Origin of the sequence: Enterocloster sp. 210928-DFI.2.20 (assembly GCF_020554465.1) — a bacterium.
Classification (GTDB): Bacteria; Bacillota; Clostridia; order Lachnospirales; family Lachnospiraceae; genus Enterocloster; species Enterocloster bolteae.
Genome location: NZ_JAJCHK010000015.1, coordinates 57672 through 115342, shown reverse-complemented (window position 1 = coordinate 115342; position 57671 = coordinate 57672). Strand labels below are relative to the sequence as shown.

The window sequence follows — 57671 nt, the reverse complement described above, 5'->3', positions numbered from 1 at the left end:
CGTCCACGATACGGATTTGTCCGTCGCCGGCAGCAGCGCCCTTGTACAGGCAGGCGGCTGCCTCAGCTTCCACAACTACGAAAACAGGAGGATTATCAGCATACAGATTGGAGAAGTAGCCTACCACAGCGCCTGCCAGCGAACCAACGCCTGCCTGGACAAAGATGTGGGTCGGGCGCTCGCAGCCGTATTCCTTTAACTGCTCGCCGGCCTCCATGGCCATGGTTCCGTAACCCTGCATAATCCAGGATGGAATCTCCTCGTATCCGTCCCAGGCGGTATCCTGTACCATGACGCCTCTTGGGGTTTCGTCGGCTTCCTTGGCTGCCAGACGTACGCAGTCATCGTAATTCATCTCCTGAATGTCTACGGCAGCGCCTTCCTTGGCAATGTTCTCCAGACGTGTCTGGGTGGAACCCTTAGGCATATGTACCACTGCCTTCTGTCCAAGACGGTTGGCGGCCCATGCAACGCCGCGTCCGTGGTTGCCGTCTGTGGCGGTGAAGAAGGTAGCCTGGCCAAATTCTTCTCTTAACTGGTCAGAAGTGAGGACTGAGTAGGGAAGTTCGGATACGTCCCTGCCGGTTTCCTTGGCAATGTAGCGGGCCATGGAGAAGGAACCTCCCAGAACCTTGAATGCATTGAGGCCAAAACGGTAGGACTCATCTTTTAAGTAGATTTCCTTTACTCCCAGATAAGCTGCCATGTGGTCCAGCTTGGTGAGTGGTGTTTTGGTGTACTGGGGGAAGCTTTCGTGGAATGTCCTCGCCTTTGCAATCTCCTCCAGTCCCATAATCGGCAGGTTCTTGTCATCTGTCTTAGGCATTTGATTGACCGCCCATAGAATCTTCTGATCCATGTTACATAATCCTCCTTAATTATCATCACGCTTTTTTATCTTCCGACTTGCGGCTGTTTACATCAATGTAGCTGTACAAAGTAAATTTGGAGATTCCGAAGTACTTGGAAACCTTGTCCCCTGATTTTGTTATAAGGAAGGCGCCTGCATCGTTCAGGAACTGGATGGCAGTGACTTTCTCCTCCTTGTTCATCAAGGCGGCCGGCTTGCCGATAAGGGCTACCGACTGTTCAATCAGGGTATCTAACAGGTCGTTGACGTTGTGGACAATCTGTTCGGGCTGCTGCTTCACGTCCGCTTGGGGTTCGGTGTCGATGAGAGCTTTAATGGAACGGTCCACAGTCATCAGGCCTGTTATGTCGTAATTAATGGAGAGAAGATAGTCAATGGAATCTCCTTCCTCATTACGGATGTAGATGGTGCTGGACTTCAGTATCTTGCCGTTGGATGTACGGGTCAGGTATCCAAGATGGTCTTTTAAAGAAGCCGGATCCTTGTGAAGGGTTTCCAGGACTACTTTTGAAGGTCCGTCCCCCTCCTGGCGGTTTGTCACATGACCGTTGTTGATGTGCACGATGGAATGTTCCAGGTCGTGCTTTTCAAGGTCGTGTATGACAATTTCACAATCAGGTCCGAACTGTCTCGCAAGGCCATCAGCAAGCTGTTTCAGTAAATCTAGTGTGTATGACATGGCTTAACCTCCTTTTCCTCGGACTCTTCAAATCTGGTGACTTTGTACAATAAACATTTCGCAAAGTTGTGATGCGTTGTTTATGATTCCATCATAGCACAAAAAAAAGGAATTGCAAGAGGTTTTTACAAAAAAATTTTGAATATCTAAAAATTTTTGCATTTTCTGCTTGCAAATGGATTTGTATGGTGTTAGTATAGGGGTACAGGAAGTCCTGTTCTATCTTATTAAAGTTTATGAAATCCCGATGGTGTTTAGGACAGATTTAAAGAGCAGGTACATAAAATAATAAAAAGCAAAGGAGAGAGGTTATGTTAGTGATTGGGAACGGTCGTCTGGTTACCAGAGACCCAGAACAGCCATTTTTTGAAAATGGGGCAGTGGCAATGGACGGTACCGCAGTAAAGAAGGTGGGCACACTGGAGGAGATTAAGAAGGAGTTCCCTGATGCCGAATATGTGGACGCAAAGGGGGGCGTCATCATGCCGGCCTTCATCAACACCCATGAGCATATCTACAGTGCCATGGCAAGAGGTCTTTCCATTAAAGGATATGACCCCAAGGGTTTTCTGGATATTCTGGACGGCATGTGGTGGACCATTGACCGCCACCTGACCAATGAACAGACCCGCCAGAGCGCCAGGGCCACTTATCTGGATTCCATTAAGAACGGAGTCACCACCGTATTTGACCACCATGCCAGCTTCGGGGAGATAAAGGATTCCCTGTTTGCCATTGAGGACGCCGCTAAGGAGATGGGCGTCAGGACCTGTCTGTGCTATGAAATTTCCGACAGGGACGGCATGGATAAGGCAAGGGCGGCTGTTATGGAAAACGTGTCCTGGATCAAACACGCCCTGGCGGATGACACGGACATGATTGCGGGTATGATGGGAATGCACGCCCAGTTCACCATCTCAGATGAGACCATGGAGCTGGCGGCAGCCAACAAGCCGGCTGAGGTAGGATACCACATCCATGTGGCAGAGGGCATCGAGGATCTCCACGACTGTCTTAAGAAGTACGGAAAGAGAATTGTGGACCGTCTGATGGACTGCAATATCCTTGGGGAAAAGACCCTGCTGGCCCACTGCATTTACGTAAATCCTCATGAGATGCAGCTGATCAAGGATACGGATACCATGGTGGTACATAACCCTGAGTCCAACATGGGCAATGCCTGCGGATGCCCGCCTACCATGGAGATCGTGCACAGAGGCATTCTCACCGGTCTGGGAACCGACGGTTACACCCATGATATGACAGAATCCTTCAAGGTAGCCAATGTTCTTCACAAACATCACCTCTGCGACGCCAATGCGGCCTGGGGCGAGGTACCCCAGATGCTCTTTGAGGGCAATGCAAAGATTGCCAACCGCTATTTCAAGAAGCAGCTGGGCGTACTGAAGGAAGGCGCTGCCGCTGACGTGATTGTCACTGACTATATCCCGCTGACTCCAATGGACGCGTCCAATGTAAACGGACACATTCTGTTCGGCATGACGGGAAGAAGCGTGGTGACCACGGTATGCAACGGCAAGGTTCTGATGAAGAACAGGGAGCTTGTGGGACTGGATGAGGAGAAGATCCTTTATGAGGTAAGGGAAGAGGCAAAGAAGCTGGCCCATTCCATCAACGGTTAATTGCCGGGGCAGCAGCCGGCATCCATAGGAAACGCCTTCCAGGGATGGCTGGTCTTTCCTATATATAAACAACGCATACGCAATGTATAATTTATAAGTGATATCCGATTGCAGGGCGGCGGGAAAGCAGCACCCCGGGACGACAATGTCTTCCGGGCGGCTGAGCCGGATGGAGGACCCGGGGACAATGTCCCCGGTATCCGGTGCTGGGACCTGGTCTGGTTATAAAGGAGGATAAGAATAATATGAGCGACATTATGACCCCGATTCCATTTGGAAAACTGATGAACTGGATCCTTGAAGAGAACAAGAAGGGCGCTGTATTTGGCATCAAGAGACCATTCATTGCAGACCCGGACAAAACCTATGAGATTTTTGGCCGTAAGCTGGAGACTCCCTTCGGACCCGCAGCAGGACCCCATACCCAGCTGACCCAGAATATCGTGGCTTCCTACGTGGCAGGCAGCCGTTTCTTCGAGCTTAAGACCGTACAGAAGCTGGACGGCGAGGACCTTCCCGTATCCAAGCCGTGTATCAAGGCTGACGACGAGTGCTATAACTGCGAGTGGTCCACAGAGCTCTATGTGCCCCAGGCATTTGACGAGTATGTAAAGGCCTGGTTTGCCTGCAAGGTGCTGGCCAGGGAATTTGGACTGGGCAGTCCTGAGGGCTTCCAGTTCAACATGTCCGTGGGATATGACCTGGACGGCATCAAGACAGAGAAAATTGACCGTTTCATTGAGGGCATGAAGGATGCTTCCGAGACCGCCATTTTCAAAGAGTGCAGGCAGTGGCTCCTTGACAATCTGGACCGGTTTGATAAGGTGTCCAGGGAGGATGTGGAAGCCATATCTCCAAAGGTATGCAACTGCGCAACCCTTTCCACCCTTCACGGATGTCCTCCCCAGGAGATTGAGCGCATCGCCAGATACCTGATTGAGGAGAAGAAGGTACATACATTCATCAAATGCAACCCCACCCTGCTTGGATATGAGTACGCAAGGAAGATCATGGACGATATGGGATATGACTATGTTGCCTTTGGCGATTTCCATTTTAAGGATGATTTACAGTACTCAGACGCGGTTCCCATGCTCCAGAGGCTCCAGGCCCTGGCAGACGGGAAGGGACTGGAATTCGGCGTGAAGATTACCAATACGTTCCCTGTTGACGTAAAGCAGAACGAGCTTCCCAGCGAGGAAATGTATATGTCCGGAAAGTCCCTTTATCCCCTTTCCATGTCTGTTGCCGGGAAGCTGGCTGAGGACTTTGGCGGGAAGCTGCGCATTTCCTATTCCGGCGGCGCCGACTTCTTTAATATCGCGGATATCGTGGATGCAGGCATCTGGCCGGTAACCATGGCCACTACCATGTTAAAGCCGGGCGGTTATGAGAGACTGGAGCAGATTGGACAGTTATTTGCAGCCAAGGAAGCTGCTGCCTTTGAGGGCGTGGATGCTGCCAGGGTAACCGGACTGGTGGAGGCTGTGAAATCCGACAAGCACCATGTAAAGGCGGTAAAGCCCCTTCCTTCCAGGAAAATCAACCGGCCGGTTCCGCTTACCGACTGTTTCATCGCCCCCTGTCAGGAAGGCTGTCCCATCCATCAGGATATCACCAGATACCTGCAGCTGGCAGGAGCAGGTGAGTTTGAGCAGGCTCTGGAGGTTATTCTCAATAAGAATCCGCTGCCCTTTATCACAGGTACCATCTGCGCCCACAACTGTATGAGCAAGTGTACCAGAAACTTCTACGAGTCCCCGGTGGATATCCGCAGGACCAAGCTGGAGGCCGCAGAGGGCGGATTTGAGGCGGTTATGGCTAAGCTCAAAGCGCCTGAGGTTTCCTCTGATAAGAAGGCGGCTGTGGTAGGCGGCGGCCCGGCCGGACTGGCGGCAGCTTATTTCCTGGCCAGGGGCGGGGTGAAGGTTACCCTGTTTGAGAAGGAAGAGAAGATGGGCGGCGTTGTCCGCAACGTGATTCCGGGATTCCGTATCAGCGACAGTGCCATTGACAACGACGTGAAGCTGGTGGCAGCCATGGGCGTGGAGATGGTGAACGGTAAGGAAATCACCGATATAGAGGCCCTTAAGAAAGATTATGATTATGTTGTCCTGGCAGTGGGCGCGTCCGAGCAGGGCGTTCTTAAGCTGGAGGCAGGGGATACCATGAACGCACTGGATTTCCTGGCACGGTTTAAGGCAACAGAGGGCAAGGTGGAATTAGGTAAGAACGTGGTTGTGATCGGCGGAGGCAACACAGCCATGGATACGGCCAGGGCAGCCAAGAGAAACGCAGGCGTGGAGAAGGTTTCTCTGGTATACAGAAGAACCAGACGCTACATGCCTGCTGATGAGGAAGAACTGGTCATGGCTGTGGAGGACGGCGTGGAATTCGCTGAGCTCCTGGCTCCTGTTAAGCTGGAAAATGGAGTCCTGTACTGTAAGAAGATGGTGCTGGGAGATATGGATGCCAGCGGACGCCGGGGCGTGGTGGAGACAGATGAGACAGTGGAAGTGCCTGCCGACACCGTGATTGCCGCTGTAGGCGAGAAGGTTCCGGGGGCATTCTATGAGAGTTTCGGCATTGCCCTGGACAGCAGAAGACGTCCCCAGGTGAACCAGGAGACGCTGGAAACCTCTGTGAAGGGTGTCTATGTGGCCGGAGACGGCCTGTACGGTCCTGCCACGGTGGTGGAAGGAATCAGGGACGGCAAGATGGCTGCGGAGGCCATTATCGGAAAAGCCCTGGCAGAGGACCTGTTCAAGCTCTCTGATGCAGAGACCATCTACGGACGCAAGGGCAGGCTGGCAGAGGAAAATGACCATGTGGTTGACAGCGCCCGCTGCTTATCATGCAACAGCTACTGCGAAAACTGTGTTGAGGTATGCCCCAACAGAGCCAATATCTCTCTGGTTGTTCCGGGCATGGAGAAGCATCAGATCATCCACGTGGATTATATGTGCAACGAGTGCGGCAACTGTAAGAGCTTCTGTCCGTGGGACAGCGCTCCCTATCTTGACAAATTCACCCTGTTTGCCAACGAGGCTGACATGGAAAACAGCAAAAACCAGGGCTTCACGGTACTGGACGCTGCTGCCGGTGTGTGCAGGGTAAGGCTTCAGGGCAGGATCATGGATTACACGGTTGGTACCGTAAACGCAGATGTGCCGGACGGCATCCAGAATATCATCCGGACAGTCATCAACGACTATTCATATATGCTGTAGATAATGTGTGGTGACAGTTCACATCGGATTTCTGAACTGTTACAATGTGTGCGAATTGCCGTACAAAGGAGTCCTCAATGAAAATGTGGGGACTCCTTTGGCAAAGGCTTGTTAAAAAAGTAACGTTATTCTTTTGCGAGAATAATGAAAGGAGAAGAACAAAATGGCACAAAAGCGCAATAGAAAAGTAGCTGTGGTGCAATGCCTGGGGGGCTGTCACGCAGAGGCGGTTATTCCCCGTGGGGACCTGGCAGGGGATTGCAGCCAGGTCTTGGCAGAACATCCGGATGGCATATTGAAATGTAAATGGGGATGTCTGGGCATGGGCAGCTGCGTGGCTGCCTGTAAGTCGGATGCCATCCACATAAACAGCTTTGGAGCAGCGGAGGTGGACCGGGGCAAATGCGTGGGCTGCGGCCTGTGCGTGAAAGCCTGTCCCCTTGGTCTGATTCGCATTACCACACCGGAATACCCGGTTTATACGGCATGTATGAACCAGGACGGGGGAGCCCAGACAAGAAAGGATTGTTCAGTGGGCTGTATTGCCTGCGGTATCTGTGTAAAGAACTGTCCGGCGGATGCCGTCAGGATAGAGAATAACCACGCGGTAATAGATGAAGCAAAGTGTATCGCCTGCGGTATGTGTGCAGTCAAATGTCCAAGAGGAATTATACTGGATGCCGACGGCATTTTCACGGTAAAGGCGTAGAGGCAGGAGGCATAAAATGGGAGAGAACTTTTGTTTTACAGTAAATGGAGTGGAACGCTGCACCAGCGAGGATAAACCGCTGCTGCGCTATCTGAGGGACGACCTTCACCTTCATTCTGTCAAGGACGGGTGCAGCGAAGGCGCCTGCGGCACATGTACCATTGTGGTGGACGGCAAGGCGGTCAAGTCCTGCGTCCTGACCACCAGGCGGGCAGTGGGCAAAAACATCATTACCACGGAGGGATTAAGCGACGCGGAAAAGGAAGCCTTTGTGTATGCCTTCGGGGCAATGGGATCCGTGCAGTGCGGATTCTGTACGCCGGGCATGGTGATGGCCGGAAAGGCGCTGATTGACCGCGTTCCGGACCCCACTGAGGAGGAAATCAAGGTTGCGTTAAAGGGAAATATCTGCCGCTGTACAGGATATAAAAAAATTATCGAAGGCATCCAGCTGACGGCAGCCATTCTGAGGGGCGACGCCCGGATTGAGGAGTCACTGGAAAAGGGGGATGAGTACGGCGTCGGAAAGCGTGCCTTCCGCCTGGATGTGAGGGAAAAGGTGCTGGGCTACGGCGAGTACCCGGATGACGTGGAGATGGAGGGAATGGTGTATGCTTCGGCTGTCCGCTCCCAGTATCCGCGGGCAAGGGTTCTGGATATTGACTGCGGGAAGGCAGCGGCCCTTCCCGGCGTGCTGGCTGTGCTTACGGCCGAGGATGTCCCCAATAACAAGGTGGGCCATCTCCAGCAGGACTGGGACGTAATGATTGCAAAGGGAGATATCACCCGCTGTGTGGGCGACGCCATCTGTCTGGTGGTTGCCGAGTCCAGGGACATCCTTGAGAAGGCAAAGCGGATGGTGAAGATTGATTATGAGGAGCTGAAACCCGTGTGCTCCATTCAGGAAGCCATGGCAGAGGACGCGCCCAGGGTACATGAGAAGGGAAATCTGTGCCAGAGCCGCCACGTTACCCGCGGGGATGCAAAGAAGGCCCTGGAAAATTCCAGATACGTGGTGACCCAGACGTACCGTACGCCCTTTACCGAGCATGCTTTCCTGGAACCGGAATGCGCGGTGGCCTTTCCTTATAAGGACGGTGTGAAGGTATATTCCACAGACCAGGGCGTCTACGATACCAGGAAGGAAATATCCATCATGCTGGGCTGGGATCCGGACCGTGTGGTCGTGGAAAACAAGCTGGTAGGCGGCGGCTTCGGCGGCAAGGAGGACGTATCCGCACAGCACATAGCAGCCCTGGCAGCCCTTAAGGTGCAGAGGCCGGTAAAGGTGGTGTTTTCCAGACAGGAATCCTTAAGCTTCCATCCAAAGCGTCATGCCATGGAGGGGACATTTACTCTGGGATGCGACGAGAACGGTATATTTACAGGACTGGATTGTGAGATTTATTTTGATACAGGAGCCTATGCTTCCCTGTGCGGACCTGTGCTTGAGAGGGCGTGTACCCACTCCGTAGGGCCTTACTGCTACCAGAACACGGATATCCGCGGCTTCGGCTACTATACCAACAATCCGCCCGCAGGCGCGTTCCGCGGTTTCGGCGTGTGCCAGAGTGAATTTGCCCTGGAGTCCAACATCAATCTGCTGGCGGAGAAGGTGGGTATTTCCCCGTGGGAAATCCGCTACCGCAACGCCATTGAACCGGGCAAGGTACTTCCAAACGGGCAGATTGCGGACTGCTCCACAGCCCTTAAGGAAACCCTTCTGGCTGTAAAGGATGCCTATGAGAGCAATCCCGGCAGGGCCGGAATCGCCTGTGCCATGAAGAACGCGGGCGTGGGCGTGGGACTTCCCGATAAAGGCCGGGCAAAGCTGGCGGTCCGCGACGGAAAGATTGAGCTGTACAGCGCTGCTTCCGATATCGGGCAGGGGTGTGCAACCGTATTCGTACAGATGGTTTCCGAGACAACGGGGCTTGGAAAGGAAATGGTCAGGAATATGGGGGCCAATTCCGAGGTGGCGCCTGATTCAGGAACCACATCCGGTTCCCGTCAGACCCTGATTACAGGCGAGGCTGTCAGGATGGCTGCGGCTGATTTGAATGAGGCATTGCAGGAAGCGGGAGGAGACTTAAGCCAGCTGGAAGGCCGTGAGTTCTTTGCGGAATTCTTTGACCCCACAGATAAGCTGGGAGCAGATGTGCCCAATCCAAAGAGCCATGTGGCTTACGGATTTGCAACCCATGTGGTGGTGTTGGATGACGACGGCAGGGTAAAGGAAGTGTATGCTGCCCATGACTCCGGAAAGGTAGTGAATCCCATTTCCATACAGGGCCAGATTGAGGGCGGCGTTCTCATGGGACTGGGCTACGCCCTGACCGAGGACTTCCCCTTAAAGAACGGTGTTCCCCAGGCTAAATACGGCACCCTGGGACTCATGCGCTCCACCCAGATTCCGGATATCCATGCAATCTATGTGGAGAAGGAAGAACTGCTGTCCTTTGCCTACGGCGCAAAGGGGATTGGGGAAATTGCCACCATACCAACCGCTCCGGCGGCACAGGGAGCTTATTATGCAAAGGACCATGTGCTGAGGACAACGCTTCCCATGGATGACACGTACTATTCAAAGAAAAAGTAAAAATAACATTGGAAATGAACGGCGAAAGGCAGTCCACCTGCTTTTCGCTTGTTCCGCATAAGGAGATGACATCATGGACAACACCCTTGACAAGACAGGGCATGGAATGGAACATAAAAGGGCGGATAAGGCCGTTGAATTCCGGTTTGCCAAACCACAGGACATACCCTTGATTCTCAGGTTCATAAGGGAGCTGGCTGATTATGAGGGAATGCTTGACCAGGTGGTGGCTACAGAGGAGCTGCTGAACCAGTGGCTGTTTGAGAAGGAAAAGGCAGAGGTGATTCTGGGGATGAAGGACGGGGAGACAGTGGGATTTGCTCTGTTCTTCCATAATTTCTCCACCTTCCTGGGAAGGGCCGGCATATATCTGGAGGACTTGTATGTGCGCCCGGAGTACCGGGGCCAGGGCTTCGGCACCGCCTTTTTGAACCGGCTGGCAGCCATTGCCGTGGAACGGGGGTGCGGACGCCTGGAGTGGTGGTGCCTGGACTGGAATAAGCCAAGCATTGACTTTTATCTGGGAATAGGCGCCCGTCCCATGAGTGACTGGACCGTGTACCGGATTGACGGGGAACGGCTGGAGGCCATGGCGGCTGATGCCCGCCGGTGACAGATGCCCATAGGCGGCAGATGGATGCAGGTGCCGGATGTCCGCAAGGTGACAGGAAAAAGGGAAGAAAGCCGGAACGTATCGTTAGATTGACAGAGAGAAACAGAACAGGAGAGTGATATATATGAAGAAGGTATTAAAAGGCGGAACCGTAGTTGGCGGAAGCGGCAGTGTCCGGGCAGATGTGCTCATTGACGGGGAAAAGGTGGCGGCAGTGGGAACCGGTGAGGAAATGGAGCGCCTGGCAGATGAGGATACCCAGATTGTGGATGTGGAAGGCTGCCTGCTCTTTCCGGGGTTCATCGACGCACACACCCATTTTGACCTCCATGTGGCGGGAACGGTTACTGCGGACGATTTTGCCACAGGAACCAGGGCGGCTGTTCGGGGCGGCACCACCACCATCGTGGACTTCGGGACCCAGTATGAAGGGGAGAGCCTGGCGGACGGCCTCAGGAACTGGCATGAGAAGGCGGACGGAAAGTGTTCCTGTGATTACGGATTCCACATGTCCATATCGGACTGGAACCCGTCGGTCAGCAGGGAACTTGACGACATGATGGAGGCCGGAATCACCTCCTTTAAGCTGTACATGACATACGATACCCAGGTGGACGACAAGACTATTTTTGAAATCCTGCGCAGGCTTAAGGAGGTGGGAGGAATCACCGGAGTTCACTGTGAGAACAGCGGTATGATAGCTGCTCTCCAGGCAGAGGCAAAGGCTGCCGGAAGAATGGGCGTGGAAAGCCACCCGGCCACCCGGCCGGCTGCCGCTGAGGCAGAGGCCATTGACAGGCTGCTCAGGCTGGCCGAGGTGGTGGATATCCCTGTGATTGTGGTGCATCTCACCTGCCGGGAGGGATACGACGTGATCATGGAAGCCAGGAGAAGGGGACAGAAGGTATATGCGGAAACATGCCCCCAGTATCTGCTCATGGATGACAGCCTGTACGGGCTTGCCGGCATGGAAGGGGCTAAGTATGTGTGCGCGCCGCCTCTGAGAAAGCAGGAGGACAGCGCATGCCTTTGGAAGGCTCTGGCGGACGGAACCATCCAGACCGTGTCAACGGACCACTGCAGCTTTACCACAGAGCAGAAGGCGCTGGGGAAGGATGACTTTACAAAGATTCCGGGAGGCATGCCCGGAGTTGAGACAAGGGGCACGCTGCTCTACACCTACGGCGTGGACGCGGGAAGAATTACAAAGGAAAAAATGTGCCAGCTTTTGTCGGAAAATCCCGCCAAGCTGTACGGAATGTATCCCACAAAGGGAGCCATTGCCCCGGGAAGCGACGCGGACATTGTTGTCATGCGCACCGGTGTGGAGGATATGGTTACGGCTGCGGACCAGGTACAGAATGTGGATTACGCTCCCTTTGAGGGAAGGAAGCTGACGGCACGCATAGAGAGCGTGTTCCTGCGCGGTACCCAGGTGGTGAAGGACCATCAGGTGGTGGTGGAGAAGGCCGGGAAGTTTGTGAAGCGCGGGAGATATGGGCTGTAATCAGCGGGGAATAACGGTGGAATAAAACCGGCTGGGAAGTTGGGAAAAGGGTGCAAATGCGGATCATTTATCTGCGTTTGCACCCTTTTTATGCACTTTTTTAGTGAGGGAGGTCATTTGCTCATCAGTATCTCGCGAAATCCCCTTGCCACAGGGGAAAGATTGGCGTCCCTGACCCATACCAGATATATTTTCTGGATAAGGGGGATACTGGTGGCGATGTGCAGTTCCGTAAATCCCAGGCTTTGGAATTGCTTGTAAAAGGTATATGAGACAATAGAAATGCATTGGTTTGAAATCACCTCGTTAATCAGCCCATAGTCATTGTAAGCGGCTGTCAGGGTCTTGGGTCTGAATCCGGCGCCGTCGCATAATTCATAGAGCAGCCTGTTGGTACCGTTGGTACTCACGTTATAGACTGCAAATGGTTGGTTTTTCAGTTCGGCGGCCTCTACGGATTTTTTGTGCGCCAGGGGATGATTCCTGCTTATGACAAATTTGACGGGTTCCGTGTAAAGCAGGATTTTTTCCAGGCTGGTATATTCAGATTCATTGTCAAACTCTCCGCATAAACCAAAGGTGCTGTTATAGTTGGATACATCCTTGATGATAGCTGTTGTATATTTAAAGGTGATGTTTAGGCTGCAGTCTGGATAGGCAAGGTGAAACTGCGCGCTTTTCTTCGGCAAAAAGGTCGTATTAATGGAGCATAAGGCAGACAGGTCAACGGTATTCAGATCACTGTTGACCTGATGCTTTACGGCGGATATTCCATGGTTGATTTCTTCAAGGGAACGCCTTGCATAATCAAAAAAAATCGTTCCATATTTCGTAAGTTCAATATTCCGGCCCCGCTTCATGAACAAAGGTGCGCCGATTTCTTCCTCAATGCCAAGTATGGCCTTTGTAAGAGCAGGCTGTGTGATATGCAGATGTTCAGCGGCACGCGTGTAGTGCTGGTATTCAGCTGCTTTAAGAAAGTATTCCAGATGCTGGTAATTCATACGCCCTCCTATTTCCAAAAGTTATTAATTGGCAAAAAAAAGTAATTTGTAATAATTGCATAAATATGGTTGAATTATATTAAATAAATCAGTAAATATACTCGTTGGCACTATAATTATAGATTGAATTATCAATATATTCAAGCAGGTGGGGGTGGATAAGGAAAAATATTAGGAATCACGGTTTGGTTAAGGCAGGTTTCAGACAACAATTTTATCAAAAGGAGGAACTAGAATGAAAAAAGTGATGAAGAAAGTGATTGCAGCCATGGTTTCAACCGCAATGCTGCTGCCGCTGGCAGCCTGCGGAAACTCTGATACAGACAGTGCCGCCGCAACAACTGCCGCTGCCGCCACTACAGCAGGTGATTCCAAGGCATCAGAAGGTGGGGGTTCAGTGGGCGCGGACGGAGTGGACCACACACAGGGGGAGCCATTTAAAATCCGTTTTGCCACCAATGCATCAGCAGGGGATGTTGCCGGAGACGGAATCAGCCAGACTGGAAAGGGAATGATTTATTTCTGCAAACAGATTGAAGAGCGCAGCGGGGGCCGCATTACCACACAGATATTCACTGACGGCCAGCTGGCGTCCTCCACTCAGGAATATATTGGCGGTGCCCAAAATGGCGCGTATGAGATATTTATGCTGAACTGCGGTTCATGGGCTGATTATACCCCGGCCTACGCAGGCTTAAATATTCCTTATCTCTATATGGATTATGACGACGCATATGCGGTCCTGGATTCCGGGCTGCGCCAGGAGTGGGACCAGCGGGCCCAGGCCGATACACAGTGCATTCCTCTTGCCCACCTGGATATAGGGTTCCGCCAGCTTACGGCAAATAAGGAAATCCATTCCCCGGCTGATTTAAAAGGCGTCAAAATCCGCACTATGGTGGACCCGATTCAAATGAACTGCTGGGAAGCCTTCGGGGCCAGCGTGACGCCGGTGCCCTATGCGGAACTCTACACCGCTCTTCAGCAGAAACTGGTAGATGCCCAGGAGAATCCGCCCTCCAACATTGTTTCTTCCAAGATTTATGAGATGCAGAGCTACTGTATGAAGACGAACCATAATTTTACAACCACAATCATGGCTGCCAGTCCGGTATTCTGGAGTACGCTGTCGGAGGAGGACAAGGTATTTATCCAGGACCTTTGGAAGGAGACAGAGATGTATGTCCGTTCCCTGACCGAAGATTTATCTGATGGATTCTTCGACGAGATGCAGTCCAAGGGTACAACGGTGATTGAACTGACAACGGATGAACTCAAGGTATTCCAGGATGTGGCCAAGTCTGTGTGGCCCCAGGTAGAAGAACAGATGGGCTCAGAAGCTTACAATAAGCTGGTGGATTTTGTGCTGGATTACCAGGCAAAGAAATAAGCGGGGGGTAGATCGTATGAAAGATGGAAAGTTCGACCTGAAAACTTTTCTGGATAATATAGAGCTGTATATATCGGCTGTGTTATTCATAGCCCTTACCGTACTGCTTTTTGCAAACGTGTTCTGCCGGTATGCGCTGAAGCATTCTTTTGCATGGGTGGAGGAGGTTGCGACCATTGCCTTTGTGTGGATGATTTGGTTTGCCATGTCCGCGGCTGTCACCAAAAGAAAGCACCTGCGCATCGACTTTATACTTGAAATGGTTCCGTTTAAGGTGAAAAAGGCAATGCTTGTCATCTCCAATCTGGTCTTTGCTGCTTTTGATATATATTTGCTGTATATTGTCATGACCATTATCAGGAGACTTGGAAACAGCCAGACCACGCTGCTGAGGCTTCCCCAGCAGATGGTATACTCCATCATTCCTATCGGGCTGGTGCTCAGTGTCGTAAGAATCGCGCAGGATACCATAAAACTCATGCATGAGAATGAGGCCAATCTGGGCGCTTCCAAGCCTGCGATGGACCTTGATGAATGTGAGCGAATTTATCTGGAAAAGAAGGCGGCAAGGGAGGCGGCTGCTGTGAAGGGAGAGGTGAGATAGTGGCTACAGGTGTTATGTTTATTGTAATGTTTGGTCTCATGTTCCTTGGTGTGCCCATTGCAGTGGCAATGTTCATCAGTATGTTTGTACTGATAAATGTTGACCCGGTTACCACCAGTTCATTCATTGCCCAGACTACATATGGAGGAGTTGCCAGCTTCACCAACCTGGCTCTGCCCTTTTTCATGATTTCGGGTACCATCATGGAAACAGGGGGTCTGTCCAAACGTCTGGTGAGTGCAGCCAATTCAATCATAGGCGGTGTTACAGGTTCCCTTGGAATGGTTACGGTCATAGCATGCATGTTCTTTGGCGCAGTGTCCGGTTCCGCACCGGCCACAGTGGCGGCCATTGGCGCCATCATGATACCTATGATGGTGCAGGAAGGGTACAGCAAGTATTATGCAACAGCTCTGGCATGCTGTGCTGGCGGTCTGGGAGTCATTGTGCCTCCCAGCTATCCTCTGGTACTCTACGGCGTCACCTGTAATCAGTCGGTAGGAGATTTGTTCATTGCCGGACTGCTCCCATCCTGCGTGGTGGGCGGAGTACTTATCCTTATCAATTATGTATACTGCAGGAAGCACCGCCTGAAGGGCGAGAACCATTTCCATATCAAATCAGCGGTCAGCGCCTGGTGGGACGCAAAGTGGGCGTTAATCATGCCGGTTATTATACTCGGTGGAATTTACGGAGGCTTCTTTACTGCGACGGAGGCAGCGGTGGTGGCTGTTGTGTACGGCATATTTATCGGATTCGTGGTATACCGGGAGTTGAAGATTGAGAAGCTCTGGGCCGTGTTCAGGGACAATGCGGCGTTTATAGCAGGCACCATGTTCATCATGTGTCCGGCAAAGGCAACCGGTTCTGTATTCGCGTATCTGAACATCAACCAGACCATTGCTGATTTCATGTTCAGTATCTCCAGCAATTATTATGTGGTTATGTTCATGATATTCATTATCATGTTTATTGTGGGAATGTTCATACAGACAACGCCGGCCATAATCATTCTGGCTCCCACCCTTTTATCCGTTGTAACCCAGGTGGGATGCGATCCCATTCACTTTGGTATCATCCTGGATTTGGCCCTGGCTATTGCATTTGTAACACCGCCTGTGGCAATCAACCTGTTTGTGGGTTCATCCCTGACAGGCATCAGTATAGACAAGATAACAAAGGCCGAAATGCCCCTTCTGTTTGGCCTGATAGCAGCATTTTTCGTGGTGGCATTTATTCCGGCCATTTCACTCCTGCTGCTTGGCAGGATATGATGGCGGGGATGATAACAGGGATGATAGCGGGGATGACGCGGGTGTGATGCAGGAGATAACGCGACGCAGGCGTTACGCAGACTATAGAGCCGGTCATCCCGGACAGACTGGAGAAATTAGACTAAGCATCAGGAGGAAACATGGATATCCTATATCTTTCCATAGTGTTTCTGGTAATCGTTGTGATTATATGGCTGAAAAAGCCGCTGTTTGTGGCAATGATAGGGGGGATAGCAGCTACCATTATTTTGTTCCGGGTCAATCTGAAGGACGCGGCGGTTGTTCTGGGAAGGCAGACAGTGGCTTGGGATACAATAGATGTGCTGCTGAGCTTCTATCTCATCATATTTCTCCAGCTTATGCTGGAGAAAAAAGGAAGGCTGACAAACGCGAAGGATTCATTTAACCGCCTGCTCAGGAACCGCAGAATGAATACCATTGTATCACCTGCAATTATGGGACTTCTTCCGTCTGCGGCAGTCATGACAATCTGCGCGGATATGGTAGACAGGACATGCGGGGAATACATGGATGATAAAAACAAGACGTTTGTATCCTGCTATTACAGACACATACCGGAAATGTTCCTTCCAACCTTTCCGGCGGTCCTCTTGGGACTTACACTTAGCGGACAGAATGCGGGGGTGTTTGTGCTGGCCATGATTCCTATGGTGGTGGCGGCATGTCTTGTGGTATATATTACACATTTAAAAGGAATACCCAGGGAAATGCCCCTGCTTGAAGAGACCATTGATAAGAAAGCGGAAATTATCAATCTGGTGAAAAACCTGTGGACCCTGATAGCTGTGCTCTTAATCATTATTATATTTAATCTTTCCGTGTGCATAGCCGCGCCCCTGGTAATTGCTTCCAATTATATATTTGATCATTTCAGCTTAAAAGATCTTCCGGATCTTATGGTGAGGTCTGCGGAACCCATATTATTGGGCAACATGTACCTGATAATGCTTTTTAAAGGCATATTGTCGTATACCGGCGTCATAGGGCTTCTGCCTGATTTTATAGGACAGTTTCCTATTTCCATGACAATGTCCTTCGGCCTGCTGTTCTTTATCGGCACAGTTATAAGCGGCTCCCAGACAATCATTGCTCTTTGCATGCCCATGGCGTTTTTGGCGTTTCCCCAGGGAGGGATTCCGTTTCTTGTCATGCTGATGAGTGTTGCGTGGGCTGCAATGCAGATATCTCCCACACACGTCTGCTCCTTTGTTGCGGCTGATTTTTACCACACCACACTGGGAGACATCGTTGTGAGGGCCCTTGGACCGGTCATTATATTTTCAATTATTGCATATGGTTACGGACTGCTGCTGGGGCAGATTTTCTATTAGCGGATTTATAAACAAAAGCTCATGATACAAGGAGGAAAAATATGAAAATAACAAGCGCGAAGTTATTCCTGGCCGAATACAACCGTTCTGAAACGCCTGAGTTTCCTAAAAAGAGTAAGGTGGTGGGAATCCGTATTTACACAGATGAAGGAATTTACGGGGACGGAGAGGTGGCGGGAATTCATGCAACCTACGGGGCCTTTGGCGTGATAAAGGATATGTGGCCTTTTATCTCGGGAAAAGACCCCTTTGACAATGAGGTGCTGTGGGACCAGCTGATGCTCAGAACCTTTTGGGGGCAAAACGGCGGTGCCTTCTGGTACAGCGCAGTCAGCGCCATTGATATCGCCCTGTGGGATATCAAGAGCAAGGCGCTAAATGTGCCGTTATATAAACTCCTGGGAGGAAAGCGGCGGGATAAGGTGCGCTGCTATGCCTCACAGCTGCAGTTTGGATGGGGGCCAATAGATTCCCCGGCCGTAACCGTACAGGATTATGTGGACAGGGCCAGGCTTGCCCTTCAGGATGGTTACGATGCCATTAAGATTGATTTCCTTAACTGGGATGAAAAGGGCAATATATTGAATGAGACCAACCGTCTGGGCCTGCTTCCTCCTGAGCTTGTACAGGTTTTCTCCGACCGTGTCCATGCTGTCAGGGAGGCCATAGGCCCCAAGGTTGACCTTATTATTGAAAACCACGCGGGAACCAATTCCAATTCGGCAATCCAGCTGTCGGCAGCAGTCCAGGACTGTAATATTTACTATTTTGAGGAGCCTAACACGCCGGTATTCTACAATAACAAATATGTAAAGGATAATGTGAAAATGCCGCTGGCCCATGGGGAGCGGGTGTTCGGCCGATGGGAATACATACGGTATTTCATGGATAATTCCATTCAGGTAATCCAGCCGGATATCGGCAATGCCGGCGGAATCACTGAAACAAAAAGAATCTGCGATATGGCGTATACCTTTGATGTGGGTGTTCAGATTCATACATGCGCGTCCCACCTGCTGACGCCGCCGTCTGTACAGCTTGAGGCATGTATACCTAATTTTGTCATTCACGAACAGCATATGCGCAGTATGAATCCTTCCAACCAGGAACTTACAGCAAAGGTAGTGATGCCGAAGAATGGGTATCTGGACGTGACGGACGATATTGGCATTGGAAACGAATGGTCTGACAAGGCGCTTGCATCGGAAGACCAGATAACACTTAATTAAAGGGGGAAATCAGAAGATGAAGATTACAAGTGTGGAATGCTATAAAGGAGCGTTCATAACGGTTAAGGTAAACACGGACGAGGGAATCAGCGGTTTTGGCGAGGCCGGGCTTTCCTACGGCAGCTGCCAGAACGCGGCGTGGGGAAACTGCCAGGATTTTGCCAAGATGGTCATTGGAATGGATCCCTTTGACACGGAAAAAATTTATGAACATCTCCACCGCCATACGTTCTGGGGCATGAACGGGGGCGTTACGGTATCTGCCGCTATGGCCGCCATCGACATTGCCTGTTGGGATATTAAGGGAAAGGCATTGGGGCTGCCTGTTTATAAGCTCCTTGGAGGAAAGACCCATGATTCCCTCCGGGCGTACGCCTCCCAGCTGCAGATGGGGTGGAGGACCCTTATTACAAAACTGGACCGGTCTGAGCTTCAGTTTGAACCGAAGGATTACTATGACGCTGTAAAGGATGCCATGGCGGACGGATACGATGCAGTTAAGATTGACCCGTGCTTTGCCGGATTATCAAGAGAGGATTTTAACCAGGCGTACTTAAAACGCGGCGACAATCTGAAGGGAGCTTATCCGGAAGCATTGAGGAAAATTGCGGTGGAGCGCATTGCGGCTGCCCGTGAGGCGGGAGGGGACGAGCTTGACATTATCATAGAGATCCATTCCACCCTTGACGCCAACACGGCCGTGATTTTAGGAAAATCCCTGGAGCCTTACCGCATCATGTACTATGAGGAACCTACCATGCCTTCCAATCCTGAGGTATTTAAGCATATCAAGCAGAAATGCGATATCCCCCTTGCAACCGGTGAGAGGAGCTATACGCGCTGGGGATTCAGGCAGTTCTTTGAGGACAGGACACTCAGCATCGCCCAGCCTGACCTGTGCAATACCGGCGGCATCACGGAAGTAAAGAAAATCTGCGATATGGCCAATGTATATGATATCGGCATCCAGCTTCACGTGTGCGGCGGCCCTATTGCCACGGCGGCCGCCCTCCATGTGGAGACCGTCATACCTAATTTTGTCATTCATGAGGAGCACTGCGCTAATTTCAAAACAGATTACCAGAAAGCGGGGAAATATGCCTGGGCTCCGGAAAACGGCAGATATGTGATGAATGAACGGCCCGGAATCGGCCAGGAGATGAGCGAGGAGGCCATGGCTTCCTATGCCAGGGTGGTGGTTGACTAGATTTTTGAAAGCAGGCGGTAAAACGCCTGCTTTTCCTTATGAAGGGCGGCAGTCTGCATGAGGGGAGAGCCGTCCGGACTTAAACAGGAATGGATTCCGGTACAGGCCGGCACAGATTCTGTTTTTCAGATGGTGCTTTTCCTCCCGGAATGTGATAAAATAACTAGAATATCGAACCAACATACAAAATTCCGGAGGTAACAGTATGAATAAGATGGAACATATAACCGTTGTGTATTTCAGCCCCACAGGCGGCACCAGGAAGGCCTGTCTCAATCTGGCTATGGAGATGGGGAAGAAGGTCAAGGATGTGGACCTTTGCAGCCTGGAGGGAGAGTATTCCTTTGGGCCGGAGGACACCGTGATTGTGGGCGTGCCCGTGTTCGGCGGCAGGATACCCGGATATGCGGCGGAAAAGCTTACATACCTGAAAGGCGGCGGGGCAGTGGCGCTGACTGCGGCAGTCTACGGCAACAGGGCCTTTGAGGATGCCCTTCTGGAACTGGATGACTGCTTAAAGACCCAGGGGTTCAGGATTGGGGCAGGGACAGCGCTGCTGGCAGAACATTCCATGGTACGGGATGTCGCGGCCGGCCGGCCGGATAATCAGGACCGGAAGGAAATGGCTGACTTTGGGGCCAGGATACTTGAAAAGCTGGAAGAGGAGGGCTGGCAGGAGCCTCAGGTGCCGGGAAACCGTCCTTACCGTGACTGGAAGCAGATGCCGGTGATTCCCCTTACCAACGCATCCTGCATATCCTGCGGGCTGTGCGCTGCCAGATGTCCTGTGCAGGCTATCCCTGTAAGCAATCCTTCCTCCACGGACCAGGCGCGCTGCATCCTCTGCATGCGCTGTATTTCCGTCTGTCCGGTGAAGGCCAGAAGCCTGCCTGAGCAGGCCTGTGCCATGCTGGAGCAGAAGCTTTCCCCTGTCAGGGATATCAGACGGGAAAATGAGCTGTTTTTATAATCCCCCCTATTGAATCCTGACGCATTTCAGATTATAATTTTAGGATGTAGTTGTAAAAGGATGGAAATATATGATGGGTGATGGAGCAGACAGGCTGGCTGTCATTGGTATGGGATGGATTGGGGCGTATATGGTTCCCTGCTACAGAAGCCTGCTGGGAGAAGGATATGAAAAGCGGATGTTTGCGGTGAAGGCCGGTTCCAGGGGGATTGAAGAGCTGAGGCACAGATACGGCTTTGAAATCATAGCGGGCAATTGCCTGGATAAGCTGAAGGAATATAAGCCCGGCATACTGGTGCTTTCCGTCAGGCCCCATGAGGTGGCGGGAGTGGCGGAGGATACCATAAAGCCCTATGTAAAGTACCGCAGGGAACAAGGGCTTGGAGGGCTGCTGCTGTTGTCCTTTGCTCCTAGTCCGCGTCCTGAATGGTATACCAGGATCCTGGGTGACGGTGTCAGGACCGTATGCATCCTGCCGGCCATGGAGACTGTGATCGGCGGCCTGGATGTGTATTCACTGGCTTTCAATAAGATTACATACGACCCCGGCTGTCCTCCCGGCAGGGAGCAGCTGGACGCGGTCAGACAGTTTCTCAAACCCCTAGGACAGGTATTTGAATGTACGCCGGATGAATCCCTGCGTCTGCTGTCCATGAGCATTACCTATCATATGCTGTACCTCTTATGTTTTGGGCTGGAACCGCATTATGGGGATGAGAGCGGTCAAGGCGGCTGCGCCCGGGCGGCCGGCATCCTGTATGCGCTGAACCGCAGAAGGCTGGGCCTTCCCGGTCTTATTACGCCTGCCGCAGCGCCGGACGGGCGACAGATGGACGGGCGACAGATGGACGGGCGACAGATGGGCGGGCAGCAGATGGACGGGCAGCAGATGGACAGGCTGGCCTGGCTGGAAAAGGGCTGGTATGAAGGCGCCCTGGCCTTTGCCCGCGAGGCGGGCGGGGAGGCCGGAAACAAAGCCGGACCATATGACGGCCGGGAAGGCGGAAACGGGAATGGGAATGAAACCAGAGCAGGAACGGCCGGGAACGCGGACATTATTGCCCCCAGGTCCTTTGAGCTGCATCTTCTTTCTTTGCAGCTGGAGACCAGAGAGTTCCTGGAAGCAAAGCTTAAGGACCACGCCACGCCGGGGGGCATGACGGAGGAAGCGGTCAGTGGATTCAGGCAGCTCTGGACAGGGAAGGACTGGATGGAAGGGGATGTGTCCATGGCCTATGATATATCCTACAGGCTGGCGGAACGGGTTTATAAAAAAGGGAAGGCATTGGAGAAAAGAAGATGAAGACGAAGAAAACCCTGAAAGAAACCGTGGTGGAGGGAATCTACCGGGAGATAGAAGAAGGCATCTATAAGCCTAACGATATCATCCATGAAGGGGAAATCATGGAAAAGTACGCCATGAGCAAATCACCGGTGCGGGAGGCCCTTATTGAGCTGTGCAAGGATAATGTCCTGAAAAGTATACCAAGGGTGGGCTATCAGGTGGTTCCTGTGACCCTGAAGGAGATACTGGATCTTCTGGAATTCAGAATTGATGTGGAGACAGGCAATCTGAGGCGGCTGTGCCAGAGAATTACCCCTGAGCAGATAGAAGATTTAAGACAGCTGGATACCATCACAAAGGATAACCATGAGAGGATGGTGGCCATTCATTGGAACCGGAACACGGATTTTCATTTGAAGCTCTGTGAGATGGGCGGGAACGGTTATATATGCGATGTGATTGCCGCAGCCCTTCAAAAATCCTGTTCGTATATTTCCCAATATTTCCAGACAGCCTGGAAAAAGAACGCAGAATCCAACAGCTTTTATCACAGGGAAATCATTGAAGCCCTGGTAAAACATGATACGGAGCGGGCTGTGGAAATGCTCCAGAAGGACATACTGAATGTGAAAGAGCAGATTCAGGAGAACTATTCCCTTTGAGAACAGGCCCCTGGATACGGGAAAATGCATAAATACTAAGGATGTAAGATTGATGCCGTCAATTTTACATCCTTTTTTTGAATAAAAATTGTATACAGCGTGAAAATAAACAAAAATTATGTCGGATGATAAAATTATTTTAATAAAATGGATAAAAAATATTTGACACGGCTTGTCGGCAGTGTTATAATCACGATTAGTAAGATTACTAATCACATCAGTGATATGATTAATGGAGGAGACAGCCATGACAAAAAAAGAGAGAGTGACAGCAGCTATCCGGGGAGAAGAAGTTGACAAGATACCCAGCGGATTTTCCCTGCATTTTCCTAAGGAATCAGCTTTTGGAGACGCGGCCGTAAAAGCCCATCTGAAATTTTTTGAGGAGTCTGATACAGACATCCTTAAAATCATGAATGAGAATCTGGTTCCCTATATGGGCGAGATTAACAATGGATCCGATTACAGCATGGTAAAAGAGATGACCATGGAGGACGGCTTCATGCAGGACCAGGTGGAGCTGGTTAAGAAGATTCTGGCCGGATGCGACAGGGATGCATTTATACTGGGCACACTTCACGGTATTACCGCATCATCCATCCATCCTCTGGAAAAGATGGACCCCAACTATACATACGACCAGGTAAGGGAGAAGCTCTGCCGCCTGCTGCGTGAGGATGAGGATACGGTTCTGGCAGGAATGAAGCGTATTGCGGACGTGATGTGCGAACTGGCAAGAACATACATTGAGCTGGGTGTGGATGGCGTGTATTATGCGGCTCTGGGCGGCGAGACCAGGTTCTTCACGGATGAGGAATTTGAGAAATGGATTAAGCCCTTTGACCTGCAGATTATGAAGGCCATCAAGGACGCGGGAGGATACTGTTTCCTCCACATCTGCAAGGACCAGCTGAACATGGACCGCTATAAGGATTACGGCCCCTACGCAGACGTGGTGAACTGGGGCGTATATGAAGCACCCTTCAGTTTAGAGGACGGACGGAAGATGTTTGCTGGAAAGACCATCATGGGCGGCCTTCCCAACCGCCACGGCGTACTGGTGGACGGACCGGCAGAGGCAGTGAAGGAAGAGACAAGGAAGGTCATCCGGGAATTCGGAAGAACTCATTTTATTCTGGGAGCTGACTGCACCCTTGCAACAGAGCAGGATATGGACCTTTTAAAGGCAGCCGTAGAGGCAGCCAGGGAATAATGTAACAGTGAATATCAAAAGGAGGAACAGAGAATGATGAAAAGAAAGTTAGCAATGGCACTTGCGGTATCCATGGTGGTGGGCTCCCTTGCAGCCTGCGGCGGCAAGACCGACCAGGCGGCCACAACCGCAGCGCCCAAGGCAGAGAATGCCCAGGGTGACCAGAGCGGGGCGGCAGACGGGGGCGCAGAGGCAGCGGACAGTGAAAAGACCGTATATCCCGCAGGAACCCTGGTGGTTTACGCCATGGGAAATCCCCAGTACAGACAGCAGTGGTTTGAGACATGGCTGGAGAACCACAAGGATATTGCGCCGGATGTGAAGATTGAGTTTGTCCAGACAGAGGGAACCGCGGACATCCGTGAGAAGATTACCATGACAGCACTGTCGGGAGCCACCGAGGATCTTCCCGACGCAGCTATGCTGGACCCTGTAACCATCATGGATTTGGCAGGCGCAGGCCTTTTAAAGGATGAGACTGAATATCTGACTCCTCTTCTGGATAAGATGGTAGATGGAGCCACCACAGACGCCACCATCGGCGGACGCATCTATGCGCTGCCGGATTCCGTAAGGCCCCAGGTGCTGTTTTACAACCAGGACATCTTTGACAAGTACGGCGTGGACGCAGAGCAGATGAATACCATGGAAGGCTACATAGAGGCAGGACGCCAGTTAAAGGAAAAGAGCAACGGGGAAGTTTATCTTTCCTACATCGACCCAACCAGCAAGACCTGGAGATACTGGGGCCGCAGGGGGCTTATGCCGTCAGCTGGCGCTAAAATCTGGGATGAGAACGGAGAAGTTGTAATCGGCAGCGACGAAGGAACACAGAAGGCATTAGGCGCCCTGGATACCATGAATTCCGAGGGACTTCTTTTAAAGACCACCATCATGGAGCCGGCTCTTTATGACGCCATCAACAAACAGCAGGTAGCTACTTTCTGCATCGGTGCTTTCTGGGATGAATTCATGAGAAAGAACTGCGAAGCCACCAAGGGACAGTGGAGAGTCATGTCAGCTCCTGCGTTTGAAGGCGTTGACAAGGCAGGCGCTCCTGTATCCCAGTACATGGCCATCATCGAGAAGGGCGACAATCCTTATTCAGAGCTGTTCCGCCAGATGTGGTATGATTTCACCTTTGACACCCAGGCAAAGGAAGTATGGGTCAATTCCATGGAAGAGCAGAACGCTCCTTATTCCAACCCAGTATCCAAGGAAATGCTGGAGGATCCATTCTGGAAAGAGCCATCTGACTTCTACGGCGGCCAGTCCTTCCGCGAGATGGAGGGCAAGTGCCTTGAGAACGGCGCCGCAAACCTGGTGGTAACACCTCAGGATGCAGAGGCAGATGAAATCATTTCTGCTGAGCTGGAGAAGTACGTGGCAGGCAACCAGTCCATGAGCGACGCTATCGCCAACATGGATAAGAACTTAAAAGCTAAGATCGGCAAGGCTGAAATCAGCCAGTAATGCAAAAAAGGCTCCCGCCCCGAGGAGGGAGCCTTTTATAAACCTTAAGGAGGAGGCAGCGAATGTTAAAAGCACTGAAAAAATACAGGGCTCCCTATTTGTTTATCATGCCCTTTTTTATCCTGTTTCTTGTATTTCAGCTGGTGCCCACCATATGGACATTCTACATCAGCCTGACAAACTGGAAGGGAATCGGGACTCCGGATTTCTGCGGATTTGACAATTACAGGAAAATGCTGATTGACGATATGTTCTGGGAATCCCTGGGCAACACAGTGGTCTACTGGCTCACCGGACTGGTATTCATTATCTGCTGTGCCCTGCTCATCGCGTCCCTGTTAAACAGCAGATACTTAAAAAGTAATTCCGCCAGGGCATTTTTCAAGACGGCTACCTTCCTTCCGAATATATGTGCAGCCATTGCCATGGGTCTTATTTTCCGAATGCTGTTTGATGAGAACGTGGGTCTGGTCAATGAGGTGGTGACAATATTCGGGGGCAGCAAGATCCCCTGGCTTACCAGCACCACATTTTCAAAGATACCTGTTATTATCCTGAATGTCTGGAGATATACACCATGGTTCACCATGATTCTCTTATCGGGACTGCTCAACATATCCAAGGATTACTATGAGGCAGCCACGGTGGACGGTGCCAACGGGTGGCAGCAGTTCTGGTTCATCACCCTGCCGTCCTTAAAGAATATCCTGTTTTTCTGTTCCGTGACACTGACAGTGGATATGTGGAAGCTGTTCAATGAATCCTATATCCTTCCGGGACCGGGAACCTCCAACTCATCCCTGTTCCAGTACATGTATGAGTCAGGCTTTAATGTATTCAACATGGGTTATGCATCGGCAATCGGCGTTATCCTGATTCTTATTCTGATTGTCATATCCATCATCCAGTTTGTGGTAAGACACAAGCAGGGCGAAATATAGAAGGAGGGAATAAAATGAACAGAAAGAAAAATGCGTCCACGGTCCTGGTATACGGCGTACTGATATTCATCACCCTTATCTGCCTGTTTCCCATTGTGTGGATGTGCCTGATTTCCATAAAGAGCACCAGTGAGAGCATCACGGGATTTAATTCCCTGATGGTGTCAAATCCCACCATGGCTAACTTTAAGCGTCTGTTTGAAATGATTCCTGTTGGACAGAATGCCTTCAACAGCGTGTTCACCACCATCATGGGAACCATTACCTCCCTGTTTTTCTGCGCCCTGGCAGGCTTTGCCTTTGCAAAATACAGGTTTCCGGGCAGGAAATTCCTGTTTTACTTTGTCATTGCCACCATGCTGGTGCCGCCGGAGGTGGGAAGTGTGCCTTTGTTCATCATCATGAAGAAGGTGGGACTGATTAACAGCCTGTGGTCCCTGGTAATCCCCAGGATTGCCACGGCAGTGGGTATCTTTTACATGAACCAGTATATAACTGATGTGCCGGATGAACTGGTGGAGGCGGCCAGGATTGACGGATGTTCCGACTTCGGCATCTTCACCAAAATCATTCTTCCGGTTATCAAGCCGGCCATGGCGTCCTGGGGAGCCATCACCCTGATTGCCAGATGGAACGATTTCTTCTGGCCTCTGCTCTACTTAAGGAAGCAGGCAAAATACACGCTGATGGTGACGATATCACTGCTGCCGGTCAGCGAGGGATTATCCACCCCGTGGCCCGTTATACTGGCAGGCACCACCCTGGTTATCATACCTATCATCATTCTGTACCTGATTCTGGAGAAGTTCCAGAAGGCCGGTATGATGGAAGGCGCTGTTAAGGGATAAGTGCATCTTAAAAGGGACATATATAAAAGCACATATATAAAAGTACATTGACAATCCAATGTTTTTTGCCTATGATTATGGCATAAGCAAAGACAGGAAAAGCAACAGCATTTTCAGGAATATTGCATAGGCAGTAAGCCTGGACGGACAGCGAGTCGCTGCCCGGAGTGAAAAGCAGAGGGATAAGTCCGCAAGCTGCGCCGTGGTACATCCGCACATTTCATGTGCCCGCCGCTTTGCGGCCCGGTACCCCTATGCATCTTACGGTATCCGGATACGTGTTGCTTCTCCTGTCTTTGTTTTTGTAATAACTGTTTGATTTGTCAGGAACTAATTCGGAAATTGATCTGTGAAATGATCTGGAAAATGACCCGGAAAATGACCCGGAGAATCGGCATGGGTTCCAGGAGGTAAGAGATATGGCCCGGACGGATTTGTGGAAATATTGCAGCGCTGAGCAGTGCAGGGAGATGATGCTTTCCTTCCGGCTGATAGGGGCCGGGGACTGGTCTCCTGAAAAAATAATGGGCTGTCTCTATGCCCTCAGCAATCACGCGGAAAAACATTACCAAAGGGTGAACATTCCCAAGAGAAGCGGCGGCTTCAGGACCCTGCTGGTGCCGGATCCCCTTCTGAAAAATGTGCAGAGGAATCTGCTTCATCATGTGCTGGACGGATTTACAGTGTCCGACAGCGCGGCGGCTTACAGGAAGGGGGCTTCGGTGGCTGCCAACGCAGGGAAGCATCAGGGCAGGAAGATTGTCATGAAGATGGATATTGAGGATTTTTTTGGGAGCATCACCTTTCCCATGGTGCTGCATCACGCATTTCCGGCAGCCTATTTTCCACCGGCAGTGGGTGTCATGCTGGCCTCCCTTTGCTGCTGCCATGACCGTCTGCCCCAGGGAGCGCCTACGTCTCCGGCCATCTCCAATCTGGTGATGAAGCCCTTCGATGAGTATATGGAAGCCTGGTGCGGGGAACGGGAAATTGTATACAGCAGGTATTGCGATGACATGACATTTTCAGGTGTTTTTGATGGTTCTGAGGTGAAGGGAAAGGTATACGGTTTTCTCAGGTCCATGGGATTTGAGCCTAATCTGAGGAAAACCCGGATTCTGACCAGGGGAACCAGGCAGGTGGTGACCGGCCTGGTGGTGAATGAACGGGTCCGGGTTCCCGCCCCCTACAGAAGACGTCTGCGGCAGGAGATTTATTACTGCATGAAATATGGGGCAAAGGAGCATCTGACGCGTACCGGAAGGCAGGCATACCTGAATGATGGGGATGGGGGAACCAGACGGTATCTGGAGTCTCTGCTGGGCAAGACGGCCTATGTGCTGCTGGCCTCAGGGAATGGGGATGCCTGGTTCCGGGAAGCCCAGGTGAGACTTAGGGAGATGCTGGGGCAGGATATGTGTCTTTAACCGCTGTCAGCCTAAGATATTAGTTTATCAAATTTCTTTTCCGACAGTATCTCATGGGTTAAGAGTTCTCCATCGCGAAACAGTGAGAATGTTGTAAAGGGAGCCGGTGCGTTTTGGGCGTCCTCTCTTGTCTGTATATGCACGGTTTGAAGCTCCACATTTCTTTCTTTGGCTGTTTTTTCCAGAAGCGGCACATATTTTGCCGTAAAGGGACATTGGCTGGTGTAGTACAGGACCAGGCCCTTTGGCATGTCCTCACGGTTTTTAGCCGTATGTCTGAAACATGGTTTGTCAGCATTTCTGTCAAAGGCCAGATACATCAGTTCAAAATAGGGGCCTGCCGCGTCTGCGGTTTCAAACCCTTTATATTTCAGATATTCAGGGTCGGAAAGATATCCCATTTTTTTCTTTGAGGATAAGATAACAAGTCCTTTTTTACCTTTTTCCTTACTGTCCCGGATACATTCGTCCAGCAAAAGCGTTGAGTAGCCAAGTCCCTTAAACTGTCCGGATACCCACAGGCAGTTGATATACATATACCCGTCCGCTTCTATCGGCGCCCAGGCGTATTCAGCGGGAATATACTCAATAAAGCACTTTCCCCTCACATTGCATTTTAAGAATACAAGTCCCTCGTCAAGTCTTTCTTTGAGCCAGGCTTTTTTTGTCATGACCTGAATGTCTTTGTTGTTTGATATCGCACAACAGATATGTTCCTGTTCAAGGTTGCCGTGTGTTATTTTGATAAGCTCCATTTCCTTATTCCTCCGTATCGTATGCCTGTATCATAGGGCCTGGCCTGATGGGCGGTTTCTATGGCTCATCATGTGCCGGCTCCCTGAATTTAGTGATTCGACAGATTGGTCCTTCAGGGCCTTTTTCTATAAGGATAGAACATTGAATATGACAACAGTATGTCATGTTCTTTCGTTAAGGGAATATATAATATTGAGCGAAATACTGGCGCGGATGTCTGCTGAGGGGCCGGGATCATGCTGTGGCAGCATGCTTCCGGCCCCAGTGATTTTTGCAGCGGAGAGATTTTGACGGAAGAGTCCTACACCCCCTGTATAACCGGCTGTATCTGCCTGCCCTCCAGGGCCTCCTTAAGGGTATCCTCTATGAGTCCGGTATGGGCAATCATGGAGGTAGGCTTTTTCACCGGATCATCCTGGCCAAAGGGAACAAAGTAAATGTTCTTCATGTTGAACAGCAGGCCGATGTTCTTAAGGTTGATGCCAAGGGCATCGTTGGTGGATACGGATATCACCAGCGGCCTGCCGTTTCGCAGATGTGCTTTTGCAGCCATAAGGACCGGAGTGTCCGTGATTCCGTTTGCCAGCTTTGCCAGGGTGTTACCGGTGCAGGGAGCGATGAGGAGGACATCCAGGTACCCCTTTGGACCAATGGGTTCGGCCTCCTCGATTTTCAGTATTGGCTTCATTTCCGTGATGGATGTGATCCGGTCCATAAACTGGCCGGTATCCCCGAAACGGGAGTCCGTGGACTGGACGCTTCCAGAGAAGACGGGGTGCAGGATGGCCCCTGTCTCCTTCAGATGCCTGATTTCCTGTTCTATTTTTGCAAAGGTGCAAAAAGACCCGGTGACGGCCAGGCCTACATGTTTTCCTTTTAATTCCATAGTATTCTCCTTATTCCTTACTGAGTCTGTGAATCCCGGATATGCTCCATGACGGCCTCATAAAGAATCAGGGCAGAGGAGAGGGGTGAGCAGCGGCCGGGAAGTCCGGGACATAATCTGGCCCGTATATTCCGGCGTTCAAGGGCTTGGAAATCCACCCCTCCCGGCGCGGAGGCAATGTCGATGACAGCCGCATTTTCCTGAACCTGATTTGCCAGGGCAGCGTCCAGTACCAGGGACGGTATGGTGTTGAATATAAAGTCAGATTCTCCTATGACGGCGCCCAGTTCCTTTAACAGGCAGGTATCGTATCCCATACAATGGGCCGGGACCAGCCGGGAGGCATTGCGGCCCGCCACGGTTACGCGGGCTCCCATGCCCTTTAGCCGGTCGGCCAGAATGGCGGCGCATCTGCCGTACCCGGTTACCAGGCAGCGGCTTCTGTAAAGATTTACCGGACTTAAGGATATGGCCTCTGCCACGGCACCCTCTGCGGTGGCAACCGCATTTTTCCATGCCACGTCCTCCATCTTCATGAAATCATGGCAGGGAATGGAAAGAAGGTCACAGCGCTCCCTGACAGCGGAAGGGATATTCCCTCCAAAGAGTATATGGGTGTTTTTCAGGCAGGCCGTGAAGGTCTGTATTTCCAGGCCGGGCAGGCTGTTTTCTGAGAAAATGGTTTTACCGTCCTTGGTAAAGGGAACGGGGCAGAGGATGATATGGGAATCTTCCATGGCTTCCCTGAGAGAGAAGGGGGAAGAGGGTCTGTCATAGTAAAAGCAGGTACTGGCACCGGACTGACTGAGAAGCCGGTTCAGGCAAACCTGCCTGGAGTCTCCGCCCAGTATGAGGAATTGATGCATGGATACTCTCCTTATGAGATTGGATTCATATTGTCACTATATGACAGAAGGAAATAATTGGTACCATAAAGACGGGTTTGTCATATTTTCATAGTATAATGATTGAATCGGGGGACTGATGTTTATGAGTCACAGTATTTTTGAGGGCAGCGCTGCGGCAGTGGTGACGCCCATGAACGGATATGGAAATCTTGATTTTGATGCCTTTGGAAGGCTTTTAGAATGGATGATAAGGGAAGGCACGGACGCTGTGGTGGTGAACGGTACCACAGGGGAGTCGGCCACCCTGGACGACAAGGAAAAAATGGCTGTTATCCGCTACGCCGTAAGACAGGTGGACGGCAGGATTCCGGTGATTGCGGGTACGGGGAGCAACTGTACGGAGCATGCGGTGGAGCTGTCCAGAAAGGCCCAGGAGCTGGGGGCGGATGCCCTGCTGCAGGTGACTCCCTATTACAACAAGGCATCCCAGGAGGGGCTGGTGCGCCATTTTACCCAGGTGGCGGACCATGTGAGCATACCCATCCTTTTATACAATGTGCCCAGCCGTACCGGGGTAACCATACAGCCGGAAACCTACAGGATTTTGTCGGAGCATCCCAATATACGGGGGACAAAGGAGGCCAGCGGCAACCTGTCCCTGATTGCCAGGACAGCAGCCCTGTGCGGGCAGGGATTTGACATTTATTCAGGCAATGATGACCAGACCGTACCCATCATGTCTCTGGGCGGCAAGGGTGTAGTGTCGGTGCTGGCCAATATCATGCCGAAAGAGACACATAAGATGTGCCGTCTGTACCTGGATGGGGATGTGAAGGAGAGCAGACGGATGCAGCTTCAGCTTCTGGAAATCATGGAAGCCCTGTTCTGGGATGTAAACCCCATACCAGTGAAGACGGCCCTTGGCCTGATGGGGGTCTGCGGGGATGACCTGCGCCTTCCGCTGACACCTATGGAGCCGGAGCAGAGGGAGAGACTGGCAGAGGTTATGAAACGGCAGGGAATCAGCCTGAAAAAAGAATTGCATAATCAGACAAATCTGCTATAATAAAGGGAGTGAAAGAATAGCAGTTTGGAGCTTTATGCACAGAGAATCAAAAGCCGGCGATTGCCCGGCTTTTATCTTTGAGGACGTTATTCTTAAAAAAACATAACCATTCAAAAAAGGGGGCATATCATTGGACCAGAATCAGCTTCACTATGGGATATCACTGAAATTATATTTTGAAAATAAGGCATTCGGACCCGGCATGTCGGTACTGCTGAGGGGAGTGGAATCCACCGGTTCCCTCCAGGGGGCGGCCCAGGCCATGAACATGGCTTACAGCAAAGCTTGGAAGATGTTAAAGGAGTCAGAAAAGGCATGGGGGTTCATGCTGACGGAGCGGGAGACAGGAGGAAGGGACGGAGGCGGCTCCACCCTTACGCCTCAGGCAGTCCGGCTTCTGGAGGCATACGACGCCTTCATGGCAGAGACAAGGCAGGAACTGGACCGGTTATTTGAACAGCACTTTTCACAGGAATGGGTGGAAGAGCTGAAGCAGTCAGCTGAACAGGCAGACGAATAATTAAAGATGGAAGGAAATGGATGTAAAATGACGGAACGTGCAAAACAACTGGTAATTGTAAGAGGCGGCGGTGATATTGCCACCGGTACCATCCACAGGCTTTACCGCTGCGGATACCCGGTGCTGGTGCTGGAGTCGGGATACCCCTCGGCAATCCGCAGATGCGTGGCCTTTTCCGAAGCAGTATATGACGGTACGTCTGAGGTGGAGGGAATTACCTGTATCAAGGCTTCCGGCTATAAGGAAGCCTGCGCCATCATGGAGCAGGGAGCAGTGCCCGTCATGATTGACGAGAACTGCGCAGTGCTTGAAAAAGTGCGTCCCTGGGCTCTGGTGGATGCCATACTGGCCAAGAAGAACCTGGGGACCACAAGGGACATGGCGGATAAGACCATCGGCCTCGGGCCGGGCTTCACAGCCGGTCAGGATGTGGACCTTGTGATAGAGACCATGAGAGGCCACAATCTGGGACGCATCATTGGAAACGGAAGCGCTGCCCCCAATACCGGAATTCCCGGAGTCATCGGCGGCTATGGGGCAGAGCGGGTCATCCATGCCCCGGCCAAGGGGATTTTCTTTGGCAAGGCCCTGATTGGGGACATGGTGGAGCAGGGCCAGGCCATTGGAGTCATTGTGACCGGACAGGGCGAGGTCACGGTGGAAGCTTCCCTGACAGGGCTTTTGAGGGGTATCATAAAAGACGGGTATCCGGTAGTGAAGGGATTTAAGATCGCTGACATTGATCCCAGAAAAAGTGAATATGAAAACTGCTTCACCATATCGGACAAGGCCAGATGCATCGCAGGCTCCGTGGTGGAGGGCTTACATATGCTGGAGGTGAAGCAGGGGTATTGATTGAAAAGCCTATAGGGCACAGACCGCGCATTTTTCTTCCAGGATTTCAGTGAGGGCTGTGCCGCTGCTGGTATGGCAGCGGACGATCTCCGTGCCGTTTCCCACCTCGTCCAGGGCGCAGCGTATCATTTTGTGGGACACAGTGTTGGTAAACAGGACCAGCAGGTCAGGACTGCCAATCTGTTTATCCAGGCTGGCGCTCATCTGGGTAAATACCTTTGCCTTACATTTGTAATTCCTGCAAATCTTCTTATATTGGCTTACCATGCGGTCATGGCCTCCGATAATGACAACGCTCATGTAAAATCCTCCTTTTTCGGTGTCCAGGTGGTTAGTTAGAACTAACTGTGTAATGACATAATACAATAATTTTGTAAAATTGTCCAGCCCTTTACATGAGAAAGTTTATCATGTTACCGGGGTATATTTTGCGTTGTTTCGGCAGCAGGACTTTGAAATGATTCTGAAAACCCACCGAAGGAATGCCGCCGGCCGGAGTGCCGGAACCTTTGCCGGCTTACGTGCCGGATACCTTTGTCGGATGCCTGCATTTTACAAATAGGGAAAAGTGTGATATACTATATAGATACCCCGTTAACACTTGAACAGTATCTGTTCGGAAAGGTGGGAATTTGTTTAAAAAAGGAGAATATATTCTCTATGGAACTGTAGGCGTATGCCAGGTGGAAGGCATATCGAAACCTGACTTCTCTAATAATGACAAGGTGTATTACAGCCTTGTACCGAAGTTTGACCAGGATACCACCATCTATATACCGGTGGACAGCCCAAAGGTAAAGATGAGGGAAATCATGACCAGGCAGGAAGCAGAGCAGTTCATACTGGCCCTGCCGTCTGTTGAGGGAAAGCAGTATGCAAACGACAAGGAAAGACCCCAGGCGTACAGGCAGATCCTTGAGTCCGGCGATTGTACTCAACTGGCATCTATGATTAAGGAGATATCAGAGATGGAGCAGAACCGCAGGGGAAAGGGAAAGCCCTTGTCCATCCGTGAGCGGGACGGCGTAAAGAGCGCCCGGAAGCTGCTGTTTGGAGAACTGGCCACTGCCCTGGATATCTGCCCGGAGGAGATACCGGACTATATTACCAGCCAGATTGGTGAAGCGTGATAAAACTGTGAAACATTTAACTATTTTATTTTAATCTGAACTGTGGTAAAATCTTGAGTTGGAAGAATCAGATTTATCAGATTCCTAACTTGGGAAAGGCGGCAGGAGAGATGGAAAAGAGTATGGGTACCCGTGGACAGATGTCGGAGGCTGTGTCAACGGGTATTTTTTTGACTTTATCCGGAGGGTTCCAGGATGCTTATACGTATTACTGCAGGGGAAATGTGTTTGCCAATGCACAGACAGGCAATATCGTTCTCATGGGAAGCCATTTGGCTGCCAGGGAGTGGAACCTGGCTGTGCGGTATCTGGCTCCTGTTCTGGCCTTTGCCTGCGGCGTGTATATGGCGGAGCATGTAAAACGGCTTCACCGGCAGGACAGAAGGTTCCATTGGAGGCAGCTGATTGTGGCTATTGAGATCATTTTGCTTTTTGTGGTGGGATTCCTGCCCCAGGATATGAATATGGCAGCCAATATCATTGTCTCATTTGTATGCGCCCTTCAGGTCAATGCCTTCAGGAAAATCAAGGGAAGCCCCTATGCCACCACCATGTGTATCGGAAATCTGCGCAGCGCCACGGAAAACCTGTACTGGTACCGCCATACGGGCAAAAAGGACCATCGGGATAAATGTATCCGCTACTATGGAGTCATCGGCATATTTGCAGTGGGTGCCGTCATGGGCAGTGTACTTACAGCCTATCTCAGGGAGCGCACCATATGGGTCAGCTGCGGGCTTCTGCTGGTCAGCTTCCTGATCATGTTTGTGAAAGAAGATATAGAAGGCGGGCGCAGGTAGAAGCTCCCTTGTAAAGAAATGGAGATATATGGAAAATAATCAAAAAACGGAACCGGACCGCTGTTTTGGCGGCTACGGTTTATCCGGTGAAATCACGGAGACGCTGGCGCTGTTAGGGTATGAACATCCCACCAGAGTGCAGGAGGAGGTGCTGCCTCATGTGCTGGCAGGCAGGAATGTGGTGGTGCGGTCCCAGACAGGAACAGGCAAGACGGCTGCCTTTGCCATTCCTGTCTGCGAACAGATAGTCTGGGAGGAAAACCTGCCCCAGGCTCTGGTGCTGGAGCCAAGCAGGGAGTTGGCCGTGCAGGTCAGCCAGGAGATATTCAGGATTGGCAGGAAAAAACGGCTGAAGGTACCGGCTGTGTTCGGCGGCTTTCCCATTGACAAGCAGATACAGACACTGCGCCAGAAAACCCATATTGTGGTGGGGACACCGGGGCGTGTCATGGACCATGTGCGCAGGGGGAGCCTGAAGCTGACAGGGGTGAGATACCTGGTGATTGACGAGGCGGATCTGATGCTTGATATGGGGTTCATGGACGAGGTCAGGCAGATTGTGGGGCTCCTTCCTGAGAAACGGCAGACCCTTCTTTTTTCAGCCACCCTGGATGAGGATGTGAAGAACCTGGCAGAGGAAACGGTAAAGGATGCGGTTTCCGTTTTCCTGGAACAGGAGGGGGAGACGCCCCTTCCCATCCGGCAGTCAGTGTACGGCGTCGCACAGGACCAGAAGTATACGGCATTCAAGCGCGTTCTCATGAAGGAAAACCCGGAGCGCGCCATGATATTCTGCGGTACCAGGGAAATGGTCCAGGTGTTATTCCAGAAGCTGAGAAGAGACAGGATATTCTGCGGCATGATCCACGGTGATATGGAGCAGAAGGAACGGCTTAAAAATGTGGATGCATTCAGGCGGGGAGGGTTCCGGTACCTGATTGCCACGGATGTGGCCGCAAGGGGAATTGATTTTGAGGACGTGGGCCTGGTGGTGAACTACGATTTTCCCATGGGAAGGGAGACTTATGTGCACCGGATTGGACGTACCGGGAGAAATGGAAAGGCAGGCAGAGCGGCCAGCCTGGTGACTGAGGATGAGATAAAGACGCTTCACAAGGCGGAGGCGTATGTGGGAGTGCCGCTTCCGGTTCTTCCCTGTCCGGAGACAGAGGAAGAGGAGGAAAAGGCTTTCTGGGCCCTCCAGAGAAAGAAGCCGGTACCCGGCCCCCATAAGGGGGAGAAGCTGGACCGGTCCATTACCAGACTGTCCATCGGGGGCGGCCGTAAATCCAAGATGAGGTCCGGCGATATCGTGGGCGCTGTGTGCAGCATAGAGGGCGTGGATGCGGAGGACATAGGAATCATAGATATCAGGGAAAGCCTCACCTTTGTGGAGATATTGAACCGCAAAGGCTCTCAGGTTCTGGCAGGCCTTCAGGACAGGACCATCAAGGGGAAAATCAGGAAGGTGAGAATTACTTCGCAGAATAATGGAGTATAGTATTCTGCGCGTTTCACTGTCATTTCAAGCAGATGGTTTCCATATCCGTTATGGCCAGGCTGCCGGTATCCGCAGGAGATACCGGCAGCCTGGCCATTCGTTTATTTATTGCAGCTGTTTTTTTGCATTTCCCATTCCCCAGGATGTACGCGTGAAACAGAGACAAAAGGTGTAACAATTGCAACATCTGTGATATACACTTCTGGCAAGCGGAAGCGTTTCCTTCTACAATTATGATACAGGGAGAACGTAACAATTAGCAGGCAATAAAAAGAAGTGTAAGGAGGAAAACGTAAATGGTATTACCTCAATTCGAGTATCTTGCTCCTAAGACCATCGGGGAGGCGTGCAATCTGTTCCTTGAGCTTGGAAGCACAGCCAGGGTTATGGCAGGCGCAACGGATCTGATTCCGCCAATGAAAGACAAGGTTATATCACCAGAGTATATCATTGACCTTAAGAAAATTCCAGGTTTGGATTATCTGGAATACGATGACAGGGAAGGTTTAAAAATAGGGGCGCTGACAACACTGCGTACCATAGAGACATCTCCTCTGGTTAAAGAAAAGAATCCGGCAGTGGCTCATGCCGCCAAGGTAGTGGCATCCACACAAATCAGGACAAAGGGCACCATGGCAGGCAATATCTGCAATGCGTCCCCATCCTGCGATACAGCCCCCAATCTTCTGGCTCAGGGAGCTAAGATATTGGTACAGGGTCCCAACAAGGACCGGGTCATTCAAATCGAAGACTTTTTCCTGGGTGTCAAAAAGACTTCCCTGGAGCCGGGAGAAATCGTGACAGGCATCGTGATTCCGCCGCTGGCTGAGAATGAGAGGGCTGCATACATAAAACACGCGGTCAGAAAGGCGATGGACCTGGCCATCATCGGCGTCGCAGTCAAGATTAAGGTGGAAGACGGCGTCTGCACAGACGCCAGGATTGCCCTGGGCGCGGTTGCGGCCACGCCGGTACGGGCGCCCGGGGCGGAGGAAGCCCTGATTGGCAAAGAACTTACCGATGAAGTGATTGTGAAGGCATCGGAGGAAGCAATGAATTCCTGTCATCCAATCTCTGATATCCGCGCATCGGCCGAATACAGGAAGGATATGATCCGTGTGTTTACAAAACGTGCCATTAAGCAGGCCATGGAATGCTCATAACTAGGAGGGAGACAGGAATGAAACATAGTATAAGTTTAATCATCAACGGAGATCCGGTTGATGCTATTGTGAAGGATAACCTGACGCTTCTGGATTTTCTTCGTGACCAGTTGTTTCTGACAGGCACGAAAAAGGGGTGTGAGGAAGGGGAGTGTGGCGCCTGTACCGTGATGCTTGACGGTAAGCCGGTTAACTCCTGCTGTACCCTGGCCGTGGAGTGCGACGGCCATGAGATCATAACCGTGGAGGGGATTGCCAGGGAGGGGATGCTTCATCCCATTCAGAAGCAGTTTATAGAGAAGTGGGCCATGCAGTGCGGCTACTGTACTCCGGGTATGATTATGTCCGCCAAAGCTCTTCTGGATGTGAATAAACATCCTACGGAACTGGAAATCCGGGAAGCCATTGAGGGCAATCTGTGCCGCTGCACCGGTTATGCAAAGATTGTGGAGGCAATCCAGGCAGCCGCTGCGCAGATGAACTGGGAGGAGGAAGCAAAGAATGCATAAAGACTGTGACAAACATTATTTTAAAAAACCAGAATTTTACCGTCTGACCGGCGAGAACAATTATGTCAGGATTGACGCTGAAGACAAGGTAACAGGACACGGCCAGTATGTAGGTGACATCATGTTTCCGGATATGCTTACCGGAAAAATGGTCAGAAGCCCTTATGCATCTGCAAAAATCCTGTCCATTGACACCAGCGAGGCAGAGAAGCTTCCAGGTGTAAAGTGCATCCTCACTGCCAGGGACTTTGAGTGGAAGTCCCTGGTGGGAAATGGAGAATTTGCAGCTGAGTTCGCGGACAAGGAAGTATTGTGTTCTGAGAAGGTGCGCCAGGTTGGTGACGATGTGGCAGCCGTGGCAGCCGTGGATGAGGAAACCGCCCAGCGGGCCGCGGATCTGATTAAGGTAGAGTACCAGGTGCTTCCGGGGGTGTTTGACCCCTTTGAGGCAATGGAGGAGAATGCCCCCGAGGTAAACTGGGAAGGCAAAGGCATACACAATATCGGCATGCAGTCCGTGATGAAGGCGGGCACGGATATTGATGAGGAATTTGACCGCGCATCCTATGTGCAGCACAGGGATTACAAGACCCACCGTATGGTACATGCGGCCATGGAGCCCCACGGCGCAGTGGCTACCTACAGGAATGGGACCTACACCATCTGGATGTCCACCCAGATGTCCTTTGTGGACCAGTTCTGGTATGCCCGCTGCCTTGGCGTTGGAGAGAACCAGGTGCGGGTAATCAAGCCTCTTGTGGGCGGCGGTTTCGGCGGCAAGCTGGATTCCTATTCCTTTGGTCTTTGCGCTGCCAAGATGGCGGAGATGACCGGACGCCCGGTACGCATGATTCTGTCCCGCGAAGAAGTATTCCAGACCACGCGCAACCGCCACCCCATTTACATGCATATTGACACTGCCTTTGGGACAGACGGTAAGCTGCTGGCAAAGAAATGCTACCATGTGCTGGACGGCGGGCCTTACGGCGGGTCCGGTGTTGCGGCCTGCGCCCAGTCCACATTGTGGGCCAACTTCCCTTACAAGATGAATTCCGTGGATTTCCTGGCAAGGCGTGTGTATACCAATAACCCTTCTGCAGGAGCCATGAGAGGATATACGGCATGCCAGGTGCATTTTGCCCATGACCTGAACATGCAGTTCGCGGCTGACCAGATGGGCATTGACCCGGTTGAGTTCCGCAAGATAAGCGCGGCAGACCCCGGATACGTGGCTCCGGCCGGACTGGCAATCACCAGCTGCGCATACAAGGAGACACTGGATACGGCTGCAAAGGAAATTGGCTGGTATGAGAAGAAGGATAAGCTGAAAAAGGGAGAGGGCATTGGTTTTGCGGGCACCGGCTTTGTATCGGGCACCGGATTCGCGGTGCTGGAAGCGCCCAACCAGAGCTCTGCGTGCGTGACCCTGCGCATGAACAAGCGGGGCATGGCCACCCTGTACATCGGCTCCCACGACATAGGACAGGGTTCCGATACGGTTATGACGGCCATTGTGGCCGAGGAACTGGGGCTTCCCATGGATATGGTCAAGACCTTTATGTCCGACACCTTCCTGACGCCCTGGGATTCCGGCTCTTACGGCAGCCGTGTTACCTTCCTGGCCGGCAATGCGGCCCGCCGCGCTGCCGTGGATGCAAAACGCCAGCTGTTTGAGGTCATTGCGCCTATGTGGGGTGTGATGCCGGAGACATTAGAGTGTCTGGACGGAAAGGTAATCAGCAAGGAGAAGGCAGAGTATCAGATGTCCATTGGAGACGCCATGTTCAAGTATATGACGGTCAAGGGCGGCGATGAACTGATTGGCGTGGGATCCTACTACCACCGTACCGACAATTCACAGTACAACGGCAACAATACCACCAACTACGCGCCTGCATACAGCTTCTCCACCGGAGCAGCCCATCTGACTGTGGACGAGGAGACCGGCGTCCTGGATATTGATGAATTTGTATTTGCCCATGACTGCGGCCGCGCACTGAATAAAAGGGCCGTGGAAGGCCAGCTGGAGGGATCCATCGGCATGGGCCTGGGCTATGCTGTCTATGAGCACAATGTAACCAGGGAAGGAAAGATTCTCAATCCCAACTTCCGCGATTACCGGCTGCCCACTGCCCTTGATATGCCGAAGATGCGCACCTTTTACGACTTTACACCGGACGAGGAAGGACCTCTGGGCGCAAAGGAAGCTGGCGAGGGCTCCGCAGCACCTGTGGCGCCTGCCATTGCCAATGCGGTCAACATGGCAACCGGAGTGTACTTCACAGAGCTGCCTCTGGACCCGGAGCATATCTGGAGAGCGCTGCACGGCATGAAGGATGACAGGAATTCAAAATAAGTGCGTTCAGCGGATGATCAGATGAAACCAGGAAGGCGGCTTCATGCCGCCTTCTTTCAAAATGGAAAGGAGGCTGCCATTATGGGCCGTCAATTAAAGAAAATGCGCCTGCCGAACGGCGTGGTAGCGGAGGAAAGGGCCTGCGGCGATTATGTCTGTAAGTATTGCGGGGGCAAAGCCACTGCCTGTAATTTCGTGGCTGATATGTGCCTTCAGGTATACGCCCGCCATCAGGGCATGTGCGGGGCTTATATTGAGACTGAGAAGTATGTGGGGTATGTCACGGATTGCAGCACCTGCCATTACCAGGGCATATCCGGGGAGTGCAGGTATGAAGGCAGGGCTGCCATGGGGCAGGGTGTCTGATTGAATGGGAATAGAGATAAGATTTGGATGATGCGGGCTTCCGGGAACAGGAGGCCCGTATTTGTTTGGCCGCAGGATCAAAATGAATGTGAATCAAGGTTGCATTTAAATTACAGTTGTAATATGCTGGTAGCAGATAGTTTTAAACATGCAGTAAGGACCAGGAGGGAAAAGAATGGACAGAGTATCACAGGCTGTAAAGGAGCTGGTTGAGGAGATACAGAGAATGCCGGAAGCGCCGGACCCGGCAGAGACGGACAGGCATGCATTTACCCTGCTGCTCAGCGGGATTGCCGCATGCCGCAGGGCGCCGGGGATACCGTGCCACATGGGGTACCGGACCCTTTACCGGTGTGGGGATGAACCGGCGTCAGAGGAGCTGAAGGCCCATCTGTTCCGGCTCTATGGTATCTATGACAGGGAAAGCCTTGAAAAGGTCTGTATGGAGCAGTTTACCTCGGGCAGGGAGTATGAGCAGTTTATGACCTTCTGGTGCGATGCGCCGCTGTTTGATCTGGAGGAGCTGGAGGAGGAGGGCAGACGGGCGTTTGAGACCCGGTTTAAGCGGGCCTCCCTGTTCCGTCCCTATGTGGGGGAGCGGGGGTTCTATGCATGGGACATCAATGAGAGAATCGGACTGGGACGCCTGGCCTGTGCCTGCGGCATCATAGACAGGGAGACATTTGATGAGCTGACCGACTATCAGGTCCGCAAGGCCCAGGTATTTTACCACACCTTTAAGGACTATGCGGTCAGCTGTATCTGCGGGGCTGTCTACGATGTGCCGGGCGGTGATGAGGAAGACATGCTTTCCTTCCTGGACCTGAATAGAAAGCTGGCCTTACACTTGCTGGAGGAGGGCGGAGCCTGGTACAGGAATGCCTGGTACGCGCCGGAAAAGCGGGAATGGGTCAGTCTTCTGCCCCATAATGGAGGCTGCATTGTTTCAAAGCAGATTGAGGAGGGACGGGCCATTGGATATATGTACAGGGACAGCCGGCCCAGCGAACAGTGGGCGGATACGGGATGGAGGTTTTTTGCCGGGGATGAGAGCGATGAATACAGCAGGAATCCGGACAACTTTACCATCTGGTCCCTAAATGATATATGCAACCTGGATGCCACCATCCTTGGCTATGCAGAGGCAAAGGAGGGCAGTGCCTTTGGCAGGAATGCAAAAGGGGAGTGGCAGAGGGAACGGTAGAAGGAACGCAGAGGAAAAATGAAAGGAAAAAGGGCATCCGCGCATGGACCAGTCACGATGCGGGATGTCCTTTTTGGCTGTTATTCCTTATTGAAACTGATTCTGGGGTGAATGAGGGGATTTAAGTTCACCCACAGCCTGCTTTGCAATCCTGATGGCTGCCTTTGTCACGAAAAATGCGAATACATAGCTGATGATAAACATGATGGGCCAGTCGTGAAGCACGCCCTGCACAAATGCGGTCAGAGTATTTGGCAGAAAACCGGCTGCCACGGCAGCCTCAATTTCCGGGTTGTGAAAGACATTGACTGCTGTGAGGACAATGGTGGCCGTGGTGTTAAAAAACAGGGTGGCCACAAAGTTTTCCACAAGTACATGGGGCAGGGTTTCGGGCCTGAGTCCCATTTTCCTGCCAAGGGCAAAGGACCAGTCCGTCAGAGGAAAGGCCATTCCGGTCAATGATATCACCAGGAAAGCCGTGCCCCAGTTCTTGATGAGCAGGGGCAGCGTGAACGTGAGTTTGTCAACAAAGATTGCCGATGTGGCCATAATCAGGGAGATACAGATAGCCACAACAGAAGATATAATCATACCAAAATGATTTTTGTAAAAGTTCATAAAATACGCCCTTTCTGGTCTTTAATACAAAGCATGGCGTATCCTGGGAGATTCGCCATTCAATTTCTTTACAACCAGGGTTGGACAACCGGCGTGCGGCTGCACAGGCCGACAGCGCTGTACCGGCTGCTTGGTTACAGCCCCGAAAAAATTGCCTTTTCCATCCCTCCTTGTCTGTACGCTGCCTGCGTATTCCCCAATACAGATGCATGCGTTTTTTGGCGGCGGGCAGTTATGCGCTCTTTTCCATCCTCAAAACCGCCAGGTGAAAGCCGGAACGTGCCATGTAAAGCAATTTTAAAGCACGCTATAGGAAGAACGTAAAGGATTGGGCTTTTTTGCCTGCAGCTGCTGCCGTTTCCGGATTCCATATGTCCGGAATCCATAAGTTGATTTTTATTCTATGATTTCCCATCCTACGGATGTACAATCATCACTGTGCCGTCTAAGTCGCCCACCGGAAGCATAAGAAGAGCGCCGTATCTGGTTTCCAGGTCCTCCACTGCTTTTGCAACGCCTCTGTACCGGGTGCCGCTGCATCCGCTTAAGAGGATGACGCCTCCTCTTCCCATGCGGGGAAAGAAAAATTCCAGGCCGGCCAGGGTGGGCTGGTACAGGCAGGCGTCCATGCAGACCAGACAAAATGTTTCATCTTCAATGTCAAAGGCGGTTTCGGGAAACCAGTCCTTCCGGATAACAACCTGTCCGGGCAGGGGCATCCGCTCCATCAGCTTTTCCTTGTCTGTCCCGGAATACAGGCCCGTCTGAGCGTCGGAGCATCCCAGCTTTCGTTCCATGTCAACATCCCGTTCATCGAACCCCTCAAAGGTGTCAAAGAGATACAGTTTCCGGTCCGGCATCAGCACGTTGAGCTGCCAGGAGGTGTCGCCCCGGTAACAGCCCAGCTCTGCCACATTTCCCTCCACCCCCAGCCCGGTGAGCCTCCGGCACAGACGCCGCAGCACGCTGCATCGGATGGAGAACTGCTCATGCAGGTCCCGGATGAAAACAATGTCGTTCAGAAATCCTGCGCGGATGGCCATGTATTCCAGGGCATGGCTTTTTTCGGAATCCGTGGCCGCGATGACCAGGACATCCGGCTGAAGGGCCACTGCCAGATCTGCCGGCATGATTGGCATTCCCTCTATTTCTTCCTTCAGTTCCCCTTTTTCCAGGTCTGAAAATACATTCCAGGTTTCCTGCCTGGTATCTCCCATACCGACCAGTTTCATTTCACGCGGATTCAGCATATCTGCCACAGTCATACCAAGATTGTCGGTGCTCAGAATAACAACTGTCTTCATGGATTCTCCCCCTTATCACCCTATCATACTGTCTGCAGATATTGTAGGTCATAAATTTAACAGACACAAGTAGCCCAGGTCACATGTGATGTCAGATTACAATTGTTGCCTGCTAATCACAAGGCTTTACAATCACCGCGCTTCCATGAAGGTCGCATAAGGGAACGAGACACAGGCGGCCGTATTGTTTTTCAAATTCCTCCACAGCCTGTCTGGCTCCGCGGAACCGCTCATTGTTGTAATCGTGGAGCAGAATCATGCCTCCGGGGACAAGGCGGGGGTAGAAAAATATAAGACCGGACAGAATGGGGGCGTACAGGTCGGCATCCAGGCTTACCAGACAAAAGCGCTCCTGTTCCAGTCCTGCCGCTGTATCCGGAAAATATCCCCTGCGTATGACGGCCTGTCCCGGAAAGGGGAGCCGCCCCAGCACGGCCTGCTCGCTGGTGTCAGAGAATTCACCTTCCCTGGCAAAGGAACATCCCTTACTTTTTTCTTCTTTTATATCCCGTGGGTCAAATCCCTGAAATGTATCGAATAAATAAAGCCTTTGCTGCGGAAACAGGGCATTGAGCTTCCAGGCCGTGTCGCCCTTAAAAACGCCCAGTTCTGCTATGCTTTCCTGCAGGCCCTGTCCATGAATCCGCTCAGCCAGCCGTTTCAGGGTGGCGTTTCGTATGTCAAAATACCGGTAAAGCTGGCTCAGCATCAGAAATCTGCCTTCGTATCCCAATTCCAGGGCCTGATCCTTAAGCTGGCCGGAACGCAGCGGGTCCGTCACTCCGGTAATGATATAATCAGGTTTCAGTGAAAGGGCTTCATCTACCGGCAAAACCGGGACATTGGCTGGAAATCCTTTCTCTGTCCGCTCTGATTCGGTCAGCTGGTGCAGGGCAGGGTTATTATCCCCAAACGCCAGAAGGGCCATGTTTTCCTGATTCAGCAGTCTGGCAGCTCCGCGGCCAAACTGGCCAGCTCCCAGTATGATGACAGTTTCCATATAATTCCAATCCTCCTATGATTTAATTACGTGATTCATTGTATCACGAAATGATTATCTGTGGAAAGTTACTGCTGCAATATATATGACACTTACATCACATGTGAAAATTTGATATAATGTAGCATAGGCTACTAGTTGTTAAAATACTAACAGTGTTATAATTTTGTTGAAGGAAACAGGCGTTTTTGGGGATTCATATGGTGAAAATCCATAAAAGAGAGGGTGGTTATATGGTAGGTCAGGAGTGTAATACCGCAGTACAGATGCCGCATGCTAATTTTGTATCACGTCTTCTATATCTGCCCAGGGGAATATCGCGTCTGGAAAAGCTGGGACAGAGAAAGGTATTTCCAAAGAACCATATGCTGGTGCAGGCAGGTACAAAGCCCAACTACTGCTACATAGTCAAGACCGGGCGTGTGGCTGCGTTTGAGACAACGGTTACGGGCGAGGAGCGTATTTATAATTTCAATGAGAGCAATTCTGTTTTGTTGGAAGGAAACCTTCTCTTTGACCAGGAATCAGCTGTGAATTTCAAGACCGTGCAGCCGTCTGAATTAGTGTGTATCACCAAGGAGATGCTGTTAAAGGGCATTGCCCATGACCCGCAGCTCTCCATGGATATTATGGAGTCCCTCTCCACCAAATTCCTGTCAGCCATGGAGCAGGTGCGCCATACCAATTTCCACAACGCCGGCTGGAAGATTTGCGATCTGCTGCTTATATTTGCAGAGCACTACGGGGTTCCCTATGACGGGAAAATACTTATCAAAGAAAAGATAAGCCAGCAGCTCTTGTCAAATCTGCTGGGAATTAACCGGGTAACGGCGGTCAGGGCCATCAAGGATTTAAAGGAGATGGCGCTGATAGAACAGATTAACGGATATTACTGCATCCGCAGCCTGGAGAAACTGAAACGGCACCAGGAGAGGATGTGCCAGTAGGAATAATGAAAGAAAAACACGGAACCGGAGTAAAATCTGCTTCCGTGTTTTTCTTTGTTGCACATGTACAGGGTGTATCCTGCACTACTGGAATCCCGCACTCCGGCCGGATATAATACCTGTAAGGCAGCCTTTTAAGACGGTCTTTTACAGGAAAGGGGCGGGAAGCATGAAGAAAACAGGAGCTGTCCTGGCAGCAGCAGGACTGTCCTCGCGCATGGGGGATTTCAAACCTCTGCTGCCGTTTGGGGACACTACCATAGCATTTCACGTCACGTCCATGCTCAGGCGGCTGGGGGCAGACCCCGTGATCGTGGTTACCGGTTACAGGGCGGAAGAACTGGAGGCTCATTTAAAGGGCGCAGGCGCCTGTTTTGTCAGAAACACCAGATACCGCCATACACAGATGTTTGATTCCGTAAAGCTGGGTATACAGGCGGCACTGGAAGGGTGTGAGCGGATCCTGGTCATGCCCATGGACCTTCCCGCCATAACGGATGATATCATTAAGCAGGTGATGGAAGCTCCCGGGCAGATTGTGCGGACGGTCCATGACGGCGAACCGGGGCATCCCATATGCATGGAAGGGGAGATTGCCAGACGCATCTGCACCTATGCCGGGGACCAGGGACTTAAGGGGGCCATTGAAGCCTCAGGCGTGCCGGTAGAGGACCTGGAGGCCGGAAATGAGAGTATTTACCTGGATGTGGACACCAGGGAAGAGTACAGGGAACTGCTCAGGTGGGTCTGCAGGCAGGAATCAAGTCAAAGAAAATGTAAGATGCATTGAGGCGCTTTATATTTACAGCCATCCGCCATATGTGATATACTCAAGTCAACGTTGTTTATGAGATTAAATAACGATAATTGAAGAATATGGCCTTTCTGGCTGCCTTATATTGTAATTTAAATGCATCTGTGCTACACTGGAAACACAGAACTAGGTCGGACGACCTATTTAGTATCGGCGATGCATCGAAATGAGGTGGCATATGAGGACGATATACCTTATAAGGCACGGGGAACCGGAACGGACCGGGCATGTGAGCAGATGTCTTGGACATACGAATCTCGCACTGAGTATCAGAGGGAGGAAGGAGAGCATGGAACTGGCTTCCTGGTTTAAGAGCCGCTGTGTGGAAGCTGTTTATTCCAGTCCTCTGTCCAGGTGTATGGAAACCGCGGAGTATATTGCAGGAGAGCAGCAGAGGGTGCATGTGGAAGAGGGCCTGGTGGAGCTGGATGCAGGTGAATGGGAGAACATGGAATTCACTGAAATCCGCAGCCGGTACCCGCAGCTCTATGAAGAGAGGGGACGTTCCATCGGCACGGTCCCGCCTCCGGGAGGGGAATCCTTTGCCCGGGGCGCAGAGCGGCTTCAGGATGCCCTGAACCGCATTCTTGGGAATACCCGGGGGGATGTGGCGGTGGTGACCCACTGCGGTGTGAGCCGGGGGCTGATGTGCGGTATTCTCGGGTGGGATATCAACCGCGTACTGGAAGTTCCCCAGCCGTATGGAGGAATCAGCCGGATTCTGGCAGACGATGACGGCGGGTTCAGAGGATTCTATGAGCAGACCGGTGTAAAGCCCCTTCTCTATCCTGACCACGGCATCTGCCGCAGGCTGTCGGACCGCTATAGCGTCCCTGAGCATATACGGCTTCATGAGGCAGCAGTGGCGAGACTGGCACACAAGTGGGCTGTAAGGCTTAAACGTCTGGGGTATGACATAGACCCTGAGCTTTTGAGGACAGCCGGGCTGCTTCACGATATCGCGCGTCTGAAGCCGGACCACGCAAGGGCAGGAGCCAGAATCCTGCGGATGGAGGGATACCCGGTGATGGCAGGAATCATTCAGTGCCATCACAGGCTGGAAGGCGGGGAAGAGTCAGGGCTGACGGAGAGAACCCTTTTGTTTCTGGCGGATAAGATGACGCTTGAGGACAGAATGGTGGATATTGATGAGCGTTTCCGTCAGAGCGCGCCCAAGTGCACCACCCCCCAGGCCAGGGAGAACCATAGACTTCAATATAATCAGGCTCAGGCAGTCAGGCATTGTCTGGAATCGGCCATGGGAAGCCTGGAGGCGGCAGATGCCTTCGGCACCAGTCCCCAGGCATCTGTGGACAGGAAGGCGCGGATACGGGAATGGGCTGCCGGCTGAGCATAAGGAGATGAAGTCACATGGAAGGAAATAATTCAACTAAGACAAAGCTGATAAAAGCCGGCATTAAGCTTTTCTCGCAGTACGGATATGCAGCCACATCCACCAGAATGATTGCTTCGGAGGCAGAGGTGAACCTGTCAGCCATTGCCTTTCATTATTCCAACAAGGAGAGGCTGTACGTAGCCTGCCTGGAATATATGCTGGAAAAGGTAAAGGGATATTATGCGGCCTCGTATATGGAGATTGAGGGGACCTTTAAACAGGATGCAATGACTCCGCAGAAGGCATATGAATTCCTTGAAAAGCTCATAGATCTTCAGATTGAGGTGGCCTTTGCCCCCCAGTATAAGACCACCCTTGCCCTGATATACTGGGAGAACAATGGACCCGGGGATATGAGGCCTTTGTCAGCCGCTGCCTTTGACCGGCAGGAACGGGTGATGGCTGAGCTGATTCAGACCGTGGCCCCTGTTTCCCAGTCCCAGGCCATTATAGCCAGCAGACATATCAACGGCTCCATCATATCCTTTGGGGAACACCGGGGATTCATAGAGGATCTGATTCCAAAACCGCTGGAGGGGGAGTCTGTGCCCCTATGGATACGGGAGGAGATAAAGGGAAATTGTCTGGCTATTGTCCAGCGGCTGATGAAGCCTGAGCTGTTTCCGCCTCATCCGGCCCTATAATCGTATTTAGACGATATACACAAATGAGAATAACCCTTTGGAGTGCAAGTTGCACAAATCCAAAGGGTTATTTGTCGTTTGAATCTGTAAAAATATACGAATAAATAACAAGTTCGTGGAATCCTGCGCACAGCTTTCCTTTAACGCGCAGCAGTGCCTGGCAAAGGGAAACCGGGTTACATTCATCACGGAGCGGTGCGTGATTAAGAGGACAGCCCAGGGCATGGTGCTGGCCGAGGTGGCTCCGGGCATTGATATACAGACACAGATATTGGACCACATGGGCTTTAAGCCAATCATACCTGAGGGGGGACCGGCCCTCATGGATGCCGGCCTGTTCTCAGAGACCTGGGGACGCCTGGGAGACCATTTTTAGGGAAATGAGGAAACGTGTATGAGAAGGATGGAATCAGATAACTGCTTTGTCTGCGGAAGCCTGAACCCCATAGGGCTGCACCTGGACATTACAGAGGGAGAAGGCTGGGCCAGGGCTTTGTGGACCGTGGAAAAGCCGTATGTGGGATATGAAGGCATGCTCCACGGGGGCATCATGGCTTCCATTATGGATGACCTTATGGCACACGCCCTCTACTATACGGACCTGGATGTGGTGACAGCCCATCTGGAACTGGATTACAAGGCTCCGGTTCATGTGGGGGAACGGATTGAGTGTGAGGCGCAGGTGACGGAGTTTGGAACGGGACGTTCCATCCGGGCCCAGGGCACCATTAAGCGGGAAGGCGCTGTGGCTGCCCGGGCAAAGGGCGTCATGGTCATAGTGAAGGCGCCGGGACAGGAGGTTTAGCCAAAGTCCCGGGAAACACCGCCGTGACAAAAGCAGGAGGTATATTATGGAAAGGACCGGAGCAGTGATACTGGCGGCAGGTTTGTCCTCCAGGATGCATGAATTCAAACCCCTTCTGGAGCTGGGAGACAGCACCATTATTGTAAGGGCCATTGAAAATCTTAAGACAGCAGGGGCATCTCCGGTCATCATCGTGGCGGGATATAAAGCGGACCAGCTGATGGATTATCTGTGGCCTCTGGATATCATGTTTGTCCGCAATGAAAATTATGCCTCCAGCCAGATGTTTGACTCGGTGAAACTGGGGATATCCAGGGCCGCCGGCCTGTGCAGCCGGATTCTCATTACGCCTGCGGACGTCCCGCTGATAGAGCAGGACACCTTTAAGCAGGTGATGGAATGTCCGGGCGCTCTGGTGCGCCCGGTCTGCGGCGGCCGTCCGGGCCATCCTGTCCGGGTGGATTCCCGGCTGGTACCGGATATCTGCGCCTATAAGGGCACAGGAGGGCTTAAGGGGGCCATGGAGCACCTGGGAGTGCCGATTACAGAACCGGAGGTGGAGGATCCGGGAATATACCTGGACGCGGATACACCTCAGGATTACATGAATCTCAGATACTGGAATGATTACAGCCAGATACAGAAACAAGGTCCTAAAATGATACATTTCCGTATCTCAATAGGAATGACCTCATAGGGGTGTGGAAATGGTCAGGTGTGCCGCGCAGATGGAACACCCGGCCATTTTCTCTTATAAACTGATAAAAACATATATTAATTTCCATTTGTAGTGTATGTATCTTTACAAAATCGAACGCTGGTGCTATTCTATATGTAATGCGTTATTTGAAAATATAAATAACGGGCGGAGGTTAAATAGAATGAAACTGATTCAGACAGTGGATGCGGAAGGCACCGTACTGTGCCATGATATCACCCAGATTATTAAGGGAGTGACAAAGGATGCGGTATTCCGCAAGGGCCATGTGGTCACGAAGGAAGACATCCCGGTCCTCTTAAGTGTGGGAAAGGACCAGCTTTATGTGTGGGAGAAGGAAGACGGAATGCTTCATGAGAATGATGCGGCAGAGATTCTCTGCGACATGTGCAAAGGGCAGCATATGGAGCGTTCCCAGGCAAAGGAAGGAAAGATTGAGCTGACGGCAGCATGTGACGGCCTTTTAAAGGTGGATAACCGGGGGCTTAAGGCGGTAAACGGATTCGGACAGATGATGATAGCCACCCGTCACGGCAATTTTGCAGTGAAGAAGGGGGACAAGCTGGCAGGGACCAGGATTATCCCTCTTGTGATTGAGGAAGAAAAGATGGAGGCAGCAAAAAAGGCGGCCGCAGAGGCCACAGGGGGATGTCCCATCCTGGAGCTGAAACCATTTTTACATAAAAAGGTGGGTATCGTTACAACGGGAAACGAGGTGTTTTACGGCCGTATCAAGGATACCTTCACCCCTGTGATCCGGGGAAAGCTTTCAGAGTTTGACACAGAGGTTATTGACCATGTGACATGGAACGATGATGATACCAAGGTGACGGCCAGCATCCTGGATATGATACAAAAGGGCGCGGACGTGGTTGTCTGTACGGGAGGCATGAGTGTGGACCCGGACGACAAGACGCCGCTTGCCATCCGCAACACCGGGGCAGACATCGTATCCTACGGCGCGCCGGTGCTGCCGGGAGCCATGTTCCTGCTGGCCTATTACCAGGTTAAAGATGGGGAAAATCCCCGTACGGTTGCCATCATGGGACTTCCGGGCTGCGTCATGTATGCCAGGCGTACTATATTTGACCTGGTTCTGCCCAGAATCATGGCGGATGACCAGGTGACGGCAGATGATCTGGCCGCATTGGGCCAGGGCGGGCTTTGCCTTAACTGTCCGGAATGTACCTTCCCCAACTGCGGGTTCGGCAAAGGGATGTAACAAACCGTTGAAAAGGAAACCGTTGGAAAGGAAACAGACATGGAATTTACACATTTTGACGACCAGGGCAATGCCCTGATGGTAGATGTAGGGGATAAGGCTGAGACAAAGCGGGAGGCAGTGGCCAGAGGCAGTATTTTTATGAGCCCTGAGTGCCTGGAGAAGGTGGCCCGGGGAACCATGGCAAAGGGAGATGTGCTGGGGGTTGCCAGAGTGGCAGGCATTATGGGGGCCAAAAGGACCTCGGACCTGATTCCTCTGTGCCATATACTGAATCTTACGAAGCTCACCGTGGATTTCACCATAAAAAAAGAGAGCAATGAGATTGAGGCGGTCTGCACGGCCAGGACCACGGGAAAAACCGGGGTGGAGATGGAGGCGCTGACCGGGGTGTCCGTGGCGCTGCTGACAGTTTACGACATGTGCAAGGCCGTGGATAAGTCCATGGAGATCGGAGACATTTACCTGGAACATAAAAGCGGAGGCAAGAGCGGGGAATTCCATAACCCCAGATGTGCCCGGAACAGGGGATGAGCAATATGAAGGATGCATTGGGAAGAACCATTGACTATATGAGGATATCCATTACGGACAGGTGCAACCTGCGCTGTAAGTACTGCATGCCCTATGGGGTGGAGTGCGTGCCCAGATGGGATATCCTGTCTCTGGAGGAGATCCAGGCCGTGGGAATCTGTGCTGCCGGCCTGGGCATACGCCATATCAAGGTGACGGGGGGCGAACCACTGGTGCGCAGGGACTGCTGCCAGCTGGTGAAGCAGCTTAAGAGCACGCCGGGCATTGAGAAGGTAACCATAACCACCAACGGCGTGCTGCTGGAGCGGTATCTGGATGATTTGGCGGAGGCCGGGATAGACGGCATCAATATAAGCCTTGACACCCTGGACAGGGACCTGTACCAGAGGATAACGGGAACCGACGCCCTGGGCACTGTGATGGAAGCCGTCAGGCGGGCCTGCGCCATGCCTGTATCCGTAAAAATCAATGCGGTGTCCATTGATTTCAGCCAGATGGACGAGGAACAGCGGGAAGCCGGACAGGATGGCTGGCGGCAGATGGTGGAGCTGGCAAGGGAATATCCGGTGGATGTGCGGTTTATTGAGATGATGCCCATTGGCTACGGAAAGAATTTTAAGACCATCAACCACCAGGAGCTGCTGGAGGAGATGATGAGGGCATACCCCGATATGGAGGAGGATGACAGGGTCCATGGCTTCGGACCGGCTGTCTACTACCGGATACCGGGATTTAAGGGCAGTATCGGACTGATCAGCGCGATCCACGGAAAATTCTGCAGCGACTGCAACCGGGTGCGCCTTACGTCCCAGGGGTATCTGAAACCCTGTCTGTGCTATGAGGACGGAGTGGATCTGAGGCGGATACTGAGAAAAGGACAGGAACGGCCTGAGGAGGAGGGGCATTACCGCTGGCCCTATGCGGGCTGCCCGTCTGACGAGGGGCTTCAGAGGGAACTGAGGAAGGCCATGGAACAGGCTGTATTATGCAAACCCGCGGCCCACTGCTTCGAGCGTCCGGGTCAGATAACAGAAGCACACAACATGATTGCTATTGGAGGATAAGGTATATGTCAGAGCAGATAAAACAGGGTGTCTGTCCCACCGGAGTGGTGAAGGCCATCTGTATCAGTGATAAACGGGGAATTGAGAAGAGGGCCATAGAAGAGGGGCATTTCCTGGTGGATTTCGGTATTGAGGGAGATGCCCACGCAGGCCACTGGCACCGTCAGGTAAGCCTTCTCTCCTATGATAAGGTGATGGCGTTCAACGAGCGCGGAGCCAATGTCATAGACGGGGCCTTTGGCGAGAACCTGGTGGTGGAGGGCATTGATTTCAGAAGCCTTCCCGTGGGTACCAGACTATACGCGGGGGATGTGCAGCTGGAGATGACCCAGATAGGAAAGGAATGCCACAGCCACTGCGCTATCTACAAGCGCATGGGCGAGTGCATCATGCCGAAGGAAGGCGTGTTTGCCAGAGTCATCCGTGAGGGAATTATCCGCCCCGGGGATGTGATGCGGGTGGAGCCGCCTGCAGAGGAACGGCCTTTTACAGCTGCCGTCATTACCCTCAGCGACAAGGGCGCCAGGGGAGAGCGGAAGGACGAGAGCGGTCCTGCTGCCAAGGAGATGCTGGAGGCAGCCGGGTATGAGGTGGTGGAGCTTCTGCTCCTGCCGGATGAGCCGGGCCAGTTAAAGACCCAGCTTATACGTCTGGCCGACAGCCGCCAGGTGGACCTGGTGCTGACCAGCGGAGGAACGGGATTTTCCCTCAGGGATCAGACGCCGGAGGCCACCATGGCTGTGGCTGAGCGCAATGCGCCCGGAATCGCTGAATTCATCCGCATGAAGTCCATGGAGGTGACGGACCGGGCCATGCTCAGCAGAGGCGTGTCTGTTATCCGGGGAACGACCCTGATTGTGAACCTGCCGGGAAGCCCCAAAGCGGTTAAGGAGAGTCTTGGCTTCATTCTGGGAAGCCTTGACCATGGCCTTAAGATACTCAGGGGAAGCGCCTCGGAATGTGCCAGAAGATAACACGGCGCTGCGTAATTATCAGTGAATATAGCACCCGCTACCTATGCCAGTTGCGCGCCTGAGAGCAGGTTCAGACATGCTCCGGAGAGACCCATAACAGAAATATAGGAATACAGGTATTTGTCCGGTATAAATGCTCATCCTCAGCAGATGGGCATTTATGTGGGAAACGATATGGTCGTCTGAGTATAACGAGTACCTGTATTTGTATATAAAAAAGATTAAGAATTACAGGAGGAATTAATTATGAAGAAACAGATTTGCATGATGATGGCGGCAATGATGGCAGCGGCAGCTCTGGCCGGATGCTCAGGCGGCGCAAAGGAGACAGCAGCAGCTACCGAGGCAGAGACAACGCAGGCAACTGCCACTGCAGCAGAGACAGAAGCAGAGACTTCTGCCGGGGAGACCACCGCAGCCCAGGCAGGCGAATCCACAGAGATTCTGGTTGCGGCGGCGGCCAGCCTTAAGAACGCCTATGAGGATGAACTGATTCCCATGTTCCAGGAGCAGTATCCGGGCGTGACAGTGAAGGGTACCTATGACAGCTCAGGCAAGCTTCAGACACAGATTGAGGAAGGACTGGAGGCGGATGTGTTTATGTCGGCTGCGGCAAAGCAGATGACAGCCCTGGACGAGGAGGGCATGATTGAATCTGACACCATCACCAGCCTGCTGGAGAACAAGATTGTGCTCATTGTTCCAACAGGCAGCAGCACGGGCATAGAGAAGTTTGAGGACATTGAGAAGGCAGAGACCATTGCTCTCGGGGATCCTGCCAGCGTACCGGCAGGACAGTATGCAGAGGAAGCCCTTACCAGCCTGGGAATCTGGGATAAGATACAGGACAAGGTAAGCTTTGGAACCAACGTGACAGAGGTGCTTAACCAGGTGGCCGCATCCAGCGCTGACGCGGGTATCGTATACGCTACCGATGCAGCCAGCATGGCGGACAAGGTGGAAGTGGTGGCAGAGGCTCCGGAGGGAAGCCTTGCCAAGAAGGTCATTTATCCTGTGGCGGTGGTGAAGAACACGGCTCACCCGGGGGAAGCAAAGAACTTTGTGGAATTCCTTAAGACGGATGAAGCCATGAAGGTATTTGAAGAATACGGATTTACAAAAGGCGAGTAAGGAAAAAGGGAGGAACCATCCATGGACTGGTCACCGATACTGATATCTATGAAGACAGCCAGCCTGTCGATTTTCATTACGTTTTTTCTGGGAATCTTTGCGGCGTGGGCTGTGGTGAGCATGAAAAATGAAACATGGAAGCTGATTTGGGACGGCGTGCTTACGCTGCCCCTTGTCCTTCCCCCTACGGTGGCCGGTTTTTTCCTTCTCTATATGTTTGGGGTCAAACGGCCGGTAGGACAGTTTTTTATTGAATATTTCAGTGTTAAAATCGCATTTTCATGGACAGCTACGGTGATTGCAGCCGTGGTCATGTCCTTTCCTTTAATGTACCGCTCTGCCAGGGGCGCATTTGAACAGGTGGACCAGAACCTGGTGGCGGCAGCCAGGACCCTGGGCATGAGCGAGTGGGGCATCTTCTGGAAGGTGCTCATGACCGGAGGCCTGCCGGGGGTTGTCAGCGGAGGCGTCCTGGCATTTGCAAGGGGACTGGGAGAATTTGGGGCCACTGCCATGATTGCGGGAAACATAGCAGGCAAAACAAGGACCCTTCCCATGGCGGTCTATTCAGAGGTGGCCGCAGGCAATATGGATACGGCGTACCGCTATGTGGCGGTTATTGTGGTCATCGCATTCCTGTCCATTATATTGATGAACTGGGCAGCATTAAGGCCCGTGAACCGGAAGGGATGAAAGGGGAACAGCCGTGAACTCAGAATACAATCTTCATTTGGAAGTTGATATAAGAAAGAAATTAAAGGATTTCAGCCTGGACATCAGCTTTGAGGCCGGACGGGGATGCCTGGGCATACTGGGGCCGTCGGGCTGCGGCAAAAGCATGACCTTAAAATCCATAGCCGGCATCATCCGCCCGGACCAGGGCAGGATTGCCCTGCGCTATGCCCAGGGAGAGGCGGCCGGGGGCCGTGTTCTCTATGACTCTGCCCTCAAGATTAATGAGAAGCCCCAGGTAAGGCGTGTGGGCTATCTGTTCCAGAACTATGCCCTGTTTCCGGGCATGACCGTGGAGCAGAACATCATGGTTGGATTAAAGGGGGGACGGGGAAATGTGGGGCTTAGAAGGCGCCGGCCCATGTCCGGGGAAGCCAGGCAGCAGAAGGTGTCCGAGATGGTGGAGCGGTTCCGGCTCCAGGGGTTGGAAAAGCGATTCCCGGGCCAGCTGTCGGGAGGACAGCAGCAGAGAGTGGCCCTGGCCAGGAGCCTGGCCTATGAGCCTGAGGCGCTGCTGTTAGACGAGCCGTTTTCAGCCATGGACACATACCTGAGGGAAGGGCTGCGCCTGGAGCTGGCGGACGCCCTTAAGGATTATGACGGTGTGACCATTATGGTGACCCATGACAGGGATGAGGCCTACCAGCTCTGCGACAATCTGCTGCTCATGGACCGGGGATGCGTGCTGGCGGCCGGAAGGACACGGGACATCTTCCAGAACCCGGTTACATGCCGGGCAGCCAGGCTTACAGGATGTAAGAACATATCCAGGATTGAACGGCTGGGGGAACGCAGAATACGGGCCGTGGACTGGGATGGGCTGGAGCTGGCCACGGACCGTCCCGTGGGCGACGCCATAACAGGCGTGGGCATCAGGGCCCATGATTTTGAACCCCTGTCGGAGAGCAGTGCCAGGGCTTATATGGAGCGGGAAGACGCAAATCTTATAAAAGTATGCGCTCCATGTATTTCCGAAATGCCGTTTGAGTGGTATATTACTTTACAGAACGGTTTGTGGTGGAAGAAGGAGAAGGATATCCACACCCACGATACGGCGGGAGTGGTTCCCCGGTGGCTC

General features: G+C 52.1%; 55 protein-coding genes (2 of these 55 cut by a window edge). 45 read left to right on the top strand and 10 right to left on the bottom strand.

Translation table 11 applies throughout. From position 1 onward, the window contains the following. Both dpaL and LI015_RS15160 read right to left on the bottom strand, forming a co-directional pair. Nucleotides 1–859, bottom strand: the 5' portion of a protein-coding gene (dpaL, locus tag LI015_RS15165) for a diaminopropionate ammonia-lyase (RefSeq protein ID WP_002569608.1). It extends 350 nt beyond the left edge of the window; only the first 859 of its 1209 coding nucleotides appear in the window; the start codon lies at nt 857–859; its stop codon lies beyond the left edge, outside the window. Nucleotides 860–884: 25 nt separating this feature from the next. Then, a complete protein-coding gene (locus tag LI015_RS15160; protein ID WP_002569607.1) occupies nt 885–1550 on the bottom strand; it encodes a helix-turn-helix transcriptional regulator in 666 nt (221 codons plus the stop codon). A 311-nt stretch (nt 1551–1861) separates the two neighbouring features. On the opposite strand from LI015_RS15160, the gene ssnA reads away from it, so the two are divergent. The 6 genes from ssnA (at nt 1862) to hydA (ending at nt 11851) form a co-directional block, all read left to right on the top strand. Next, on the top strand, nt 1862–3193 hold the full coding sequence (ssnA, locus tag LI015_RS15155; RefSeq protein ID WP_195633868.1) for a putative aminohydrolase SsnA: 1332 nt from the start codon (nt 1862–1864) through the stop codon (nt 3191–3193). A 245-nt stretch (nt 3194–3438) separates the two neighbouring features. After that, entirely contained in the window at nt 3439–6423 is a 2985-nt protein-coding gene (gene ygfK, locus LI015_RS15150; protein ID WP_227125540.1) for a putative selenate reductase subunit YgfK, read from the top strand. 163 nt (nt 6424–6586) lie between these two features. Continuing rightward, entirely contained in the window at nt 6587–7132 is a 546-nt protein-coding gene (locus LI015_RS15145) for a 4Fe-4S binding protein (RefSeq protein WP_002569604.1), read from the top strand. Nucleotides 7133–7148: 16 nt separating this feature from the next. Then, nucleotides 7149–9731 carry a selenium-dependent xanthine dehydrogenase gene (xdh, locus tag LI015_RS15140; RefSeq protein WP_002569603.1) on the top strand — a complete coding sequence of 861 codons (2583 nt, stop codon included), beginning with the start codon at nt 7149–7151 and terminating at the stop codon, nt 9729–9731. A gap of 73 nt (nt 9732–9804) precedes the next feature. Continuing rightward, entirely contained in the window at nt 9805–10344 is a 540-nt protein-coding gene (locus LI015_RS15135; protein WP_002569602.1) for a GNAT family N-acetyltransferase, read from the top strand. Between the two features lie 124 nt (nt 10345–10468). Further along, a complete protein-coding gene (hydA, locus tag LI015_RS15130) occupies nt 10469–11851 on the top strand; it encodes a dihydropyrimidinase (RefSeq protein WP_002569601.1) in 1383 nt (460 codons plus the stop codon). A gap of 113 nt (nt 11852–11964) precedes the next feature. Here the strand turns inward: hydA and LI015_RS15125 are convergent, their stop codons facing one another. Continuing rightward, nucleotides 11965–12855: a LysR family transcriptional regulator gene (locus LI015_RS15125; protein WP_002569600.1), complete on the bottom strand. Its 891-nt coding sequence runs from the start codon at nt 12853–12855 to the stop codon at nt 11965–11967. Between the two features lie 235 nt (nt 12856–13090). Here LI015_RS15125 and LI015_RS15120 point away from each other — a divergent pair, with 235 nt between their 5' ends. The 14 genes from LI015_RS15120 (at nt 13091) to LI015_RS15055 (ending at nt 28730) form a co-directional block, all read left to right on the top strand. After that, on the top strand, nt 13091–14245 hold the full coding sequence (locus tag LI015_RS15120; protein WP_002572199.1) for a TRAP transporter substrate-binding protein: 1155 nt from the start codon (nt 13091–13093) through the stop codon (nt 14243–14245). 16 nt (nt 14246–14261) lie between these two features. Beyond that, the gene (locus LI015_RS15115) at nt 14262–14849 is read left to right on the top strand and encodes a TRAP transporter small permease (protein WP_002572200.1); all 588 of its coding nucleotides are present in this window, start codon (nt 14262–14264) and stop codon (nt 14847–14849) included. After that, a complete protein-coding gene (locus LI015_RS15110) occupies nt 14849–16123 on the top strand; it encodes a TRAP transporter large permease (protein WP_002569597.1) in 1275 nt (424 codons plus the stop codon). Before LI015_RS15115 ends, LI015_RS15110 begins: the two co-directional genes overlap by 1 nt. A gap of 140 nt (nt 16124–16263) precedes the next feature. After that, entirely contained in the window at nt 16264–17475 is a 1212-nt protein-coding gene (locus tag LI015_RS15105) for a DUF401 family protein (protein ID WP_002569596.1), read from the top strand. Between the two features lie 41 nt (nt 17476–17516). Beyond that, on the top strand, nt 17517–18704 hold the full coding sequence (locus LI015_RS15100) for a mandelate racemase/muconate lactonizing enzyme family protein (RefSeq protein WP_002572201.1): 1188 nt from the start codon (nt 17517–17519) through the stop codon (nt 18702–18704). Nucleotides 18705–18720: 16 nt separating this feature from the next. Further along, nucleotides 18721–19911 (top strand): mandelate racemase/muconate lactonizing enzyme family protein, encoded by a 1191-nt coding sequence (locus LI015_RS15095; protein ID WP_002569594.1) that lies wholly within the window; start codon nt 18721–18723, stop codon nt 19909–19911. A 205-nt stretch (nt 19912–20116) separates the two neighbouring features. Further along, on the top strand, nt 20117–20881 hold the full coding sequence (locus LI015_RS15090) for a 4Fe-4S binding protein (RefSeq protein ID WP_195633877.1): 765 nt from the start codon (nt 20117–20119) through the stop codon (nt 20879–20881). A 70-nt stretch (nt 20882–20951) separates the two neighbouring features. Beyond that, nucleotides 20952–22184 (top strand): hypothetical protein, encoded by a 1233-nt coding sequence (locus tag LI015_RS15085; protein ID WP_227125538.1) that lies wholly within the window; start codon nt 20952–20954, stop codon nt 22182–22184. Next, nucleotides 22181–22828: a GntR family transcriptional regulator gene (locus LI015_RS15080; protein WP_002569591.1), complete on the top strand. Its 648-nt coding sequence runs from the start codon at nt 22181–22183 to the stop codon at nt 22826–22828. The genes LI015_RS15085 and LI015_RS15080 overlap by 4 nt, the downstream gene beginning before the upstream one ends. Nucleotides 22829–23075: 247 nt before the next feature. Beyond that, a complete protein-coding gene (locus LI015_RS15075; protein WP_118018647.1) occupies nt 23076–24041 on the top strand; it encodes a uroporphyrinogen decarboxylase family protein in 966 nt (321 codons plus the stop codon). 33 nt (nt 24042–24074) lie between these two features. Continuing rightward, complete coding sequence (locus LI015_RS15070) at nt 24075–25514, top strand: ABC transporter substrate-binding protein (protein ID WP_118018646.1); 1440 nt, start codon at nt 24075–24077, stop codon at nt 25512–25514. A 62-nt stretch (nt 25515–25576) separates the two neighbouring features. Continuing rightward, nucleotides 25577–26455, top strand: coding sequence for a carbohydrate ABC transporter permease (locus tag LI015_RS15065; RefSeq protein ID WP_002569588.1), 879 nt, complete (start codon nt 25577–25579; stop codon nt 26453–26455). A gap of 14 nt (nt 26456–26469) precedes the next feature. Beyond that, entirely contained in the window at nt 26470–27303 is an 834-nt protein-coding gene (locus LI015_RS15060; RefSeq protein WP_002569587.1) for a carbohydrate ABC transporter permease, read from the top strand. 419 nt (nt 27304–27722) lie between these two features. Then, a complete protein-coding gene (locus tag LI015_RS15055; RefSeq protein WP_227125536.1) occupies nt 27723–28730 on the top strand; it encodes a reverse transcriptase domain-containing protein in 1008 nt (335 codons plus the stop codon). Nucleotides 28731–28741: 11 nt separating this feature from the next. Here the strand turns inward: LI015_RS15055 and LI015_RS15050 are convergent, their stop codons facing one another. From LI015_RS15050 to LI015_RS15040, 3 genes are all read right to left on the bottom strand, one after another. Further along, nucleotides 28742–29485, bottom strand: a complete 744-nt coding sequence (locus LI015_RS15050) for a GNAT family N-acetyltransferase (RefSeq protein WP_002572208.1) — start codon at nt 29483–29485, stop codon at nt 28742–28744. A gap of 302 nt (nt 29486–29787) precedes the next feature. Further along, on the bottom strand, nt 29788–30372 hold the full coding sequence (locus LI015_RS15045) for a dipicolinate synthase subunit B (protein ID WP_002572209.1): 585 nt from the start codon (nt 30370–30372) through the stop codon (nt 29788–29790). Nucleotides 30373–30389: 17 nt separating this feature from the next. Beyond that, nucleotides 30390–31238: a dipicolinate synthase subunit DpsA gene (locus LI015_RS15040; RefSeq protein WP_227125534.1), complete on the bottom strand. Its 849-nt coding sequence runs from the start codon at nt 31236–31238 to the stop codon at nt 30390–30392. A 124-nt stretch (nt 31239–31362) separates the two neighbouring features. Between LI015_RS15040 and dapA the strand changes: the two genes are divergently transcribed. The 3 genes from dapA (at nt 31363) to yqeB (ending at nt 33661) form a co-directional block, all read left to right on the top strand. After that, on the top strand, nt 31363–32286 hold the full coding sequence (gene dapA, locus LI015_RS15035) for a 4-hydroxy-tetrahydrodipicolinate synthase (RefSeq protein WP_002569582.1): 924 nt from the start codon (nt 31363–31365) through the stop codon (nt 32284–32286). 130 nt (nt 32287–32416) lie between these two features. Beyond that, the gene (locus LI015_RS15030; RefSeq protein ID WP_002572212.1) at nt 32417–32806 is read left to right on the top strand and encodes a winged helix-turn-helix domain-containing protein; all 390 of its coding nucleotides are present in this window, start codon (nt 32417–32419) and stop codon (nt 32804–32806) included. A gap of 27 nt (nt 32807–32833) precedes the next feature. Then, on the top strand, nt 32834–33661 hold the full coding sequence (yqeB, locus tag LI015_RS15025; protein ID WP_227125532.1) for a selenium-dependent molybdenum cofactor biosynthesis protein YqeB: 828 nt from the start codon (nt 32834–32836) through the stop codon (nt 33659–33661). Nucleotides 33662–33670: 9 nt separating this feature from the next. On the opposite strand, the gene LI015_RS15020 is transcribed toward yqeB, so the two are convergent. Then, on the bottom strand, nt 33671–33961 hold the full coding sequence (locus LI015_RS15020) for a DUF2325 domain-containing protein (protein ID WP_002569579.1): 291 nt from the start codon (nt 33959–33961) through the stop codon (nt 33671–33673). 332 nt (nt 33962–34293) lie between these two features. On the opposite strand from LI015_RS15020, the gene LI015_RS15015 reads away from it, so the two are divergent. From LI015_RS15015 to LI015_RS14980, 8 genes are all read left to right on the top strand, one after another. Beyond that, complete coding sequence (locus tag LI015_RS15015; protein ID WP_002569578.1) at nt 34294–34791, top strand: CarD family transcriptional regulator; 498 nt, start codon at nt 34294–34296, stop codon at nt 34789–34791. Nucleotides 34792–34901: 110 nt separating this feature from the next. After that, the gene (locus LI015_RS15010; RefSeq protein ID WP_002572213.1) at nt 34902–35591 is read left to right on the top strand and encodes a YoaK family protein; all 690 of its coding nucleotides are present in this window, start codon (nt 34902–34904) and stop codon (nt 35589–35591) included. 28 nt (nt 35592–35619) lie between these two features. Next, nucleotides 35620–37092, top strand: a complete 1473-nt coding sequence (locus tag LI015_RS15005) for a DEAD/DEAH box helicase (RefSeq protein ID WP_002572214.1) — start codon at nt 35620–35622, stop codon at nt 37090–37092. Nucleotides 37093–37388: 296 nt separating this feature from the next. Beyond that, on the top strand, nt 37389–38255 hold the full coding sequence (locus tag LI015_RS15000) for an FAD binding domain-containing protein (protein ID WP_002572215.1): 867 nt from the start codon (nt 37389–37391) through the stop codon (nt 38253–38255). A 17-nt stretch (nt 38256–38272) separates the two neighbouring features. Next, the gene (locus LI015_RS14995; protein WP_002569574.1) at nt 38273–38764 is read left to right on the top strand and encodes a (2Fe-2S)-binding protein; all 492 of its coding nucleotides are present in this window, start codon (nt 38273–38275) and stop codon (nt 38762–38764) included. Continuing rightward, on the top strand, nt 38757–41120 hold the full coding sequence (locus tag LI015_RS14990; RefSeq protein ID WP_002569573.1) for a xanthine dehydrogenase family protein molybdopterin-binding subunit: 2364 nt from the start codon (nt 38757–38759) through the stop codon (nt 41118–41120). The genes LI015_RS14995 and LI015_RS14990 overlap by 8 nt, the downstream gene beginning before the upstream one ends. Before the next feature lie 81 nt (nt 41121–41201). Next, nucleotides 41202–41486: a hypothetical protein gene (locus tag LI015_RS14985; protein WP_002565248.1), complete on the top strand. Its 285-nt coding sequence runs from the start codon at nt 41202–41204 to the stop codon at nt 41484–41486. A 175-nt stretch (nt 41487–41661) separates the two neighbouring features. Then, a complete protein-coding gene (locus tag LI015_RS14980) occupies nt 41662–42690 on the top strand; it encodes an immunity protein Imm33 domain-containing protein (protein WP_054354410.1) in 1029 nt (342 codons plus the stop codon). 87 nt (nt 42691–42777) lie between these two features. On the opposite strand, the gene LI015_RS14975 is transcribed toward LI015_RS14980, so the two are convergent. From LI015_RS14975 to LI015_RS14965, 3 genes are all read right to left on the bottom strand, one after another. Further along, nucleotides 42778–43308, bottom strand: coding sequence for a hypothetical protein (locus tag LI015_RS14975; RefSeq protein ID WP_002575454.1), 531 nt, complete (start codon nt 43306–43308; stop codon nt 42778–42780). Between the two features lie 416 nt (nt 43309–43724). Continuing rightward, the gene (locus LI015_RS14970) at nt 43725–44612 is read right to left on the bottom strand and encodes a TylF/MycF family methyltransferase (protein ID WP_227125529.1); all 888 of its coding nucleotides are present in this window, start codon (nt 44610–44612) and stop codon (nt 43725–43727) included. A gap of 112 nt (nt 44613–44724) precedes the next feature. Then, complete coding sequence (locus LI015_RS14965) at nt 44725–45612, bottom strand: TylF/MycF/NovP-related O-methyltransferase (RefSeq protein WP_002565244.1); 888 nt, start codon at nt 45610–45612, stop codon at nt 44725–44727. Nucleotides 45613–45845: 233 nt separating this feature from the next. Between LI015_RS14965 and LI015_RS14960 the strand changes: the two genes are divergently transcribed. The 14 genes from LI015_RS14960 to LI015_RS14895 form a co-directional block, all read left to right on the top strand. Further along, nucleotides 45846–46559: a Crp/Fnr family transcriptional regulator gene (locus LI015_RS14960; protein ID WP_002565243.1), complete on the top strand. Its 714-nt coding sequence runs from the start codon at nt 45846–45848 to the stop codon at nt 46557–46559. A 169-nt stretch (nt 46560–46728) separates the two neighbouring features. After that, the gene (locus LI015_RS14955; protein WP_054354412.1) at nt 46729–47349 is read left to right on the top strand and encodes a nucleotidyltransferase family protein; all 621 of its coding nucleotides are present in this window, start codon (nt 46729–46731) and stop codon (nt 47347–47349) included. A 202-nt stretch (nt 47350–47551) separates the two neighbouring features. Then, nucleotides 47552–48724, top strand: a complete 1173-nt coding sequence (locus LI015_RS14950; protein ID WP_227125527.1) for a histidine phosphatase family protein — start codon at nt 47552–47554, stop codon at nt 48722–48724. A gap of 20 nt (nt 48725–48744) precedes the next feature. Further along, nucleotides 48745–49413, top strand: coding sequence for a TetR/AcrR family transcriptional regulator (locus tag LI015_RS14945; protein WP_002572222.1), 669 nt, complete (start codon nt 48745–48747; stop codon nt 49411–49413). Nucleotides 49414–49528: 115 nt separating this feature from the next. Then, nucleotides 49529–49789 (top strand): hypothetical protein, encoded by a 261-nt coding sequence (locus LI015_RS14940; RefSeq protein ID WP_227125525.1) that lies wholly within the window; start codon nt 49529–49531, stop codon nt 49787–49789. A gap of 18 nt (nt 49790–49807) precedes the next feature. Then, nucleotides 49808–50218: a PaaI family thioesterase gene (locus LI015_RS14935; protein ID WP_002565233.1), complete on the top strand. Its 411-nt coding sequence runs from the start codon at nt 49808–49810 to the stop codon at nt 50216–50218. Between the two features lie 46 nt (nt 50219–50264). Then, the gene (locus LI015_RS14930) at nt 50265–50915 is read left to right on the top strand and encodes a nucleotidyltransferase family protein (protein ID WP_227125523.1); all 651 of its coding nucleotides are present in this window, start codon (nt 50265–50267) and stop codon (nt 50913–50915) included. A gap of 184 nt (nt 50916–51099) precedes the next feature. Next, on the top strand, nt 51100–52158 hold the full coding sequence (locus tag LI015_RS14925) for a molybdopterin-binding protein (RefSeq protein WP_002565231.1): 1059 nt from the start codon (nt 51100–51102) through the stop codon (nt 52156–52158). Nucleotides 52159–52197: 39 nt separating this feature from the next. Beyond that, nucleotides 52198–52692 carry a cyclic pyranopterin monophosphate synthase MoaC gene (moaC, locus tag LI015_RS14920; protein WP_002565230.1) on the top strand — a complete coding sequence of 165 codons (495 nt, stop codon included), beginning with the start codon at nt 52198–52200 and terminating at the stop codon, nt 52690–52692. Next, nucleotides 52689–53756 carry a GTP 3',8-cyclase MoaA gene (moaA, locus tag LI015_RS14915; RefSeq protein WP_002572228.1) on the top strand — a complete coding sequence of 356 codons (1068 nt, stop codon included), beginning with the start codon at nt 52689–52691 and terminating at the stop codon, nt 53754–53756. The genes moaC and moaA overlap by 4 nt, the downstream gene beginning before the upstream one ends. A gap of 5 nt (nt 53757–53761) precedes the next feature. Beyond that, nucleotides 53762–54730: an MOSC domain-containing protein gene (locus LI015_RS14910; RefSeq protein ID WP_002565228.1), complete on the top strand. Its 969-nt coding sequence runs from the start codon at nt 53762–53764 to the stop codon at nt 54728–54730. Nucleotides 54731–54976: 246 nt separating this feature from the next. After that, complete coding sequence (modA, locus tag LI015_RS14905) at nt 54977–55861, top strand: molybdate ABC transporter substrate-binding protein (protein WP_227125521.1); 885 nt, start codon at nt 54977–54979, stop codon at nt 55859–55861. A 21-nt stretch (nt 55862–55882) separates the two neighbouring features. After that, nucleotides 55883–56554, top strand: a complete 672-nt coding sequence (gene modB / locus LI015_RS14900) for a molybdate ABC transporter permease subunit (protein ID WP_002565226.1) — start codon at nt 55883–55885, stop codon at nt 56552–56554. Between the two features lie 13 nt (nt 56555–56567). Then, a protein-coding gene (locus LI015_RS14895; protein ID WP_118024066.1) for a sulfate/molybdate ABC transporter ATP-binding protein crosses the window boundary here: on the top strand, nt 56568–57671 show its 5' portion. The gene runs 45 nt beyond the window's last position; the window shows 1104 of its 1149 coding nt (coding positions 1–1104); its start codon is at nt 56568–56570; the stop codon falls past the right edge of the window.

Coding starts and splice junctions, on each gene's coding strand:
- modA (WP_227125521.1), top strand. CDS start 54,977: ATGAAGAAACAGATTTGCATGATGATGGCGGCAATGATGGCAGCGGCA.
- LI015_RS14995 (WP_002569574.1), top strand. CDS start 38,273: ATGAAACATAGTATAAGTTTAATCATCAACGGAGATCCGGTTGATGCT.
- LI015_RS15040 (WP_227125534.1), bottom strand. CDS start 31,238: ATGCATCAATTCCTCATACTGGGCGGAGACTCCAGGCAGGTTTGCCTG.
- ssnA (WP_195633868.1), top strand. CDS start 1,862: ATGTTAGTGATTGGGAACGGTCGTCTGGTTACCAGAGACCCAGAACAG.
- LI015_RS15120 (WP_002572199.1), top strand. CDS start 13,091: ATGAAAAAAGTGATGAAGAAAGTGATTGCAGCCATGGTTTCAACCGCA.
- LI015_RS15010 (WP_002572213.1), top strand. CDS start 34,902: ATGGAAAAGAGTATGGGTACCCGTGGACAGATGTCGGAGGCTGTGTCA.
- LI015_RS14950 (WP_227125527.1), top strand. CDS start 47,552: ATGAGGACGATATACCTTATAAGGCACGGGGAACCGGAACGGACCGGG.
- LI015_RS14985 (WP_002565248.1), top strand. CDS start 41,202: ATGGGCCGTCAATTAAAGAAAATGCGCCTGCCGAACGGCGTGGTAGCG.
- LI015_RS14960 (WP_002565243.1), top strand. CDS start 45,846: ATGGTAGGTCAGGAGTGTAATACCGCAGTACAGATGCCGCATGCTAAT.
- LI015_RS15135 (WP_002569602.1), top strand. CDS start 9,805: ATGGACAACACCCTTGACAAGACAGGGCATGGAATGGAACATAAAAGG.
- LI015_RS15070 (WP_118018646.1), top strand. CDS start 24,075: ATGATGAAAAGAAAGTTAGCAATGGCACTTGCGGTATCCATGGTGGTG.
- LI015_RS15105 (WP_002569596.1), top strand. CDS start 16,264: ATGGATATCCTATATCTTTCCATAGTGTTTCTGGTAATCGTTGTGATT.
- LI015_RS14925 (WP_002565231.1), top strand. CDS start 51,100: ATGAAACTGATTCAGACAGTGGATGCGGAAGGCACCGTACTGTGCCAT.
- LI015_RS15160 (WP_002569607.1), bottom strand. CDS start 1,550: ATGTCATACACACTAGATTTACTGAAACAGCTTGCTGATGGCCTTGCG.
- LI015_RS15085 (WP_227125538.1), top strand. CDS start 20,952: ATGATGGGTGATGGAGCAGACAGGCTGGCTGTCATTGGTATGGGATGG.
- LI015_RS14935 (WP_002565233.1), top strand. CDS start 49,808: ATGAGAAGGATGGAATCAGATAACTGCTTTGTCTGCGGAAGCCTGAAC.
- ygfK (WP_227125540.1), top strand. CDS start 3,439: ATGAGCGACATTATGACCCCGATTCCATTTGGAAAACTGATGAACTGG.
- LI015_RS15115 (WP_002572200.1), top strand. CDS start 14,262: ATGAAAGATGGAAAGTTCGACCTGAAAACTTTTCTGGATAATATAGAG.
- LI015_RS15065 (WP_002569588.1), top strand. CDS start 25,577: ATGTTAAAAGCACTGAAAAAATACAGGGCTCCCTATTTGTTTATCATG.
- dapA (WP_002569582.1), top strand. CDS start 31,363: ATGAGTCACAGTATTTTTGAGGGCAGCGCTGCGGCAGTGGTGACGCCC.
- LI015_RS15100 (WP_002572201.1), top strand. CDS start 17,517: ATGAAAATAACAAGCGCGAAGTTATTCCTGGCCGAATACAACCGTTCT.
- LI015_RS15125 (WP_002569600.1), bottom strand. CDS start 12,855: ATGAATTACCAGCATCTGGAATACTTTCTTAAAGCAGCTGAATACCAG.
- LI015_RS14955 (WP_054354412.1), top strand. CDS start 46,729: ATGAAGAAAACAGGAGCTGTCCTGGCAGCAGCAGGACTGTCCTCGCGC.
- yqeB (WP_227125532.1), top strand. CDS start 32,834: ATGACGGAACGTGCAAAACAACTGGTAATTGTAAGAGGCGGCGGTGAT.
- LI015_RS15005 (WP_002572214.1), top strand. CDS start 35,620: ATGGAAAATAATCAAAAAACGGAACCGGACCGCTGTTTTGGCGGCTAC.
- LI015_RS14945 (WP_002572222.1), top strand. CDS start 48,745: ATGGAAGGAAATAATTCAACTAAGACAAAGCTGATAAAAGCCGGCATT.
- modB (WP_002565226.1), top strand. CDS start 55,883: ATGGACTGGTCACCGATACTGATATCTATGAAGACAGCCAGCCTGTCG.
- moaC (WP_002565230.1), top strand. CDS start 52,198: ATGGAATTTACACATTTTGACGACCAGGGCAATGCCCTGATGGTAGAT.
- LI015_RS14990 (WP_002569573.1), top strand. CDS start 38,757: ATGCATAAAGACTGTGACAAACATTATTTTAAAAAACCAGAATTTTAC.
- LI015_RS15020 (WP_002569579.1), bottom strand. CDS start 33,961: ATGAGCGTTGTCATTATCGGAGGCCATGACCGCATGGTAAGCCAATAT.
- xdh (WP_002569603.1), top strand. CDS start 7,149: ATGGGAGAGAACTTTTGTTTTACAGTAAATGGAGTGGAACGCTGCACC.
- LI015_RS15060 (WP_002569587.1), top strand. CDS start 26,470: ATGAACAGAAAGAAAAATGCGTCCACGGTCCTGGTATACGGCGTACTG.
- LI015_RS14910 (WP_002565228.1), top strand. CDS start 53,762: ATGTCAGAGCAGATAAAACAGGGTGTCTGTCCCACCGGAGTGGTGAAG.
- LI015_RS15050 (WP_002572208.1), bottom strand. CDS start 29,485: ATGGAGCTTATCAAAATAACACACGGCAACCTTGAACAGGAACATATC.
- LI015_RS14980 (WP_054354410.1), top strand. CDS start 41,662: ATGGACAGAGTATCACAGGCTGTAAAGGAGCTGGTTGAGGAGATACAG.
- moaA (WP_002572228.1), top strand. CDS start 52,689: ATGAGCAATATGAAGGATGCATTGGGAAGAACCATTGACTATATGAGG.
- LI015_RS14975 (WP_002575454.1), bottom strand. CDS start 43,308: ATGAACTTTTACAAAAATCATTTTGGTATGATTATATCTTCTGTTGTG.
- LI015_RS15095 (WP_002569594.1), top strand. CDS start 18,721: ATGAAGATTACAAGTGTGGAATGCTATAAAGGAGCGTTCATAACGGTT.
- LI015_RS15080 (WP_002569591.1), top strand. CDS start 22,181: ATGAAGACGAAGAAAACCCTGAAAGAAACCGTGGTGGAGGGAATCTAC.
- LI015_RS15000 (WP_002572215.1), top strand. CDS start 37,389: ATGGTATTACCTCAATTCGAGTATCTTGCTCCTAAGACCATCGGGGAG.
- hydA (WP_002569601.1), top strand. CDS start 10,469: ATGAAGAAGGTATTAAAAGGCGGAACCGTAGTTGGCGGAAGCGGCAGT.
- LI015_RS15090 (WP_195633877.1), top strand. CDS start 20,117: ATGAATAAGATGGAACATATAACCGTTGTGTATTTCAGCCCCACAGGC.
- LI015_RS15145 (WP_002569604.1), top strand. CDS start 6,587: ATGGCACAAAAGCGCAATAGAAAAGTAGCTGTGGTGCAATGCCTGGGG.
- LI015_RS14965 (WP_002565244.1), bottom strand. CDS start 45,612: ATGGAAACTGTCATCATACTGGGAGCTGGCCAGTTTGGCCGCGGAGCT.
- LI015_RS15075 (WP_118018647.1), top strand. CDS start 23,076: ATGACAAAAAAAGAGAGAGTGACAGCAGCTATCCGGGGAGAAGAAGTT.
- LI015_RS14970 (WP_227125529.1), bottom strand. CDS start 44,612: ATGAAGACAGTTGTTATTCTGAGCACCGACAATCTTGGTATGACTGTG.
- LI015_RS15055 (WP_227125536.1), top strand. CDS start 27,723: ATGGCCCGGACGGATTTGTGGAAATATTGCAGCGCTGAGCAGTGCAGG.
- LI015_RS15045 (WP_002572209.1), bottom strand. CDS start 30,372: ATGGAATTAAAAGGAAAACATGTAGGCCTGGCCGTCACCGGGTCTTTT.
- LI015_RS14930 (WP_227125523.1), top strand. CDS start 50,265: ATGGAAAGGACCGGAGCAGTGATACTGGCGGCAGGTTTGTCCTCCAGG.